At 66.8% G+C, this 56718-nt stretch carries 51 protein-coding genes and 1 tRNA gene (2 of these 52 running past the window's edge); 18 read left to right on the top strand and 34 right to left on the bottom strand.

Annotated features, from left to right (window positions below; translation table 11 throughout):
* The 6 genes from HWX07_RS17995 to HWX07_RS17970 all read right to left on the bottom strand — a co-directional run.
* Positions 1-158 carry the 5' portion of a tryptophan--tRNA ligase gene (locus HWX07_RS17995; protein ID WP_006487046.1) on the bottom strand. Its footprint begins 1045 nt before the window's first position, so only the first 158 of its 1203 coding nucleotides appear in the window; it begins with the start codon at positions 156-158; the stop codon falls past the left edge of the window.
* A gap of 8 nt (positions 159-166) precedes the next feature.
* On the bottom strand, positions 167-829 hold the full coding sequence (locus tag HWX07_RS17990) for a site-2 protease family protein (RefSeq protein WP_011549479.1): 663 nt from the start codon (positions 827-829) through the stop codon (positions 167-169).
* Between the two features lie 47 nt (positions 830-876).
* Positions 877-1509 (bottom strand): L-threonylcarbamoyladenylate synthase, encoded by a 633-nt coding sequence (locus HWX07_RS17985; protein WP_006478414.1) that lies wholly within the window; start codon positions 1507-1509, stop codon positions 877-879.
* Between the two features lie 72 nt (positions 1510-1581).
* The gene (locus HWX07_RS17980; protein ID WP_175877181.1) at positions 1582-2412 is read right to left on the bottom strand and encodes a 3',5'-nucleoside bisphosphate phosphatase; all 831 of its coding nucleotides are present in this window, start codon (positions 2410-2412) and stop codon (positions 1582-1584) included.
* Between the two features lie 82 nt (positions 2413-2494).
* Complete coding sequence (locus HWX07_RS17975; RefSeq protein WP_175877180.1) at positions 2495-3385, bottom strand: alpha/beta fold hydrolase; 891 nt, start codon at positions 3383-3385, stop codon at positions 2495-2497.
* 173 nt (positions 3386-3558) lie between these two features.
* Positions 3559-4416, bottom strand: coding sequence for a ferritin-like domain-containing protein (locus HWX07_RS17970; RefSeq protein WP_175877179.1), 858 nt, complete (start codon positions 4414-4416; stop codon positions 3559-3561).
* Between the two features lie 143 nt (positions 4417-4559).
* Here HWX07_RS17970 and HWX07_RS17965 point away from each other — a divergent pair, with 143 nt between their 5' ends.
* The 3 genes from HWX07_RS17965 (at position 4560) to HWX07_RS17955 (ending at position 6563) form a co-directional block, all read left to right on the top strand.
* Positions 4560-5084, top strand: coding sequence for a gamma carbonic anhydrase family protein (locus HWX07_RS17965; protein WP_006478410.1), 525 nt, complete (start codon positions 4560-4562; stop codon positions 5082-5084).
* A gap of 25 nt (positions 5085-5109) precedes the next feature.
* Positions 5110-6060, top strand: a complete 951-nt coding sequence (gene hslO / locus HWX07_RS17960) for an Hsp33 family molecular chaperone HslO (RefSeq protein WP_012328811.1) — start codon at positions 5110-5112, stop codon at positions 6058-6060.
* A 137-nt stretch (positions 6061-6197) separates the two neighbouring features.
* Complete coding sequence (locus HWX07_RS17955) at positions 6198-6563, top strand: hypothetical protein (RefSeq protein ID WP_175877178.1); 366 nt, start codon at positions 6198-6200, stop codon at positions 6561-6563.
* An 89-nt stretch (positions 6564-6652) separates the two neighbouring features.
* On the opposite strand, the gene ftsB is transcribed toward HWX07_RS17955, so the two are convergent.
* The 9 genes from ftsB to HWX07_RS17910 form a co-directional block, all read right to left on the bottom strand.
* Complete coding sequence (gene ftsB, locus HWX07_RS17950; protein WP_011549473.1) at positions 6653-7078, bottom strand: cell division protein FtsB; 426 nt, start codon at positions 7076-7078, stop codon at positions 6653-6655.
* An 81-nt stretch (positions 7079-7159) separates the two neighbouring features.
* A complete protein-coding gene (gene eno / locus HWX07_RS17945) occupies positions 7160-8443 on the bottom strand; it encodes a phosphopyruvate hydratase (RefSeq protein WP_006478406.1) in 1284 nt (427 codons plus the stop codon).
* A 106-nt stretch (positions 8444-8549) separates the two neighbouring features.
* Positions 8550-9404 carry a 3-deoxy-8-phosphooctulonate synthase gene (kdsA, locus tag HWX07_RS17940; RefSeq protein WP_006478405.1) on the bottom strand — a complete coding sequence of 285 codons (855 nt, stop codon included), beginning with the start codon at positions 9402-9404 and terminating at the stop codon, positions 8550-8552.
* Positions 9401-11059, bottom strand: coding sequence for a CTP synthase (locus HWX07_RS17935; protein ID WP_175877177.1), 1659 nt, complete (start codon positions 11057-11059; stop codon positions 9401-9403). Before HWX07_RS17935 ends, kdsA begins: the two co-directional genes overlap by 4 nt.
* 191 nt (positions 11060-11250) lie before the next feature.
* A complete protein-coding gene (locus HWX07_RS17930) occupies positions 11251-12096 on the bottom strand; it encodes an alpha/beta hydrolase (protein ID WP_012328813.1) in 846 nt (281 codons plus the stop codon).
* A gap of 189 nt (positions 12097-12285) precedes the next feature.
* Complete coding sequence (locus HWX07_RS17925) at positions 12286-14784, bottom strand: DNA internalization-related competence protein ComEC/Rec2 (RefSeq protein ID WP_175877176.1); 2499 nt, start codon at positions 14782-14784, stop codon at positions 12286-12288.
* 56 nt (positions 14785-14840) lie between these two features.
* Positions 14841-15629 (bottom strand): TatD family hydrolase, encoded by a 789-nt coding sequence (locus tag HWX07_RS17920; RefSeq protein ID WP_175877175.1) that lies wholly within the window; start codon positions 15627-15629, stop codon positions 14841-14843.
* A gap of 65 nt (positions 15630-15694) precedes the next feature.
* Positions 15695-16456, bottom strand: coding sequence for a lipoprotein-releasing ABC transporter ATP-binding protein LolD (gene lolD / locus HWX07_RS17915; RefSeq protein WP_175877174.1), 762 nt, complete (start codon positions 16454-16456; stop codon positions 15695-15697).
* Complete coding sequence (locus HWX07_RS17910) at positions 16449-17702, bottom strand: lipoprotein-releasing ABC transporter permease subunit (protein ID WP_175877173.1); 1254 nt, start codon at positions 17700-17702, stop codon at positions 16449-16451. Before HWX07_RS17910 ends, lolD begins: the two co-directional genes overlap by 8 nt.
* Positions 17703-17852: 150 nt before the next feature.
* On the opposite strand from HWX07_RS17910, the gene HWX07_RS17905 reads away from it, so the two are divergent.
* The 5 genes from HWX07_RS17905 to HWX07_RS17885 all read left to right on the top strand — a co-directional run bounded on the left by HWX07_RS17905 (position 17853) and on the right by HWX07_RS17885 (position 24575).
* Entirely contained in the window at positions 17853-18929 is a 1077-nt protein-coding gene (locus tag HWX07_RS17905; protein WP_175877172.1) for a regulator, read from the top strand.
* A gap of 14 nt (positions 18930-18943) precedes the next feature.
* Positions 18944-20641, top strand: coding sequence for a single-stranded-DNA-specific exonuclease RecJ (gene recJ / locus HWX07_RS17900; protein WP_124623881.1), 1698 nt, complete (start codon positions 18944-18946; stop codon positions 20639-20641).
* A 153-nt stretch (positions 20642-20794) separates the two neighbouring features.
* Positions 20795-21899, top strand: a protein-coding gene (gene prfB, locus HWX07_RS17895; protein WP_102961735.1) for a peptide chain release factor 2 whose coding sequence is annotated in 2 segments (ribosomal slippage) — positions 20795-20875 and positions 20877-21899 — 1104 coding nt in all. Because the reading frame shifts where the segments join, the coding sequence is not laid out codon by codon here.
* A 73-nt stretch (positions 21900-21972) separates the two neighbouring features.
* Positions 21973-23499 carry a lysine--tRNA ligase gene (gene lysS / locus HWX07_RS17890; protein ID WP_175877171.1) on the top strand — a complete coding sequence of 509 codons (1527 nt, stop codon included), beginning with the start codon at positions 21973-21975 and terminating at the stop codon, positions 23497-23499.
* Between the two features lie 347 nt (positions 23500-23846).
* A complete protein-coding gene (locus HWX07_RS17885) occupies positions 23847-24575 on the top strand; it encodes a glycine zipper 2TM domain-containing protein (protein ID WP_175877170.1) in 729 nt (242 codons plus the stop codon).
* A 150-nt stretch (positions 24576-24725) separates the two neighbouring features.
* On the opposite strand, the gene iscX is transcribed toward HWX07_RS17885, so the two are convergent.
* The 12 genes from iscX to HWX07_RS17825 all read right to left on the bottom strand — a co-directional run bounded on the left by iscX (position 24726) and on the right by HWX07_RS17825 (position 33847).
* Positions 24726-24935, bottom strand: a complete 210-nt coding sequence (iscX, locus tag HWX07_RS17880; RefSeq protein WP_006478393.1) for a Fe-S cluster assembly protein IscX — start codon at positions 24933-24935, stop codon at positions 24726-24728.
* A gap of 19 nt (positions 24936-24954) precedes the next feature.
* On the bottom strand, positions 24955-25296 hold the full coding sequence (fdx, locus tag HWX07_RS17875; protein WP_006478392.1) for an ISC system 2Fe-2S type ferredoxin: 342 nt from the start codon (positions 25294-25296) through the stop codon (positions 24955-24957).
* Positions 25297-25383: 87 nt separating this feature from the next.
* Positions 25384-27252, bottom strand: a complete 1869-nt coding sequence (gene hscA / locus HWX07_RS17870) for a Fe-S protein assembly chaperone HscA (protein ID WP_175877169.1) — start codon at positions 27250-27252, stop codon at positions 25384-25386.
* Positions 27253-27306: 54 nt separating this feature from the next.
* A complete protein-coding gene (gene hscB / locus HWX07_RS17865) occupies positions 27307-27834 on the bottom strand; it encodes a Fe-S protein assembly co-chaperone HscB (RefSeq protein ID WP_006491598.1) in 528 nt (175 codons plus the stop codon).
* Between the two features lie 96 nt (positions 27835-27930).
* Positions 27931-28254: an iron-sulfur cluster assembly protein IscA gene (iscA, locus tag HWX07_RS17860; protein WP_011549461.1), complete on the bottom strand. Its 324-nt coding sequence runs from the start codon at positions 28252-28254 to the stop codon at positions 27931-27933.
* Between the two features lie 64 nt (positions 28255-28318).
* Positions 28319-28726, bottom strand: coding sequence for a Fe-S cluster assembly scaffold IscU (iscU, locus tag HWX07_RS17855; RefSeq protein WP_006478389.1), 408 nt, complete (start codon positions 28724-28726; stop codon positions 28319-28321).
* A gap of 67 nt (positions 28727-28793) precedes the next feature.
* Positions 28794-30017: an IscS subfamily cysteine desulfurase gene (locus tag HWX07_RS17850; RefSeq protein WP_011549460.1), complete on the bottom strand. Its 1224-nt coding sequence runs from the start codon at positions 30015-30017 to the stop codon at positions 28794-28796.
* 65 nt (positions 30018-30082) lie between these two features.
* Complete coding sequence (iscR, locus tag HWX07_RS17845; RefSeq protein ID WP_006481969.1) at positions 30083-30622, bottom strand: Fe-S cluster assembly transcriptional regulator IscR; 540 nt, start codon at positions 30620-30622, stop codon at positions 30083-30085.
* Positions 30623-30736: 114 nt separating this feature from the next.
* A complete protein-coding gene (locus tag HWX07_RS17840) occupies positions 30737-31219 on the bottom strand; it encodes a low molecular weight protein-tyrosine-phosphatase (RefSeq protein WP_074802479.1) in 483 nt (160 codons plus the stop codon).
* Between the two features lie 101 nt (positions 31220-31320).
* The gene (locus HWX07_RS17835; protein WP_175877168.1) at positions 31321-31548 is read right to left on the bottom strand and encodes a hypothetical protein; all 228 of its coding nucleotides are present in this window, start codon (positions 31546-31548) and stop codon (positions 31321-31323) included.
* Positions 31549-31676: 128 nt separating this feature from the next.
* Positions 31677-33089 (bottom strand): lactate utilization protein B, encoded by a 1413-nt coding sequence (locus tag HWX07_RS17830; protein ID WP_175877167.1) that lies wholly within the window; start codon positions 33087-33089, stop codon positions 31677-31679.
* A 35-nt stretch (positions 33090-33124) separates the two neighbouring features.
* Positions 33125-33847 carry a (Fe-S)-binding protein gene (locus HWX07_RS17825; protein WP_175877166.1) on the bottom strand — a complete coding sequence of 241 codons (723 nt, stop codon included), beginning with the start codon at positions 33845-33847 and terminating at the stop codon, positions 33125-33127.
* Positions 33848-34030: 183 nt separating this feature from the next.
* On the opposite strand from HWX07_RS17825, the gene HWX07_RS17820 reads away from it, so the two are divergent.
* Positions 34031-34840 carry an IclR family transcriptional regulator gene (locus HWX07_RS17820; RefSeq protein WP_175877165.1) on the top strand — a complete coding sequence of 270 codons (810 nt, stop codon included), beginning with the start codon at positions 34031-34033 and terminating at the stop codon, positions 34838-34840.
* A gap of 107 nt (positions 34841-34947) precedes the next feature.
* Here the strand turns inward: HWX07_RS17820 and pbpG are convergent, their stop codons facing one another.
* Complete coding sequence (gene pbpG / locus HWX07_RS17815) at positions 34948-36114, bottom strand: D-alanyl-D-alanine endopeptidase (RefSeq protein ID WP_175877164.1); 1167 nt, start codon at positions 36112-36114, stop codon at positions 34948-34950.
* A 655-nt stretch (positions 36115-36769) separates the two neighbouring features.
* Between pbpG and HWX07_RS17810 the strand changes: the two genes are divergently transcribed.
* Both HWX07_RS17810 and HWX07_RS17805 read left to right on the top strand, forming a co-directional pair.
* Positions 36770-37336, top strand: coding sequence for a phasin family protein (locus tag HWX07_RS17810; protein WP_006478382.1), 567 nt, complete (start codon positions 36770-36772; stop codon positions 37334-37336).
* Positions 37337-37499: 163 nt separating this feature from the next.
* A complete protein-coding gene (locus HWX07_RS17805) occupies positions 37500-37946 on the top strand; it encodes a hypothetical protein (RefSeq protein ID WP_226211897.1) in 447 nt (148 codons plus the stop codon).
* 154 nt (positions 37947-38100) lie between these two features.
* On the opposite strand, the gene lpdA is transcribed toward HWX07_RS17805, so the two are convergent.
* The 3 genes from lpdA to aceE all read right to left on the bottom strand — a co-directional run bounded on the left by lpdA (position 38101) and on the right by aceE (position 44568).
* Complete coding sequence (gene lpdA / locus HWX07_RS17800; protein ID WP_175877163.1) at positions 38101-39873, bottom strand: dihydrolipoyl dehydrogenase; 1773 nt, start codon at positions 39871-39873, stop codon at positions 38101-38103.
* A 286-nt stretch (positions 39874-40159) separates the two neighbouring features.
* Positions 40160-41803: a dihydrolipoyllysine-residue acetyltransferase gene (aceF, locus tag HWX07_RS17795; protein ID WP_175877162.1), complete on the bottom strand. Its 1644-nt coding sequence runs from the start codon at positions 41801-41803 to the stop codon at positions 40160-40162.
* A gap of 68 nt (positions 41804-41871) precedes the next feature.
* Positions 41872-44568: a pyruvate dehydrogenase (acetyl-transferring), homodimeric type gene (gene aceE, locus HWX07_RS17790; RefSeq protein ID WP_012328827.1), complete on the bottom strand. Its 2697-nt coding sequence runs from the start codon at positions 44566-44568 to the stop codon at positions 41872-41874.
* A 273-nt stretch (positions 44569-44841) separates the two neighbouring features.
* Between aceE and fixL the strand changes: the two genes are divergently transcribed.
* From fixL to HWX07_RS17770, 4 genes are all read left to right on the top strand, one after another.
* Positions 44842-47358 carry an oxygen sensor histidine kinase FixL gene (gene fixL, locus HWX07_RS17785; RefSeq protein ID WP_175877161.1) on the top strand — a complete coding sequence of 839 codons (2517 nt, stop codon included), beginning with the start codon at positions 44842-44844 and terminating at the stop codon, positions 47356-47358.
* Positions 47355-47993: an oxygen response regulator transcription factor FixJ gene (fixJ, locus tag HWX07_RS17780; RefSeq protein ID WP_006493245.1), complete on the top strand. Its 639-nt coding sequence runs from the start codon at positions 47355-47357 to the stop codon at positions 47991-47993. Before fixL ends, fixJ begins: the two co-directional genes overlap by 4 nt.
* Positions 47994-48242: 249 nt before the next feature.
* The gene (gene folD, locus HWX07_RS17775; protein ID WP_126362377.1) at positions 48243-49103 is read left to right on the top strand and encodes a bifunctional methylenetetrahydrofolate dehydrogenase/methenyltetrahydrofolate cyclohydrolase FolD; all 861 of its coding nucleotides are present in this window, start codon (positions 48243-48245) and stop codon (positions 49101-49103) included.
* A 275-nt stretch (positions 49104-49378) separates the two neighbouring features.
* Positions 49379-51466, top strand: a complete 2088-nt coding sequence (locus HWX07_RS17770) for a M3 family metallopeptidase (protein WP_175877160.1) — start codon at positions 49379-49381, stop codon at positions 51464-51466.
* 57 nt (positions 51467-51523) lie between these two features.
* Here HWX07_RS17770 and dinB read toward each other — a convergent pair whose 3' ends face one another.
* A complete protein-coding gene (dinB, locus tag HWX07_RS17765) occupies positions 51524-52699 on the bottom strand; it encodes a DNA polymerase IV (RefSeq protein WP_175877159.1) in 1176 nt (391 codons plus the stop codon).
* A gap of 180 nt (positions 52700-52879) precedes the next feature.
* Between dinB and HWX07_RS17760 the strand changes: the two genes are divergently transcribed.
* Entirely contained in the window at positions 52880-53572 is a 693-nt protein-coding gene (locus tag HWX07_RS17760; protein ID WP_175877158.1) for an aspartate/glutamate racemase family protein, read from the top strand.
* Between the two features lie 296 nt (positions 53573-53868).
* Positions 53869-54672, top strand: a complete 804-nt coding sequence (locus HWX07_RS17755; RefSeq protein ID WP_175877157.1) for a hypothetical protein — start codon at positions 53869-53871, stop codon at positions 54670-54672.
* Between the two features lie 99 nt (positions 54673-54771).
* Here the strand turns inward: HWX07_RS17755 and HWX07_RS17750 are convergent.
* Positions 54772-54848, bottom strand: a tRNA-Met gene (locus HWX07_RS17750).
* 183 nt (positions 54849-55031) lie between these two features.
* On the opposite strand from HWX07_RS17750, the gene xth reads away from it, so the two are divergent.
* Positions 55032-55808, top strand: a complete 777-nt coding sequence (gene xth / locus HWX07_RS17745) for an exodeoxyribonuclease III (RefSeq protein WP_175877156.1) — start codon at positions 55032-55034, stop codon at positions 55806-55808.
* 53 nt (positions 55809-55861) lie between these two features.
* Here the strand turns inward: xth and HWX07_RS17740 are convergent, their stop codons facing one another.
* Positions 55862-56718, bottom strand: partial view of a prolyl oligopeptidase family serine peptidase gene (locus tag HWX07_RS17740; RefSeq protein WP_175877155.1) — the end only. The gene runs 1252 nt beyond the window's last position; only the last 857 of its 2109 coding nucleotides appear in the window; the start codon falls outside the window, past its right edge; the stop codon is at positions 55862-55864.

The following is a 56718-nucleotide window of genomic DNA, read 5'->3' as shown; positions in this document are numbered from 1 at the left end:
GTCTCGTAGTGCGTCGTCAGCGCATGCCAGTCGACGACGCAGAAGAAGCACGGGTACTCGGACTGCAGTTTCACCCAGTTTTTCAGCACGCCGTGGTAATGACCGAGGTGCAGCGACCCGGTGGGTCGCATGCCGGAGAAAATACGTTCTGGGAACATGATTGTCGTTAGAAAAGCGAGGCGAAGGGAGACAGGATGGCGCTCAGGACGGCGTAACCGACATTGACGAGCGGACGCAGCCAGAAGTTCGTCAGCACGCCCGTCGTGACGAGCACGAGGACGATGATGAAACCGTACGGCTCGATGCGCGACAGCGCGATCGATTGCCTGGTCGGCAGCAGCGCCGCCAGGATGCGGCCGCCGTCGAGCGGCGGCAGCGGGAACAGGTTCAGCACGCCGAGCACGAGATTCGCGCTGACGCCGGCGAACGCCATCCGCGTGAAGAATGGCTCGTCGACGCCGACGGCCGGCAGCACGAGGGTCAGCAGGCCCCAGACGAGCGCCTGCACGAAGTTGCAGGCCGGGCCCGCGAGCGCGACCCACAGGCTGCCCCAGCGCGGATTGCGCAGGTTGCCGAACGACACCGGCACCGGCTTCGCATAGCCGAACAGGAATGCGCCGCCGGTCAGGAAGTACATCGCGAGCGGAATCGCGATCGTGCCGAGCGGGTCGATGTGGCGCATCGGATTGAACGACACGCGCCCCATCGCGTAGGCGGTGTTGTCGCCGAGCAGGCGCGCGGCGTAGCCATGCGCGGCCTCGTGCAGCGTGATCGCGAAGATCACGGGCAGCGCGTAGACGGCGATGGTCTGTATCAGGGAAGCATCCATATCGCGTTATTGTAACAAGCGCACTCGCGCAAAAATGACACCGCGGGTCATGCGGCCGAGAGTCCGAACGGTTCGAGCGCGCCGCGCCCCGCACGGACGAGTTCGGGCGCGTCGCCGGTCAGGTCGATCACCGTCGACGGTTCGCGCGGGCACGCGCCGCCGTCGATCACGAGGTCGACCTGTTTCTCGAGCCGCGTGCGGATTTCCTCCGGATCGTTCAGCGGTTCGTCGTCCGGCGGCAGGATCAGCGTCGTGCCGAGCAGCGGCTGGCCGAGCGACTCCAGCAGCGCGAGCGTGATCGCGTGATCCGGCACGCGCAGGCCGATCGTCTTGCGCGACGGGTGCGACAGCCGCCGCGGCACTTCCTTCGTCGCCTGCAGGATGAACACGTACGGGCCCGGCGTCACCGACTTGATCTGCCGGTACTGGCGGTTGTCGACCATCGCGAAGTTGGCGAGCTCCGACAGGTCGCGCACGAGCAGCGACAGGTGCTGCTTTTCGTCGAGGCCGCGAATCCGGCGCACGCGCTCGACCGCATCCTTGTCGTCGAGATGGCACGCGAGCGCATAGCTCGAATCGGTCGGCATCGCGATCACGCCGCCCTTGCTGACGATCTCCACCGCCTGCTTGATCAGGCGCGGCTGCGGATTATCCGGATGAATCCTGAAGAACTGGGACATGGGGACACGTAAAGAGGGAGAAGTCGGATGTGCGCATCAACGGCAACGCGGGCGGGCCGAAGCCGCCCGGCGTCAGAGCCAGCGCTCCCAGACCGGCGTCAGGTCGGACGGCAACGGCGGCAGGCTGCCGAGCTCGATGCGGCCTTCGCCCGGTGCGTGGAAATCCGAGCCGCGCGACACTTCGAAGCCGAAGCGGCGCGCAACGTCCGCGTATTCGCGGTACTGGTCGGGCGTATGGCTGCCCGTGATGACCTCGATCGCGCGGCCGCCGAGATCGATGAACTCGCCGAAGAACGCGTCGAATTCGACCGGCGTATAGCGATAGCGGCCCGGATGCGCGACCACCGCTTCGCCGCCGGCCGCGCGAATCCAGCCAACCGCGTCGGACAGGGACGCCCAGCGGTGCGGGACGAAGCCGGGCTTGCCGTCGCCGAGCAGGCGATCGAACACGTCCGACGTCGATTCGGCGTGGCCGTTTTCGACGAGAAAGCGCGCGAAGTGCGTGCGCGAGATCAGGTCGGGATTCGATACGTATTTGAGTGCGCCTTCGTACGCGCCCGGGATGCCGAGCGTCGCGAGCTGCTCCGCGATCGCCAGCGCGCGCGCCGCGCGGCCGTGGCGCGTGCGGTACAGGCCATCGACCAGCGCCGGATGGGCGGGATCGATGTTCAGGCCGACGATGTGTACGGTGCGCGAGGCCCACGTGACCGAAATCTCGACGCCGCTCAGGTAGCGCATGCCGAGCGCTTCCGCCTCGCTGCGCGCCACCGCCTGGCCGCCGATCTCGTCGTGGTCGGTCAGCGCCCACAGGGTCACGCCGCCGGCATGCGCGCGGCGCGCGACGTCGGCAGGCGACAGCAACCCGTCGGAAACATTGGAATGGCAGTGGAGATCGGCGTTCATTGTCGGCATCGCAGGTAAGGCCTCATTCTACTGCAACGCCGCAATTGCGCCGGCCGCCCGCCCTGCGGCCAGCGCCAAGCGCCTATGCGCAGAACGCCTCGATCAGCGCCGCGATCTGCTCGGGCTGGTCGTGATGCACCATGTGGCCGGCATCCTCGATGAGCTTCTCGCGCCAGTCGGGGAACGCGTTGAAGCGCGCCTTGAATTCGGGCAGCGGGATGTCGCCGGCGATGTGCGCGAGCGTCGGCGAATTGACGGCCTCGACGTGCAGCACCTTCGCTCGCACCTGCTTCCAGGTCGCCATCACTTCGTCGAGCCGGTACAGCAGCGGGCCCGGCATCTTGTGCGCCGGGTCGGCCAGCAGGTGGTAGAGGCCGTCGTCGCCGCGTTTCGACCAGTGCGCCGCGAGAAATGCGGCGCGGCGCGGGTCGAGCCGCGGATTGGTCTTGATCAGGCGCGCCGCCACGTCGTCGAGGGACGCGTACGGCCGCAGCGCGGGCGGCTCGCGCAGCTCGTCGAGCCAGCCGCGCAGCCGGCGCGGCGCCTGTTCGGCGCGAGCCGGCGCGAGCCCGAACCCTTCGAGATCGACCACGCGGCGCACGCGTTCCGGCCGGGCGCCAGCGTACAGGCACACGACGTTCGCGCCCATGCTGTGTCCGACCAGGTTGACCTCGCCGGTCGGCGCGTAGCGGTCGACGAGCGCATCGAGGTCGGCCAGGTATTCGTGGAACCAGTAGTGGCCGCCGCCCTGCCGCGCGACCGGCCAGTCGGACAGCCCGAAGCCGCGCGCATCGGGCGCGATCACCTGCCAGTCGCCCGCGAGTGCATCGACGACGAACTGGAACGACGCAGCGACATCCATCCAGCCATGCAGCATGAACAGCGTGGGCGCATCGGGCCGGCCCCAGCGCCGCACATGCAGCTGGACGCCGCGCACCGTGACGAAATCGGAAACAGAACTCGAGGCACTCATTGCAGCCGCCAAAAAAAGAATGGTCGTTCGATTATAGCGGCGACGCCACGGTTCAGGCGGCCGGCAATCGAGGTACCGCTCTAGCGGCGAGGTCGTACGGAGCCAGGCAGAAAGAGGCTGTCGATCGAGCGTGCAAGCAGGCGCCCCACCCGACGCAGCCGCCCGCGAGCCGACTAACGCGCGGTGCGCCCGTCCGCCGCGTCCTGCGCGGCCAGTTCGTCGAGTTCGGCCTCTTCGAAGCCGGCATCGCGGCGCGCATCGAAATTGAACGGGCCGCGCAGCCGCGGCGCGTGGTATTGCTCGGCGAGCTGCCGATAGGTCGGCACGGGATCGCGCCCGGCTGCGTCGCACAGATGGCGGAACCAGCGGTTGCCGATCGCGACATGGCCGATTTCGTCGCGCAGGATCACGTCGAGGATCGCAGCCGACGCATCGTCGCCCGCCTGCACGAGCCGCGCGCGAATCGGCGGCGACGCGTCGAGCCCGCGAGCCTCGAGCGTGCGCGGCACGAGCGCCATGCGCGCCAGCACATCGCCCCGGGTCCGCTCGCACATCTCCCACAGCCCGTTGTGCGCGGGAAAATCGCCGTATGCGTGCCCGAATGCCGCGAGCCGGTCGGACAGCAGCGTGAAGTGGTAGGCCTCCTCGGCGGCGACCTTCAGCCAGTCCGCGTAGAACGCGTCGGGCATGTCCGCGAAGCGCCAGACCGCGTCGAGCGCCAGGTTGATCGCGTTGAACTCGATATGGGCGAGCGCGTGCAGCAGCACGGCGCGCCCTTCGGGCGATCGCATGCTGCGCCGCTGCAGCTCGCGCGGCTCGACCAGCGGGGGCCGCGCCGGGCGCCCGGGCAGACCGGCCGGTTCGCGCAGTTGGAGCGACGGCGCGATGGCTGCCTGCCCGGCGCGCAGCGCATCGTGCAGCGCGCGCACCCGCGCGGCCTTGGCCGCCGGCTCGGCAATACGCAGCGCATCGAGCGCCACGCTGCGCACACAGACCTGCGCCTGGTCGAAAGAAGAAGACTCCATGCTCATAAACGGGGACACCTTGCGTACGCGTCGCGGGAGCATCGGCACGCGACGGTTTACAATATGCGTTTGTTCCGCGGCGCCAGGCGCCGGACAAACCGGACGCGCCATTCTACCGGCGCCCATCATCGAAGAGACAAGGAGACTCCGTGACGATCTACAAGCTGGGCGAGACGGCCCCGACGATCCACGAAAGCGTATTCGTCGCCGATACGGCGGCCATCATCGGCAAGGTCGTGCTCGAGGAAAACGCGAGCGTGTGGTTCGGCGCGACGATTCGCGGAGACAACGAGACGATTACGGTCGGCGCCGGCAGCAACGTCCAGGAAGGTGCGGTCCTGCATACCGACCCCGGCTTTCCGCTGACGATTGCGGAAAACGTGACGATCGGGCACCAGGCGATGCTGCACGGCTGCACGATCGGCGAAGGTTCGCTGATCGGGATTCAGGCGGTGGTCTTGAATGGCGCGGTCATCGGCCGCAACTGTCTGGTTGGTGCCGGCGCGGTCGTGACGGAAGGCAAGACTTTCCCGGACAACTCGCTGATTCTCGGCGCACCGGCGAAAGTCGTGCGCGAGCTGTCGGCCGAAGACGTCGCGCGGCTGCGCGCGAACGCGAAGACGTATGTCGAGCGACGCGCGCATTTCAAGGAGCAACTCGTGCGGATCGGGTGATTCGCGCGGATTTCAAGGAAGAAGAGTGAGCGACCAGTTACAGAAATTCATGTTCAATGCGGCGCCCGTGCGCGGCGAGATCGTTTCACTGCGCAACACGTGGCAGGAAGTGCTCGCCCGCCGCGACTACCCTGCCCCCGTGCGCACGGTGCTCGGCGAAATGATGGCCGCGTGTGCGCTGCTGTCCGCGAACCTGAAATTTCACGGCACCCTGATCATGCAGATCTTCGGCGACGGGCCGGTCCAGATGCTGGTCGTCCAGTGCGGGTCCGATCTGTCGATGCGGGCCACCGCGAAGTTCTCCGGCGACGCCGCGCAGACGATCAGCGACGACACGAGTTTCGCGTCGCTCGTCAACGCGAGCGGCCACGGCCGCTGCGTGATCACGCTCGATCCGGCCGACAAGCTGCCGGGCCAGCAGCCGTATCAAGGCATCGTGCCGCTGAACGGCGTCGACGGCCCGCTCGAATCGGTGTCGCAGGTGCTCGAGCACTACATGCATCATTCGGAGCAGCTCGACACGCGGCTGTGGCTCGCGGCCGATCGCGACCGCGCAGTCGGCATGCTGCTGCAGAAGCTGCCGGGCGACGGCGGCATCGTGCCGCGCAACGCCGAAACCGATATCGACACGTGGGAGCGCGTGTGCACGCTCGGCGGCACGCTGTCCGCGAAGGAGCTGCTCGAAGTCGAACCGGAAGTCGTGTTCCGCCGGCTGTTCTGGCAGGAAAACGTGCAGCACTTCGAACCGGCCGGCACGCGCTTCCAGTGTTCGTGCTCGCGCGAGAAGGTCGGTGCGATGCTGCGCATGCTCGGTCGTGAAGAAGTCGACAGCGTGATCGTCGAGCGCGGCCACGTCGAGATCCACTGCGAGTTCTGCAACCAGCGCTACGAATTCGATCCGGTCGACGTCGCGCAACTGTTTGCGGCACCCGGTGTCGAAACCGGCATCGCGCCCGCGACCGACCAGCGTCACTGAGCCACGCGCCCGTGCCCGCCACCGGCGCGGCACGGGCGCATAATGACGCACGAGCGCCGCACCGCGGCTCAGGCGCCCAAGGCCCGGCCTTCGGCGCAAGCCGCTTTCCCACGGTCGGCGCGCCGCAGGAGAAACACATGAATCGCCCTCACCCCTTGCTCACCATCCGCAGCGTCGTCCTGACGGGCATGGCCGCCGGCACGCTCGCGCTGGCCGGCTGCGCGATGCCGCCGCCGACTTCCACGATCCTGAGCCGCCTGCCCGAACCGGGCGCGTCGGGCGGTCAGCCGCCCGTGCTGTCGAGCGTCGAACGCAAGCGCTACGACGAGATCGACCAGCAGGTGCTGCGCGAACAGAACAGCGCGATGGCAGCCGAAGCGGCCGCGCGCGCGTGGGCGTATTACTCGCCGCCGCCCGTGACGGTCTACGGCGGGTACTACGGCGGATGGGGCAATCGCTGGGGCACGGGCGTCAGCTACGGCTACCCGGGCTGGTGGTGGTGAGCGGGCGTCGCCCGATCGATTGATGACTGGCAGGAAATAAAAAAGCGCGGAATTTCCCGCGCTTTTTCAATGGGTTCGAGGTATTGCGCTCAGTGATGCGCCGGCTTGCCCTTGTCGCCGCCGTGATGGCGCGACGGCTTCGCGATCGATTGCGGATTGGGCACGACCCGCACCGGCGCCGCGGACACAGCGCCGCGCGTCGACGTATTCGATGGCGTGGTGTTCACCGGCCCTGCCGGCGCATTCGGCGACACGAACTGCACGAATACTTCGCCGTCCTTCACCATGCCCATCTCGTAGCGCGCACGTTCCTCGATCGCCGCGGTGCCGCTCTGCAGATCCTGCACTTCTCCCGCGGTGCGCTCGTTGCGCAGCTTCTCGTCCGCGTTCTTCTGAAGCTGGTCGTCGAGCTGCTGACGCAATTCATGCACCCGCAGCCAGCCGCCGTGTCCCCACCATAGGGGGTACTGAATGAGCGCCAGCAAGGCAATCAGGACGACAGTGACAAGCCGCATGTAAGAGACGCAGATATAAGAAGCGCCGCTCCGCGCACAGGCACAGAGCGGCGTCGAGATGACGAACCCGATAGTAGCGCGTTAGCGCAGGTTATAGAAAGCCGATTTGCCCGGGTAGCTCGCGATGTCGCCGAGATCTTCCTCGATGCGCAGCAGCTGGTTGTACTTCGAGATGCGGTCGCTGCGCGACAGCGAACCCGTCTTGATCTGACCGGCGTTCAGGCCGACCGCGATGTCCGCGATCGTCGAATCTTCCGTTTCGCCCGAGCGGTGCGAGATCACGGCCGTGTAGCCCGCGCGCTTCGCCATTTCGATCGCCGCGAACGTTTCGGTCAGCGTACCAATCTGGTTGATCTTGATGAGGATCGAGTTCGCGATGCCCTTCTCGATGCCTTCCTTCAGGATGCGCGTGTTCGTGACGAACAGGTCGTCGCCGACCAGCTGCACCTTCTTGCCGAGGCGATCGGTCAGCAGCTTCCAGCCGTCCCAGTCGCTTTCGTGCATGCCGTCCTCGATCGACACGATCGGGAACTTGTCGGCGAGCGTCGCGAGGTAGTCGGTGAATTCGGCCGACGACAGCTGCAGGCCTTCACCCGCGAGCTGGTACTTGCCGTCGTGGTAGAACTCGGATGCCGCGCAGTCGAGCGCGAGCAGCACGTCTTCGCCCGCACGGTAGCCGGCCTTCTCGATCGCCTGCAGGATCGTCGACAGGCACTCGTCGTTGCTGCCGAAGTTCGGTGCGAAACCGCCTTCGTCGCCGACTGCCGTGCTCATGCCGCGGTCGCTCAGGATCTTCTTCAGCGCGTGGAACACTTCCGCGCCGCAACGCAGCGCTTCACGGAACGTCGGCTGGCTGACCGGAACGATCATGAATTCCTGGATGTCCAGGCTGTTGTTCGCGTGCGCGCCGCCGTTGACGATGTTCATCATCGGCACGGGCAGTTGCATCGCGCCCGAACCGCCGAAGTAGCGGTACAGCGGCAGGCCGGCCTCTTCGGCGGCGGCCTTCGCGACGGCCATCGATACGGCCAGCATCGCGTTCGCGCCGAGGCGCGACTTGTTGTCGGTGCCGTCCAGCTCGAGCAGCGTCTTGTCGAGGAACGCCTGTTCCGACGCGTCGAGGCCCATGATGGCTTCGGAGATTTCGGTGTTGATGTGCTCGACTGCCTTCAGCACGCCCTTGCCGTTGTAGCGGCCGGCTTCGCCGTCGCGCAGTTCGATCGCTTCACGCGAGCCGGTGGACGCGCCCGACGGCACCGCCGCGCGGCCCATCGTGCCCGATTCGAGCAGCACGTCGCATTCGACGGTGGGGTTGCCGCGCGAATCCAGAATCTCGCGGCCGATGATATCTACGATTGCACTCATGGGTTTCCTCTGAGAATGACGATGGATTCTTCAAACTGCGACGACGTGCGTGCCGGAACCGCTTTCGCTACAGACGCGCGAAGCCGCCGCAAGGTTCATTCGATCTTTAATTGAAATCGTTTTCCAGGAACGGATTGCGCTTCACCGCCTGGTCGAGCGTGACGAGGGTCTCCAGCAACGCGCCCATCCGGTTCAGCGGCACCGCGTTCGGGCCGTCCGACTTTGCCTCGGCCGGATTCGGATGCGTTTCCATGAAGAGGCCCGCGACGCCCGTCGCGACCGCCGCACGGGCGAGCACCGGCACGAATTCGCGCTGGCCGCCCGAGCTCGTGCCCTGCCCGCCCGGCAACTGCACCGAGTGGGTCGCATCGAACACGACCGGCGCGTTCGTCTCGCGCATGATCGCGAGCGAACGCATGTCCGACACGAGATTGTTGTAACCGAACGAGACGCCGCGCTCGCACGCCATGAAGCGGTCTTCCGACAGGCCAGCTTCACGCGCCGCGTCGCGCGCCTTGTCGATCACGTTCTTCATGTCGTGCGGCGCGAGGAACTGGCCCTTCTTGATGTTGACGGGCTTGCCCGAGCGCGCGCACGCATGGATGAAGTCGGTCTGGCGGCACAGGAACGCCGGCGTCTGCAGCACGTCGACGACCGACGCGACCTGCTCGATCTCGTCGATCGAATGCACGTCGGTCAGCACCGGCAGCCCGAGCTGGCGCTTCACTTCGCCGAGAATCCGCAACCCCTCGTCCATTCCGAGGCCGCGAAACGACTTGCCCGAGCTGCGGTTCGCCTTGTCGTAGGACGACTTGTAGATGAACGGGACGTTCAGCTTCTCGCAGATCTCCTTCAGGCGGCCCGCCGTGTCGATCGTCATTTGCTCCGATTCGACGACGCAGGTACCCGCGATCAGGAAGAAAGGCTGGTCGAGACCGACCTCGAAATCGCACAGCTTCATGCTTGCACTCCGCGCGCTTGCTTGTTGGCGAGCGCCGCTTCGACGAACGACTTGAACAGAGGATGACCGTCACGCGGCGTGGACGTGAATTCCGGGTGGAACTGGACGCCGACGAACCACGGGTGCATCGAACGCGGCAGCTCCATCATTTCCGGCAGATCCTCGCTCGGGGTACGGGCGCTGATGATAAGGCCGCCGGCTTCGAGCTGGGGCACGAAGCGGTTATTGACTTCATAACGGTGGCGATGGCGCTCGTTCACGTCCTTGCCGTAGATTTCTTCCGCCATCGTGCCCGGCTTGATCGGGCAGCGCTGCGAACCCAGGCGCATCGTGCCGCCGAGATCGGATTCCTCGGTGCGCGTCTCGACCTTGCCTTCGCGGTCGTACCATTCGGTGATCAGCGCGACCACGCGCTCCGGCGTGTCAGGATCGAATTCCGTGCTGTTCGCCTGCTTCAGGCCGACGACGTCGCGCGCGAATTCGATCACCGCGAGCTGCATGCCGAGGCAGATGCCGAGGTACGGCACCTTCGACTCGCGCGCGTAGCGAACCGCTGCGATCTTGCCTTCCGTGCCGCGACGGCCGAAACCGCCGGGCACCAGCACGGCGTCGAGATGCTTCAGGCTGTCGACGCCGTTCGTCTCGAGCTCTTCCGAGTCGATGTACTCGATGTTGACCTTGGTCGACGTGTGGATCGACGCATGGCGCAGCGCCTCGATCAGCGACTTGTACGATTCGGTCAGATCGACGTACTTGCCGACCATGCCGATCGTCACTTCCTGCTGCGGGTTCTCGAGCTTCTCGACGAGCGCCGACCACATGCTCAGGTCGGCGTCCTTCGGCGACAGCTTCAGCTCTTCGCAGATGATCCGGTCGAGGCCCTGGTCGTGCAGCATTTGCGGAATCTTGTAGATGCTGTCGGCGTCCCACACCGAGATCACCGCGTCTTCCGGCACGTTCGAGAACATCGAGATCTTCTTCGATTCGTCGTCGGGGATGCGGCGATCCGCACGGCACAGCAGCACGTGCGGCAGGATGCCGATCTCGCGCAGCTTCTGCACGCTGTGCTGGGTCGGCTTCGTCTTCAGCTCGCCGGCCGTCGCGACGTACGGCACGAGCGTCAGGTGCACGAAGCACGCGCTGTTGCGGCCGAGGCGCAGGCTCATCTGGCGCGCGGCCTCGAGGAACGGCAGCGACTCGATGTCGCCGACCGTGCCGCCGATCTCGACGATCGCGACGTCCGGCTCGCCGCAGGTGGCCGATGCCGCCCCGCGCTCGATGAACGCCTGGATTTCGTTCGTGATGTGCGGAATGACCTGCACGGTCTTGCCGAGATAATCGCCGCGGCGTTCCTTGCGGATCACCGATTCGTAGATCTGGCCGGTCGTGAAGTTGTTGGCCTTGCGCATCTTCGTGCTGATGAAGCGCTCGTAGTGGCCGAGGTCGAGGTCGGTCTCCGCTCCGTCTTCCGTCACGAACACTTCGCCGTGTTGAAACGGGCTCATCGTGCCGGGGTCGACGTTGATGTAGGGATCAAGCTTGAGGAGGGTGACTTTCAGACCGCGCGATTCGAGGATCGCGGCGAGAGAGGCGGCGGCAATACCCTTGCCGAGGGAAGAAACTACGCCGCCGGTGACGAAAACATATTTGGTCATCGCTGGATGCTCGCGGGAAAAACGGATTATACCGTAAAGCCCGCCCTTCTCTCAGCAATTGGCGTGATGATCGCGCCCCGTTCGGGCCGACCCGTGCCGGCCCGCGCCGACCGTGTGCGCCGGCGTGAACCGGCCGGCCGGTCGGCGCGGTACGCATGCACCGGCGGGCGTTCCAGCCGCCCGGCGAAACGTCAGGCGCGCTTCGCGAGCGGCGCGCCGGCCTGCCAAACACCGCCCTCTTCCGCCTTCAGCGAATTCAGCATCCGCTGCAATGCGCGGGCGGTCTCGATCGGCCGCTCCATCGGGAACAGGTGACTGCCCTCGAGCCATTCGATGCGGCCCCGCGTCGCGCGGCGCGTCGCGTCGAGCCCGACTTGCCGCACCTCGCGCGAGCGCGTGCCGGCGAGAAAGCCGAGCGGCACCGGCGCGCCGTGCGCGAGCCGCGGGCCGAGCGTGTGCGGCAGCGTCCGGTAGATCAGGTATTCGACCTGCCGGTCGAATGCGAGCGCGCGCTCGCCGTCGGCGCCGGCCTGCGGAATCCCGTAGTCGATATAGTCGGCCAGCATCCGTTCGTCCCAGCGCGCGAACGCGGGCTTCTCGCGGAAGTGCCGCCAGACTTCGTCGCGGCTCATCCAGCGGGTGCGCCGGTTGCGCGTCGCCGCGGCCGGCGACAGCCGCTCGTCGAGCCCCGCCCACTGGCTCGCGCGCAGCGCGCCGGCACGCCAGCCCGCGATGATCGGCGAATCGATCATCACGACGCCGCGTACCCACTGCGGCTTCTTCAGCGCGGCCATCAGCGACAGGTAGCCGCCGAGCGAATGGCCGACGAGCCAGACCGGGCGCTCGTAGCGGCTGCCGATGTCGTCGAGCAGTTGCTCGACGAGATGCGGCCAGTCGCGCGTCACCGGGTAGCGGCGGTCGTGGCCGATCCGTTCGATGTAGCGCAGCTCGTAGTCGTCGGCCAGTTCGGCGAAGATCGTCCGGTACGTCGACGCCGGGAAGCCGTTCGCATGCGAGAAGTGGAGGATGTCCTTCAAACGCCGATGTCTCCTTTGTCGGTGGGAGCTAGTGCTTCAGCACTTACTCCCACCCCATGCTTCGTGGTCGACCGGCGTTGGCGCTTTGGCTCTCACGCCAGTCCCATGCTTCGTATTCTGTCGGAACCGTGCCTGCGCACGGCACGCCGCCCCGAGCTTTCCATCCCGATACGCCGGCCTTCGCCGCGCTCACCGGTCCATCCAGTACCGGCGCCGCTCGTCGCGATAGCGCGCGAAGGCGAACCCGCCGCCGGCCGGCGCGACGTCGAATCGCACGGCGCCGTCGCGATCGGTGCGCGGCAGCGGAATCCCGCGCGCCTCGTAGCGGGCCAGCACGGTCCGGTGCGGATGCCCGAAACGATTGCGATAGCCTACAGGAAATACCGCGACGCGCGGCCTGACCGAATCGAGGAAAGGCTCGACCGACGACGTGCGGCTGCCGTGGTGCGGAACGATCAGGATCTGCGCGGCCAGTGCGTCGCGCGCATCGTTCACGAGCCGCCGTTCGCCGCGCGCATCGATGTCGCCCGTCAACAGCGCGGACGTGCCATCCGCATCGATGCGCAGCACGCACGACTGCCCGTTCGACGACCCCGTGCCCACCCCGCCCGGCGGCCACAGCATCGTGAAGGCGACGCCGTCCCAGGTCCAGCGCTGCCCGGCCGCGCACGGCAGCCGGTCGGCGACGCCCGCGGCTGCCGCGTCGCGCCACAGCCGGCTCTTCGGCGCAATGCCGGCCAGCAACTGGCGCACGTCGGCGGCCGCATAGACGGCCGGTGCGCCGCCCGCGTGATCGGCATCCGCATGACTGAGCACGAGTGAATCGATCGTCGCGATGCCGCGCGCCCGCAACGCCGGCGCGACGATCCGCGCACCGGCGTGGGACGATTCCGCACCCGGCCCCGCATCGAACAGCAAGGTCCGCCGCGCGGTTTCGACCAGCACCGCCGCGCCCTGCCCGACGTCGAGCACGGTCATCCGGAAGCCGCCGGGCGGCGGCGCATCAGGCGCCGGCGCGACCAGCGGCAACCACGTGAGCGGCGCCGCCCAGCGCAACGGCCAGCCACGCGGCATCAGCGCCCACGCGACGCCCACGCATGCGAGCGCCAGCACCGGCCACTCGGGCATGCGCAGCCAGAACACGCCGGCCGGCCAGTCGGCCAGGTGCCCGAGCAGCGTCATCATCGGCGCGAGCGCCGCATGCGCAAGCCGGAAGGCCGCCGCGTCGAGCGGCGGCGGCAACGCGATGCCGGCCAGCACGACCGGCGTGACGACCGAGCTGACCCACGGAATCGCGAACGCATTGCCGAACGGGCCCGACAGGGAAACCTGCGCGAACCACGCGGCGGTGAGCGGCGCGAGCCCGATCGTCACCGCGTACTGCACGCGCGTCGCCTCGGCGATGCGGCGCCGGCAGCGCGTCGCCCACCCGCGCAACCCCCTCCGCAAGCGGGCCGTACCGCTTTCCGCGCCCGTTTCGTCGATCTCGTCGCTCCGATCGACCTCGCGCACCGGGCGCCAGCCGGCAACGGCCAGCAGGATCACGGCGACCGCGCCGAACGACAGCCAGAACCCGGCCGACAGCACGGCCCACGAATCGGCGAGCAGCACGCCGCCGAGCGCCGCGCACAGCACCGCGGACGTCGGCACGCTGCGGCCCGCCAGATACGCGACGCCGCCGCCCGCGATCATCCACCACGCGCGCTGCGCCGGCACGTTGAAGCCGGCGAGCGCGGCATAGCCCGCGGCGGCAACCAGCGCCGCAAGCGCGGCCGCGTACGGCGCCGGCACCACGAGCGTCGCGGCCCGCGCGCGCCAGCGCACACGGCGCCAGAGCATCGACACGAGCCAGCCGGCGATCGCCCCGACCAGCCCGACATGGAGACCGGAAATCGCGACCAGATGGCTCGTGCCCGTATTGCGCAGGACACGCCAGTCGTCGTCGCCGATGCCCGACTGGTCGCCGATCGCCAGCGCGGCGACGATGCCGCGGTGCGCCGCATCGGCACCGAGCACGTCGCCGATGCGTGCGCGCAGCGTGTCGCGCACCCGATCGATCGATGCACGCCATCCCGATGCGCGCGCATCCAGCAATATCGCCCGACGCGGCGCACTGACATAGCCGATCGCACGAATGCCCGCGGCGAGCCACGCCGCTTCGTTGTCGCGCACGCCGGGATTGGCCTCGGCATGCGGACGCTTGAGACGCACGACGAAACGCCAGCGTTGAGCCGCCCGCAAATCGGGAAGCGCATCGCGGGTCGCGGCTGCGCCATACGCGCGCCACGACAGCCGGATCAATGGCGGAAAACAGGTGAGCCCCGCATCGTTCGATTCGACCGCGAACAGCAGCCGCGCGCCCGTTTCATCGACGACGGGCAACCCGCGGATCACGCCCGTGACGACGATGTCGCGCCCTTCCCATTCCGCCGGCAGGCTGTCGCTCAAGCGCCATTCGGCTCGCGCGGCCGCATAGCCGAACCCCGCGACGCTGGCCGCGAGCGCCCACAGCATCCATCCGCATGCAACGACCGCACGCGTGCGCGGTCGACGCACGCACCCCACACCGAGCGCCGCACAGCCCGCGAGCACGGCTGCTCCGACCGTCCATGCGATCGCCCCCGGCAACGCCGCCTGCCGCTGCAGCACGACGACGCCGAGCGCGAACGCGATCCACCCCACGCGCATTCCGCCTCCTCGTCGACCCGGCGCCACCCTGCCAATACGGCGCCTTCCGGCAACGATTATGCGGACGAAAGGGCGAGTCGAGGCAGCGCGGCGAGCGCGTTAGCCGAAGTGCGTACGGCCAATTCGCCAGTATCGAGCCCGCGCAATTCGGCGAGCACGGCGCCGATGCGCGGCACCTGGTCGGGCGTATTGCGGGATTTGTATGCCCATTCGGGCGCGATGTCGGGCGCGTCGGTCTCGACGACGAGCGCATCGAGCGGCAACGCGGTGGCGAGCCGGCGGATCTGCCGCGCACGCGTGAAGGTCACGTTGCCGCCGAAGCCGAGATGCAGCCCCTGCGCCAGATAGGCTTCGGCTTGCTGGAAACTGCCGTTGAACGCATGCGCGATGCCGCGCCGCACGCCGAAACGGCGCAGCCCGGCCAGCACGCGGTCCTGCGACTTGCGCACGTGACACAGCACCGGCAGGTCGAATTCCCGCGCGAGCCGGAGCTGGCCCTGGTAGAAGAATTGCTGCCGGTCTTCGTCGAGCCCCGGCACGAAATAGTCGAGCCCGATCTCGCCGACCGCGACGAAACGCGGATCGTCGAGACTTGCCTCGACCTCCATGCGCAGCCGGTCGAGATCCTCGTCGCGCGCCTGCGGCGTATACATCGGATGGATGCCGAGCGCGTATGCCGCGCCCGGCGTACGCTGCGCGAGTTCGCGCACCGTCGTGAAGTTGTCGCGCCCGATGCTCGGGATCACGATGCTCGACACGCAGGCCGCGCGCGCGGCCTGCGCGACCGCGTCACGGTCGGCGTCGAACTCGGCGGCATCGAGATGGCAGTGCGTGTCGATCCACATGGCAGCGGTCCTGCGTCGTTGCGCCGTGCCGGACGAACCGGCGGCCGGCCAACGGCATGGCTTCTTTACACCGGCAGCGCCGGCTCCTCGTGCAGCACGCCGTCGCGCAGCCGCATGATGCGGTCGCAGCGCGCGGCGAGATCGGGATCGTGCGTGACGATCACGAAACTCGTTTCGAGCGTCTCCGACAGTTCGAGCATCAGGTTGAATACCGTGTCGGCCGTCGTGCCGTCGAGGTTGCCGGTCGGCTCGTCGGCGAGCACGCACGCGGGCTTCGTGACCAGCGCGCGCGCGATCGCGACGCGCTGCCGCTCGCCGCCCGACAGCTCGCCCGGCCGGTGCTTCGCACGCGGGCCGAGACCGACACGTTCGAGCATCGTCTGTGCCTGCTCGCGCGCGTCCTCGGTCGTCATCCGGCGGATGCGCAGCGGCATCGCGACGTTGTCGAGCGCGGTGAACTCGGGCAGCAGGTGGTGGAACTGGTAGACGAAGCCAAGCGCGCGGTTGCGCAGTTCGTTGCGCTCGCGCTCGGCAAGTTGCGTAAACGGCTTGCCGAGCAGCGACACTTCGCCGGCGCTCGGCTCGTCGAGCCCGCCCAGCACGTGCAGCAGCGTGCTCTTGCCGGAGCCCGACGCGCCCACGACCGCGAGCTTCTCGCCGCGCCGCACCGTCAGCTCGGTGTTGTTGAGCACCTGCACGTTGAAGCCGCCCTGCACGAACGCCTTCGTGATCCCGCGCGCCTGAAGCACGTATTCCTGCATACCTGCCGAATCCTGTCTGTTGTGTTGTTGTCGTGAATCCGCGAATGCGGCCGCGCGGTCATTCATAGCGGAGCGCCTCCGCCGGCTTCACCTTCGCGCCGCGCCAGCTCGGATAGAGCGTCGCGACGGCCGACAGCGCGAACGCGATCAGGCCGATCCGGATCACGTCGCTCGCGACGAGCTCGGACGGCAGCTCGCTGATGAAGTACACCGACGGCGGCAGGAACTGCACGCCGAACAGGTGCTCGATCATCGGGATCAGCCACGGGATGCTCCACGCGATCAGGCAGCCGAGCGCGACGCCGGACGCCGTGCCGACGAAGCCGATCGTCACGCCCTGCACGACGAAGATCTTCATGATCGACCCCGGCTGCGCGCCGAGCGTGCGCAGGATCGCGATGTCCGCCTGCTTGTTGGTCACCGTCATCACGAGCGACGACACGAGGTTGAACGCGGCCACCGCGATGATCAGCGTGAGGATGATGAACATCATCCGCTTCTCGATCTGCACGGCCGAGAACCACGTCTTGTTCTGCTGGGTCCAGTCGCGGATGTACAGGCTGCCCGACAGCGTATGCGACAGCTCGACGGCGACCTGCGGCGCCTTCTGCATGTCGGTGAGCCGCAGCCGCACGCCGGTCGGCGCGCTCATCCGGAACAGCGCCTCGGCGTCGCGGATGTTGATCATCGCGAGCGTGCTGTCGTATTCGTAGTGGCCCGATTCGAACACCCCGACCACCGTGAACTGCTTCAGCCGCGGCATCATCCCGGCCGGCGTGATCGAGCCTTCGGGCGCGACGAGCGTGACCTTGTCGCCGACCGTCACGCCGAGGTTGCCGGCGAGCGCGTCGCCGAGCACGATGCCGAACTGGCCCGGCACGAGCGCGCCGAGCTGGCCGGCCTTCATGTCCTTGCCGATGTCGGACACCTGCGGCTCGAGCGCCGGCTCGACGCCGCGCAGCATCACGCCGCTCACGGCGTCCTGGCGCGTGAGCAGCGCCTGCGCGTCGACGTACGGCGCGGCGCCGATCACCGACGGATTGCGGCGCGCTTCCTGCGCGGTCAGTTGCCAGTCGGGCATCGAGCCCGTCGGCGAGAACACCTCGACGTGCGCGAGCACCGAGAGCATGCGGTCGCGCACTTCCTTCTGGAAGCCGTTCATCACCGACAGCACGACGATCAGCGCCGCGACGCCGAGCGCGATCCCGAGCATCGAGACGAGCGCGATGAAGGAAATGAAGCCGTTGCCGGTCGTGCGTTTGCCGGCGCGCGTGTAGCGCCAGCCGATCTGCCATTCGTACGGAAGTTTCAAGCGAATCCTTTCTGCTGGTTACGGCGAGAGGCGCGCCGCGGCCGGACCGCCGCCGGGTGGCGGCCGGCAGCCCGGGCACGGTGGAAAAACGGCCGCCGGACGCGAACGGGCCGTCAGCCGGCCCCGATCACGCGCGCAGTTTGCCATACAATGCGCACCATCATGCACGACCGACGCCTCCATTTTCTCGTTCCGTTCGCGCTGCCGTCGGCGGCCGATGCGGCCTCGTCCCTGCACACACTGGACAGCCCCGCGCTCCAGAAGTTGCTCGCCCGCGCAAGCCTCGTCGAGCGCGTGGCCGGCGAGGACTTCCAGCGCACGCTGCCGCACGAGCGCTGGCTGGCAAGCCGGTTCGGCGCCACGCAAGGCAATGCCGCGGACGAGGCGCCGCTCGCGCCCTACATGCTGCTGGCCGACGGCGGCGACCCCGGCACGCACGCGTGGGCGTGCGTCGAGCCCGTGCACGTCGAAATCGCGCACGATCACCTGGTGCTCGTCGATCCGGCCGCCCTCGCGCTCGACGACGGCGACGCGGCGGCGCTGCTCGCGGTCGCGCGGCCGCTGATCGAGGAGCTGGGCGTACGGCTCGAAGCACCGAACCCGGCGCGCTGGTATCTGTCGAGCGACCAGCTCGCGCGCCTCGCCGGCGCCGCGCCGCTGCGCGCCAGCGGCCGCAACATCGAGATCTGGCTACCGCACGAGGCGCATACGGGCGAGCGCTCGCGGATGTGGATGAAACTGCAGAACGAAGTGCAGATGGCGTGGTTCCAGCATCCGGTCAACGAAGCCCGCGAGGCGCGGGGGCTGCCTGCCGTCAATTCGATCTGGTTCCATGCGCAGGGCTCGCTGAAGCCGGTCGGCAAGCCGTTCGCGCGCGTGCTGTCCGCGTCCCCCGCCGCGCTCGGCCTCGCGCGCGCCGCGCAAACCGAAGCCGGCAGCCCGCCCGCGGCCTTCGGCGCGCTGCCTGCCGCCGACGGCGCGACGCTCGTCGATCTGCCTGCGCTGACCACCCCGTTCATCGAGCAGGACTGGGCGCGCTGGTACGACGGGCTCGCCGCGCTCGAGCGCGACTGGTTCGCGCCGGCGCTCGCCGCGCTGCAGAACGGCGAGCTGGCGAGCGTCGATGTCACGCTGTGCGGCGACACGAGCTCCGTGACGCTGCACGCGACGCGCGGCGATCTGCGCAAGTTCTGGCGCCGCCGCGCGCTTGCCTCCCTGTTCGAATAACCAGCAGACCCCGAATGACCCGGATCGTTACCCGCCCCGTCGCGCCCGCCGACGCCGAAGCGCTTGCGCGCCACGGTCTGCACCCCGTCCTCGCGCGCCTGTACGCGTCGCGCGGCGTGCAGTCCCCCGTCGACATCGAGACCGCGCTCGCGCGCCTCGTTCCGCCCACCGAGCTGAAAGGCTGCGCCGATGCGGCGGTGCTGCTCGCCGACGCGATCGCCGACAAGCGGCGCCTGCTGGTCGTCGCCGACTACGACTGCGACGGCGCGACCGCCTGCGCGGTCGCGGTGCGCGGCCTGCGGATGTTCGGCGCGCAGATCGACTACCTGGTGCCGAACCGCTTCGAATACGGCTACGGCCTCACGCCCGAGATCGTCGAGCTCGCGGCCGCGCGCAAGCCCGACCTGCTGATCACCGTCGACAACGGGATCGCGAGCGTCGCCGGCGTCGAAGCCGCGAACGCGCGCGGCATCGACGTGCTCGTGACCGACCACCACCTGCCCGGCGACGCGCTGCCCGCCGCGCGCGCGATCGTCAACCCGAACCAGCCCGGCTGCGCGTTCCCGAGCAAGCACCTCGCCGGCGTCGGCGTGATGTTCTACGTGCTGCTCGCGCTGCGCGCCGAGCTGCGCCGCCGCGGCGCGTTCGCGAGCAAGGAAGCCGAGCCGCGCCTGGACGGCCTGCTCGACCTCGTCGCGCTCGGCACCGTCGCCGACGTCGTGCGGCTCGACGGCAACAACCGCGTGCTCGTCGCGCAGGGGCTGCAGCGCATCCGCAACGGCCGCATGCAGCCGGGCGTCGCCGCGCTGTTCCGCGCCGCCGCGCGCGAAGCGCGCACCGCATCGGGCTTCGACCTCGGCTTCGGCCTCGGTCCGCGCCTGAACGCGGCCGGGCGGCTGTCCGACATGTCGCTGGGCATCGAATGCCTGATCACCGACGACATCGGCCGCGCGTGGGATCTCGCGCAGCAGCTCGACGTGATGAACCGCGAGCGTCGCGAGATCGAGGCCGGCATGCAGCAGCAGGCGCTCGCCGATCTCGCCGACGTCGATCCGGCCGACGCGTGCACGATCACGCTGTTCAATCCCGCGTGGCACCAGGGTGTGATCGGGATCGTCGCCGGCCGGCTCAAGGAAAAATTCCACCGCCCGTCGTTCACGTTCGCGCACGCCGACGACGAAGGCCGGCGGGTCAAGGGTTCGGGCCGGTCGATCGCCGGCTTCCACCTGCGCGACGCGCTCGACCTCGTGTCGAAACGCGAGCCGGACCTGATCGTCGCGTTCGGCGGCCACGCGATGGCGGCCGGCCTCACGCTCGACACCGAGAACGTGCCGCGCTTCGCGGCCGCGTTCGAGGCCGTCGCGCGCGAGTGGCTCTCTGACGACGCGCTGGCCCGCGTGATCGAGACCGACGGCGAACTCGAGGACGCGTACTTCACGCCGCAGTTCGTCGGCCTGCTCGACGAAGCTGTCTGGGGGCAAGGGTTTCCGGCCCCGCTTTTCTCGGGCGAATTCGACGTCGTGTCGCAGTCGCTCGTGAAGGAAAAGCACCTGAAGCTGCAGCTTGCGCGCGGCCGCCAGCGCTTCAACGCGATCTGGTTCAACCACACCGAGCCGCTGCCGGCGAGCGCGCTGGTCGCGTACCGGCTCGTCGCCGATACGTGGAACGGCGTCACGCGTGTCCAGTTGATCGTCGAACACGCGGCCGGCTGAGCGGGCCAGCCGCCCCGCGACGCCCGCCGCCGCACGTGCGCACCGCGCCGGACGCGGCCGTCGACACGCGCGCGGGCACCGTTTGCGTCACCGGGCAACCCGGCCGATCGGCTATAATTCCGCTTTTTTACGAAGCCGGAACAGCGAACGATCATGGAAGCGGAACGTCTCAACGCGATCGAAAGCTCCCTGCTCGACCTGCGCAATCGCGCGGGCGAGCTTCGGGGGTATCTTTGACTACGACGCCAAAGCTGCGCGTCTGACCGAAGTCAACAAGGAACTCGAAGACCCGAACGTCTGGAACGATTCGAAGAACGCCCAGGCACTCGGCCGCGAGAAGAAGCTGCTCGAAGGCGTCGTCACGACGCTCACCGCGCTCGATAGCGACCTGCGCGATGCGCTCGACCTGTTCGAGCTGGCGCGCGAGGAAGGCGACGAAGACACCCTTCTCGCATCGGAAGACGACGCCGCGAAGCTCGAAGCGCGCGTCGGCGACATCGAATTCCGCCGGATGTTCTCGAACCCGGCCGATCCGAACAACTGCTTCATCGACATCCAGGCCGGCGCCGGCGGCACCGAGGCCTGCGACTGGGCGTCGATGCTGCTGCGCCAGTACCTGCGCTACTGCGAGCGCAAGGGCTTCAAGGCCGAAGTGCTCGAAGAGTCCGACGGCGACGTCGCCGGCATCAAGAACGCGACGGTCAAGGTCACGGGCGAATACGCGTACGGCTTCCTGCGCACCGAAACGGGCATCCACCGCCTCGTGCGCAAGTCGCCGTTCGACTCGTCGGGCGGCCGCCATACGTCGTTCTCGTCGGTGTTCGTCTATCCGGAAATCGACGACTCGATCGAAGTCGAGATCAACCCGGCCGACCTGCGCATCGACACGTACCGCGCGTCCGGCGCGGGCGGCCAGCACATCAACAAGACCGACTCCGCGGTGCGGATCACGCACATGCCGACGGGCATCGTCGTGCAGTGCCAGAACGACCGCTCGCAGCACCGCAACCGCGCCGAAGCGATGGCGATGCTGAAGTCGCGCCTGTACGAAGTCGAAATGCGCAAGCGCCAGGCCGAGCAGGACAAGCTCGAATCGAGCAAGACCGATGTGGGCTGGGGCCACCAGATCCGCTCGTACGTGCTCGACCAGAGCCGCGTGAAGGACCTGCGCACGAACGTCGAAATGAGCAACACGCGGGCGGTGCTCGACGGCGACCTCGACGACTTCATCAGCGCGAGCCTCAAACAGGGCGTGTAAGCGCCGCGGCGCGGCCGGCCCGCGCCGCCTTTTCCGTTTGCGTTGCCGCACCCCACTCCGAATTCCGACCATCATGACCGAACCGACCCAAACGCAGCCCGCCGTCACGGCGGACGAAAACCAGATCATCGCCGAGCGCCGCGAGAAGCTGCGCGCGTTGCGCGAGCAAGGCATCGCCTACCCGAACGATTTCCGCCCCGAGCACCACGCAGCCGACCTGCAGGCCAAATTCGCCGATTCGGACAAGGCCGCGCTCGAAGCGAACCCGGTCGAGGTGTCGGTGGCCGGCCGCATGATGCTCAAGCGCGTGATGGGCAAGGCGAGCTTCGCGACGGTGCAGGACGGCTCGGGCCAGATCCAGTTCTTCGTGACGCCGAACGACGTCGGCGCCGACACCTACGACGCGTTCAAGAAGTGGGACCTCGGCGACATCGTCGCCGCGCGCGGCGTGCTGTTCCGCACCAACAAGGGCGAGCTGTCGGTCCAGTGCAAGGAGCTGCGCCTGCTGTCGAAGGCGCTGCGCCCGCTGCCGGACAAGTTCCACGGGCTGTCCGACCAGGAAATGCGCTACCGCCAGCGCTACGTCGACCTGATCGTCACGCCGGAAACGCGCGACACCTTCCGCGCCCGCACGAAGACGATCGCGTCGATCCGCAAGTTCATGGACAACGCCGACTTCATGGAAGTCGAGACGCCGATGCTGCACCCGATCCCGGGCGGCGCGGCCGCGAAGCCGTTCGTCACGCATCACAATGCGCTCGACATGCAGATGTTCCTGCGCATCGCGCCGGAGCTGTACCTGAAGCGCCTGATCGTCGGCGGCTTCGAGCGCGTGTTCGAGATCAACCGCAATTTCCGGAATGAAGGCGTGTCGCCGCGTCACAATCCGGAATTCACGATGATGGAGTTCTACGCCGCGTACACCGATTACCGCTGGCTGATGGACTTCACCGAGCAACTGATCCGCCAGGCGGCGATCGATGCGCTCGGCACCGCGACGATCCAGTATCAGGGCCGTGAGCTCGACCTCGCGAAGCCGTTCCATCGCCTGACGATCACGCAGGCGATCCAGAAGTACGCACCGGACTACACCGACGGCCAACTGTCGGACGACGCGTTCCTGCGCACCGAACTGAAGCGCTTCGGTGTCGACGTGTCGCAGCCGGCGTTCCTGAACGCCGGCATCGGCGCCCTTCAGCTCGCACTGTTCGAGGAAACGGCCGAAGCGCAGCTGTGGGAGCCGACGTTCATCATCGACTACCCGGTCGAGGTGTCGCCGCTCGCACGCGCATCGGATACGGTGCCGGGCATCACCGAGCGTTTCGAGCTGTTCATGACCGGCCGCGAGATCGCGAACGGCTTCTCGGAACTGAACGATCCGGAAGACCAGGCCGCGCGCTTCAAGAAGCAGGTCGAGCAGAAGGATGCGGGCGACGAGGAAGCGATGTTCTTCGACGCCGACTACATCCGCGCGCTCGAATACGGGATGCCCCCGACCGGCGGCTGCGGGATCGGCATCGACCGTCTCGTGATGCTGCTGACCGACAGCCCGACGATCCGCGACGTGCTGCTGTTCCCGCATCTGCGCCGCGAAGACTGACGGCCGCGACCGCGTGTGCGCCGCGCCCCGTGGCGCGCACGCGTCGGCTTTGTAACGACGCGTAAATCCCGCCAGCCGGCGTCTGCCGGCCTTCGATCCTCCCCTGTTTTATTCCCTTGTCGCGACGCCCTTCTCCGGGTTTTCCCGGAAGCAAGCGTTGATCCCGCGCTGCAATTCGTTACACCTTGATACGGCGCGCCGCTGGGCCGTGGACGACACTCCTGTTGCGTCACCACGCATGACCACGGGACCAGAACGAGGCGCCGGAACGCCGAGTCTGCTCGCTCCCGAGCGTGGGATCCTGCTCCGGCGCAGCGCGCCGATGCGGATCGACCTTGGAGAAAAAAATGGACAACCAGACTCAGACCACGCCGCAAAAGCAACGCCTCCACCCGCTGATCGCCACCGCAGCGGGCGCCGTCATCGTCGCCAGCCTCGCGGCGACGGCCGCGATCACGGGCGTCTTCCCGAAAGCCACCAGCAGCAACGAACAGAACGGCCAGACCCAAGCCGCGCTGATCGCGTCGCAGCCGGCCGTCGATACGGCCGCGGCCGCCAGCGCCGCGCTGGCCGCGCAAGCGCAGCGGCAGGCCGCGGAACAGGCCGCCGCGCAGCAGAAGGCCGCCGTCGCGCAGGCCGAGCCGAAGCCCGCGCCGCGCCCGGCCGCGCCGCATCGCCGTCACACGACCGCGCCGCAGCCGCCGCAATACGCGCAGCAGCCGTCGGCGCCGGCGCAAGCCTACTGCCAGAGCTGCGGTACGATCGTCGCGATCACGCAGACGCGCACGCCGGGCCAGAGCTCGGGGATCGGCGCCGTGGGCGGCGCAGCGGCCGGTGGCCTGCTCGGCAACCAGTTCGGCAACGGCAACGGCCGCACCGCGATGACGATCATCGGCGCGCTGGGCGGCGGTCTCGCCGGCAACCAGGTCGAGAAGCAGGTCCGCGCGGAAACCGATTATCAGGTGCAAGTGCAGATGGAAAGCGGCGCGACGCGCACGTTCACGTACCACAACCCGCCGCCGTTCGGCCAGGGTCAGCGCGTGCGGATCGAGAACGGCACGCTGGTCGGCGCCTGAAGCTGATCGTGTCATCGCCGGCGTCGCCTGCCCGCCTGTCGTGCGCGGGCTCGCCCAAAACGAAAACGGCTCGCGAGCAAACGCTCACGAGCCGTTTTTCATTGACGCGGCGTGCCCCCTAGCAGCGCACGCCGTGGCCGGTCGGGTCGATCAGTCCTCGTCGTCGAAATCCGATTCGTCGATCCAGTGTGCCTGGATCGCCTCGAGGATCTTCTCGCCGGAATGCGTCGGATCGTCGTCGAAGCCGTCGAGCTCGAGCACCCACTGGCGCAGGTCGACGAAGTTGATCCGCTGCGGGTCGATGTCCGGGTGCTTGTCCGCCAGCGCAATGGCTATTTCACGCGAATCGGTCCATTTCATCGCCTGCCTCCGGTTACTGTCAGTGATTTTCCTTCGCGTGGTTGATCGAGTACTTCGGGATCTCGACCACCAGGTCCGAATCTTCCTTCACGATCGCCTGGCACGACAGGCGCGACGTCGGCTCGAGGCCCCACGCCTTGTCCAGCAGATCGTCCTCGTCCTCCTCGGACGGCGTCAGATCGTTGAAGCCTTCGCGGATCACCACGTGGCACGTCGTGCATGCGCACGACTTCTCGCATGCATGTTCGATCTCGATGCCGTGATCGAGCAGGTTGTCGCAGATACTCTTGCCGGGCGTCGCATCGATCACCGCGCCATCCGGGCACAGTTCGACGTGAGGCAGCACCACCAGTTGAGGCATGTTCGTTCCGTCAGTCAGGGTGCGGCGCCACGCGCCGCACGTTCATCATCGCGCGGGCCGTTGCCGACCGATGCGCGGTTCGTGGGTTCAGATCTCGTCGAGCCGGCGGCCCGATAGCGCGCGCTTGATGCTCTTGTCCATCCGGCGCGCCGCGAATTCGTCGGTCCCGTCGGCCAGCGCCTTGGTCGCCGCTTCGATCGCATTCGTATCGTCGCCCTGCGCGACCGCGCGCAACGCCGCGGCCAGCGTATCGACCTGCGCACGCTCGTCGGCCTCGAGCAGTTCGCCATCGGCCGCCAGCGCGGCCTGCGTCGCCTCGAGCATCCGTTCGGCCTCGACCTGCGCTTCGCGCAGCGCGCGGGCCCGCATGTCGACTTCGGCGGTCTTGAAGCTGTCTTCCAGCATCTTTGCGATGTCGTCGTCGGCGAGGCCGTACGACGGCTTCACGACGACCGATGCCTCGACGCCCGACAGCTGCTCGCGTGCGAACACCGACAGCAGGCCGTCCGCGTCGACCTGATAGGTCACGCGAATGCGCGCCGCGCCCGCCGTCATCGGCGGAATGCCGCGCAGTTCGAAGCGCGCGAGCGACCGGCAGTCGGCGACGAGCTCGCGCTCACCCTGCACGACGTGGATCGCCATCGCGGTCTGGCCGTCCTTGAAGGTCGTGAATTCCTGCGCACGCGCGATCGGAATCGTCGAATTGCGCGGAATGATCTTCTCGACGAGGCCACCCATCGTCTCGACACCGAGCGACAGCGGAATCACGTCGAGCAGCAGCCAGTCGTCGCCGGTGCCGCGATTGCCCGCGAGCAGATCGGCCTGGATCGCCGCGCCGAGCGCGACGACCTGATCCGGATCGAGGTTCACGAGCGGCGGCTGGCCGAAATACTTCGCGACCGCGTCGCGGATCACCGGCATGCGCGTCGCGCCGCCGACGAGCACGACGCCCTTGATGTCGGCCGGCGTGACCTGCGCATCGCGCAGCGCCTTGCGGGTCGGCGTGAGCGTGCGCTGCACGAGCGGCTCGACGAGCGACGCGAAGGTATCGTGCGAAATCGTCTGCACGAGGTGCGCGCCGCTCGACAGCGTCACGTCGAGCGCCGCTTCGGGCGCCGACGACAGCGCTTCCTTCAGCACGCGCACCCGATCGAGCAGCAGGCGCACGTCCTCGGGCGCGAGCGTCTTCGCGTCGATACCGGCCTGCGCGAGCACGTGACCGAACAGCGCGTGGTCGAAATCGTCGCCGCCGAGCGCGGAATCGCCGCCCGCAGCCAGCACCTCGAACACGCCCTTGGTCAGCTTCAGGATCGACAGGTCGAACGTGCCGCCGCCGAGGTCGTACACCGCGTAAAGGCCTTCGGCCGCGTTGTCGAGCCCGTAGGCAATCGCCGCGGCGGTCGGTTCGTTCAGCAGGCGCAACACGTTGAGGCCCGCGAGACGCGCGGCATCCTTGGTCGCCTGGCGCTGCGCGTCGTCGAAGTACGCGGGCACCGTGATCACCGCGCCGACCAGATCGTCGCCGAGCGAATCTTCCGCGCGATAACGCAGCGTCGCGAGAATCTCGGCCGACACTTCGACCGGGCTCTTCACGCCGTCGATCGTACGGATCTGCACCATGCCCGGCGCATCGACGAATTCGTACGGCGCGTTCGCCGCACCTTCGACCTCGGCCTTGCCGCGGCCCATGAAGCGCTTGACCGACACGATCGTGTTGCGCGGATCGGTCGCGGCCTGCTCCTTTGCTTCGTGGCCGATGCGGCGGCCGCCCTTCTCGAGGTAACGGACCACCGACGGCAGCAGCACGCGGCCCGCTTCGTCCGGCAGGACCTCAGGCACGCTGTTGCGCACGGCGGCAACCAGCGAGTTCGTCGTGCCGAGATCGATCCCGACGGCGAGTCGCCGCTGGTGCGGCGCCGGCGCCATGCCCGGTTCGGAAATTTGCAGTAAAGCCATCTTGGTTCGTTCGGGCGCTGGGCCCGTTTGCTGCGCGTGCCGCAAGGCACGCGGTTAAGTTTCGAGGCGCTCGATCTGCGCGCCCACTTCCGACGCGACCCGTTCGATGAACATCAGCTGACGCACGGCTTCCGCGGCGGCCTGGTCGGCACCGCTGTCGAGCAGCGTGCCGAGGCGCTCGACGCGCACGCGCTTCTCGTCGCGCAGCTCGGCGAGCAGCGCATCGAGCGCGTCGACGTTGCGGGCGGCCGCGGCATCCTCGATGCCCTCGCGCCACTCCATCTGCTGCATCAGGAACGCAGGCTCCATCGCCGTGTTGTTTTCCGCGCCGATGTCGACACCGCGCAGCGACAGCAGATAAGACGCGCGCTTCAGCGGATCGCGCAGCGTGCGGTACGCCTCGTTCGCGCGGGTGGCCCATTGCATCGCGATACGCTTTTGCGCGTCGCCGGCCGCCGCGAAGCGGTCCGGATGCACCTGCGTCTGCACCGTCCGGTAGGCGGCGTCGAGCGCCGTCTCGTCGAGCGCGAATTGCGCCGGCAGGTGAAACAGGTCGAAATGGCTGTCTTTCAGCGAAACCATCGTCGCGTTCAATTCCGGTTCGTCGTGCGGCAAACGCCGCACATTAAAAAGGCGGCCCGTGCCGCCTCTTGCCCGCATCGCGCGGAGGGAGCCGCGTCACACGCGGAACGATTCCCCGCACCCGCACTCGTCCTTCACGTTCGGGTTGTTGAACTTGAACCCTTCGTTCAGGCCTTCGCGGGCAAAGTCGAGCTCGGTGCCGTCGATATAGGCGAGGCTCTTCGGATCGACGACGACCTTCACGCCATGGCTCTCGAACACCTGATCCTCGGGAGCCAGATCGTCGACATACTCGAGCTTGTACGCGAGCCCCGAGCAGCCGGTCGTACGAACGCCAAGCCGCAGGCCCACACCCTTGCCGCGACGGACGAGGTATTTCTGAACGTGCTGTGCTGCTTTTTCGGTCAGTGTAATTGCCATGATGTCCTTGCCGCGGCGCCTCATCGGGCGCGCCGCGTTTCCTTCCCTAGCCGCTCGATGCCGCTCAGGCTGCTGCCTGATCGCTTTCCTTGGTGTCGTGGCGCTTCTTGTAGTCGGCCACGGCTGCCTTGATCGCGTCTTCCGCGAGGATCGAACAGTGAATCTTCACCGGCGGCAGCGCGAGTTCCTCGGCGATCTGCGTGTTCTTGATCGACAGTGCCTCGTCGAGCGTTTTGCCCTTCACCCATTCGGTGACGAGCGAGCTCGATGCGATCGCCGAACCGCAACCGTAGGTCTTGAACTTCGCGTCTTCGATCACGCCGTCCGCGCCGACGCGGATCTGCAGCTTCATCACGTCGCCGCATGCCGGCGCGCCGACCATGCCCGTGCCGACCGTGTCGTCGTCCTTCGCGAACGAACCGACGTTGCGCGGGTTTTCGTAGTGATCCAGAACCTTGTTGCTGTAAGACATGACTCAGACTCCTTGACTCGTTACGTCTGCGTGCGTCAATCCGCCCGCGGTTGCATTCAATGCGGTATCAGTGCGCGGCCCATTCGATCGTCGACAGATCGATGCCTTCCTGGTGCATTTCCCAGAGCGGCGACAGTTCGCGCAGCTTCGCGATCTTGCTATTCAACAGGTTGATCACGAAGTCGACTTCCTGCTCCGTCGTGAAGCGGCCGACCGTGAAGCGGATCGAGCTGTGCGCGAGTTCGTCGTTGCGGCCGAGCGCACGCAGCACGTACGACGGCTCCAGCGACGCCGACGTACACGCGGAGCCCGACGACACCGCGACGTCCTTGATCGCCATGATCAGCGACTCGCCTTCGACGAAGTTGAAGCTGATGTTCAGGTTGTGCGGGACACGGTGATCCATGTCGCCGTTCACGTAGGTTTCCTCGATCTGCGACAGGCCGCGCAGCAGCTTGTCGCGCAGCATGCGGATGCGCTCGTTCTCGGTCGCCATTTCCTCGCGCGCGATGCGGAACGCCTCGCCCATGCCGACGATCTGGTGCGTCGGCAGCGTGCCCGAACGCATGCCGCGCTCGTGACCGCCGCCGTGCATCTGCGCTTCGATGCGCACGCGCGGCTTGCGGCGCACGTACAGTGCGCCGATGCCCTTCGGGCCGTAGGTCTTGTGTGCCGAGAACGACATCAGGTCGACCTTCAGCTTCGCGAGATCGATCGCGACCTTGCCGGTCGACTGCGCGGCATCGACGTGGAACACGATGCCCTTCTCGCGGCAGATCTCGCCGATAGTCTCGATGTCCTGGATCACGCCGATCTCGTTGTTCACGTGCATCACCGAGACGAGGATCGTGTCCGGGCGCAGCGCGGCCTTGAACACGTCGAGGTCGATCAGGCCGTCATCCTTCACGTCGAGGTAGGTGACTTCGAAGCCGTCGCGCTCGAGCTCGCGGCACGTGTCGAGCACGGCCTTGTGCTCGGTCTTCACCGTGATGATGTGCTTGCCCTTGCCCTTGTAGAAATTCGCGGCGCCCTTGATCGCGAGGTTGTCCGACTCCGTGGCGCCGGACGTCCAGATGATCTCGCGCGGATCGGCGTTCACCAGCGCCGCCACCTGCTCGCGCGCTTCCTCGACTGCACGCTCCGCGTCCCAGCCGTAGGCGTGGCTGCGCGACGCCGGGTTGCCGAATTGCTCGCGCAGGTACGGCACCATCTTGTCGACCACGCGCGGATCGACGGGCGTCGTCGCGCTGTAATCCATGTAGATGGGCAGGTGGAGAGTCTCTTGGGTCATCTGTCGCTCCGGGTATTCTGTGCAGGGACTATGTGCGTTATGGGGGTTGGCGGGCGCCTTCGCGCTCACGAGCTCGCGATGTTGAACACCGAATTGGGGCCGAGCGGCATCGTGCGCGCGGGCTCGGCCGGTGCGGCGACGGGCTCCGGCGCGCGACGGTCGCGCAGCACCGCAGGGGCGCCCTCGCGTGCGCGCTGCTGATCGACGAGATCCTGCAGCGACACCGAATCGAGGTATTCGACCATCTTCTGGTTCAGCGTCGACCACAGTTCGTGCGTCATGCAATGGCCGTCGGGCTGCTTCGAGCCGTCGCACGTGCCTTTGCCGCCGCACTGCGTGGCGTCGAGCGGTTCATCGACCGCGATGATGATGTCGGCAACGGTGACGTCCTGCGCGCGACGCGCGAGGTTGTAGCCGCCGCCCGGGCCGCGCACGGATTCGACGATTTCATGCCTGCGCAGCTTGCCGAACAGCTGCTCGAGATACGAGAGCGAAATCCGCTGGCGCTGGCTGATGCCTGCAAGCGTCACCGGGCCCTGCTCCTGGCGCAGTGCCAAGTCAATCATCGCCGTGACGGCGAAACGGCCTTTGGTGGTGAGTCTCATGGTGTCTAGGGGACTGCAATCTTGACGATTTTGGTCAAGTATAAATATTTGACGTTTTTAGTCAAGTATCCATGTCTTTGAAAGGGTATTCGCAGACCGCTGAATAGCGTGCGGTCAGCGCGCCGTACGGGCGCGGAGCGTCTCCAGCAGGCCCGCGCACGCGCGCTCGACCTGGTCGAGCACCTGCTCGAAGCCCTGCGCACCGCCGAAATACGGATCGGCCACTTCGGTTTCGGTCGCGCCCGGCGCGAATTCCATCAGCAGGCGCACTTTCTCGCGGTGCTGGGGCGGGCAACGGCGGCGCAGTTCGGCGAGATTCGCCTCGTCCATCGCGAGCAGCAGGTCGAATTGTTCGAAATCCGCCGCGCTCACCTGCCGGGCGCGCAGCGCCGACAGATCGTAGCCGCGGCTGCGGGCCGCCGCCTGCGCACGTGTATCGGGCGGTTCGCCCACGTGCCAGTCGCCGGTGCCGGCCGAATCGATCGCGATCCGGTCGGCCAGCGCGGCCGCGTCGACCTGGTGGCGCATCACGCCCTCCGCGGTGGGCGAACGGCAGATGTTGCCGAGGCAGACGAAACAGATCGCAACGCGGGTCATCGCACTATCGAAAAGCCGCGGCGGACCGCGTGGGAGAAGAACACGCCATTATACAAAGGCGACCGGAATCGCGCCGCCGCGAGAAGCGACGGCGCCATGCCTTACAGCGCCTTCGGCACCGCGAGCGCCATGTCGCCGGACGCCGCCGGCAGCGGCTGCGCCGCGTCGCCGACCAGCCCGAACGACACCGCGCGCGCCAGCTCGGCAGACGCCTGGTGAACCGCGAGCGGGCCGCGCGACGGCGCACCGGCCATCGCATGCAGATAGGCAGCCGCTGCCAGCGGAACCACGATTGCCAGCGGCCAGTACATCGATATTGTCTTTTTCATGATGCGGACCTCCTTGACCTCGTACCCCGAAACCCGATTCCGGGGACTACAGACGAGATTCTATAGATCGCATCTATCGAGATAAATATACAAATAGCGAACGCACTGTTGCTGCCCGCTGAACAGTGTCAGCCGAGATGGCTTTGCGACGCCGCATACAGCTCGCGGAAGGTGCGCCCGGTCGGCGTCGGCATGTCGCGCGTATCCATCCAGCCGCCCATCATCGGCAAGCGCCGCAGCGTGCCGCCGTTGCCGCCCAGCCGCTCGAGGATGCGCACCGCGAGCTTGGTCGTCAGCGCATACAGCATCGGCCGCCGGGCGAAGAAACCCCACGCGGCAAGCGCCGCCCGCTCGCGCCACGGCCGCAGGTGGCGCTCGACCTGCTTCTCGCGCAGCGTGCGCAACAGGTGCGACAACGGAATCCCGGCCGGACAGACGCTGTCGCATTCGCCGCACAGCGTCGCCGCCTGCGGCAGGTCGAGCGCACGGTCGAGCCCGACGTAGCTCGGCGTCAGCACCGAGCCCATCGGCCCCGGATAGACCCAGCCGTACGCGTGGCCGCCGACCTTCTGATAAACCGGACAATGGTTCATGCAGGCGCCGCAGCGGATGCAGCGCAGCATCTCCTGGAATTCGCCGCCGATCAGGCCCGTGCGGCCGCCGTCGACGAGCACCACGTAGTTGTGCTCGGGGCCGTCTTCGTCGCCCGGCCCGCGCGGCCCGGTCAGCAGCGAGAAATAGTTCGACGTCTTCTGCCCCGTCGCGGAACGCGGCAGCAGGCGCATCGCGGTCGCGAGATCCTCGAGGGTCGGCAGCACCTTCTCGATGCCGGTCACCGCGACATGCACGCGCGGCATCACCGTGCACATCCCCTCGTTCCCTTCGTTCGTCACGATCGCGACCGAGCCCGTCTCGGCAATCACGAAGTTGCCGCCCGTCACGCCCATGTCGGCCGACATGAAATGCGGGCGCAGCACCTCGCGCGCCTCGCGCGTCATGTCCGGAATCTCGGTGAGCCGCTCGCGCTGGTGCGTGCGCGCGAACAGGTCGGCGATCTCGTCCTTGTCCTTGTGCACGACGGGTGCGATGATGTGGCTCGGCGGCTCGTTGTCGTTGATCTGCAGGATGTATTCGCCGAGGTCCGTCTCGATCGACTGCACGCCCATCTCCGCGAGCACCGCGTTCAGGCGCATTTCCTCTGACACCATCGACTTGGTCTTGATGACCTTCTTCACGTCGTGCCGGCGTGCGATATCGGCCACGAGCCGCGCGGCGTCCGCGGTCGTTTCCGCGAACAGCACCGTCGTGCCGCGCCGCGTCGCTTCGCGCTCGAATGCCTCGAGCCACACGTCGAGATTCTCCAGCGCGCGGTTGCGGCGCGCCTTGAGCGCGGCGCGCGTGGCCGGGAAGTCGATCAGGGTCATCGCGTCGGCGCGCGCGGACACGAACTTCGTCGACAGCTTCTTCAGGTTCTGCTGCAGGCGCTGGTCGGCCAGCTTCTGGCCGGCGCGCGCCTTGAAATGCATCGATTGGACTTGCATCGCGGTATCGGGGGAAAAGTGAGCGGAACCGGGCGTCAGACGTCGCCCGCCAGCACCTGCGCGACGTGCAGCACGCGCGTGTCGCGGTCGCCGGTGCGGCGCAACCGCCCTTCGATGTTCAGCATGCAGCCGAGATCGCCAAGCACGACGGTGCCCGCGCCCGACGCGCGCACGTTCGCGCATTTCTCGTCCGCGATGGCCGCCGAGATGTCGCCGTACTTGACCGCGAACGTGCCACCGAAGCCGCAGCAGTGCTCGCAGTCCTTCATCTCGGTCACCGCGACGCCGCGTTGCGCGAGCAGCGCGCGCGGCTGCGCCTTCACGCCGAGCTCGCGCAGGCCCGAGCACGAATCGTGATAGGTGACCGGGCCGGCGAATTCGCCCGGCGCGAGCGACACCTTCGCGACATTCGCGAGAAAATCGGTCAGTTCGTGCACTTTCTGCTGAAACCGCGTGTAGCGCCCCATCAGTTCGGGATCGTCGCGCAACAGGTCGCCGTAGTGCGCGCGGATCATCCCGCCGCACGAACCCGACGGCGCGACGACGTAATCGAACTGCTCGAACTCGCGCAGCGTCTTTTCCGCGAGATCGCGCGCGAGCGCGCGGTCGCCCGAGTTGTAGGCCGGCTGGCCGCAGCAGGTCTGCGCGGGCGGCACGATCACTTCGTAGCCGGCGTCGCGAATCAGCTTGAGCGCCGAAAAACCGATTTCGGGGCGCATCAGGTCGACCAGGCAGGTCACGAACAAACCGACTCGCATACGTGCTCCTTCGAGAAAACGGCTCTCATTATCCGACGTTTGGCTGGCAAGACCAACGCCGGCCCGCGCGCAAGCCCGCGGTACGCGAAACGAGGACTTCCTCGAACGGCGTTCGCTTTTTTCACGATACGAGATACAATCGTCCCAATACCGCTTCACGCGTCAACCGATTCCTCCCCCGACATGAGCCAACCCACCCCGGATTCAAAAACGTCGATCCAGGTGATCGAACGCATGATGCGGTTGCTGGACGCGCTCGCCGCGCACAGCGACCCTGTCAGCCTGAAGGAACTTGCGCAGCGCACGGAGCTGCACCCGTCGACCGCGCACCGCATCCTCAACGACATGGTGACCTGCCGCCTCGTCGACCGCTCCGATCCCGGCACCTACCGCCTCGGCATGCGGCTGCTCGAGCTCGGCAATCTCGTAAAGGCGCGCCTGTCGGTGCGCGACGCGGCGCTGATGCCGATGCGCGAGCTGCACCGCCTCACCGGGCAGACCGTGAACCTGTCGGTGCGCCAGGGCGACGAGATCGTCTATATCGAGCGCGCGTACTCCGAGCGCTCGGGGATGCAGGTCGTCCGCGCGATCGGCGGCCGCGCGCCGCTGCACCTCACGTCGGTCGGCAAGCTGTTCCTCGCGGCCGACGAAACGTCGCGGGTGCGGGCCTATGCGACGCGCACCGGGCTGTCCGGCCATACGCAGAACAGCATCACCGATATCGCGAAGCTCGAGCGCGAGCTGACGCTCGTTCGCCAGCAATCGTGCGCGCGCGACAACGAAGAGCTCGAGCTCGGCGTGCGCTGCATCGCGGCCGGCATCTACGACGATTCGGGCAAGCTCGTCGCGGGCCTGTCGTTGTCGGCGCCGGCCGACCGCCTGCAGGACGCGTGGCTCGGCCAGTTGAGCCGGACGGCGCTCACCATCTCGGAATCGCTAGGCTACCGGCCGGCGCCCGAGAAGGACGTGGACGGGCTGCAGCGGCAGGCGTAAGCCTGCGCCGTCGGCTCCGATTCCGGTTTCGCCGGATAAAAAAAGCCCCGCGATTGCGGGGCTTTTTCGTTGCAGCCATCGATACGGCGGCGAACCGCCGCACACGATCAGGTGCCGCCGGCCGGCGTGTTGGCCGCCGTCAGGCGTTCGCCGCCGCCGGCATCGAGCCAGTTGCGCAGCCGCGAGGCGTCGGCGAAGCGCGAGTACTTGCCGAACGAATCCAGCAGCACCATCACCATTGGCCGGCCATGGATCGTCGCCTGCATCACGAGGCATTCGCCCGCTTCGTTGATGAAGCCCGTCTTCTGCAGGCCGATGTCCCATGAACCGTTGCCGCGGATCAGCGCGTTGGTGCTGTTGTAGACCAGGTTGCGCTTGCCCGTGTACACCTCGTAGGTGCGATCGGTCGAGAACTGGCGGATCATCGGGTACTGGTACGCCGCATTGACCATCTTCACGAGGTCGCGCGCGCTCGACACGTTCGAGCTCGACAGGCCGGTCGAATTCTCGAAGTGCGTATCGGTCATGCCGAGCGACTTCGCCTTCGCGTTCATCGCCGCGATGAACGCCGGACGGCCGCCCGGGTAGTAACGCGACAGCGCGGCCGCCGCACGGTTTTCCGACGCCATCAGCGCGATGTGCAGCATGTCCTCGCGCGACAGCACCGAGCCGACCGACAGGCGCGAGCCCGTGCCCTTCTCGTAGTCGCGATCTTCGTCGGTGACTTCGAGCTGGTCGGTCATCGGCGACTTCGCGTCGAGCACGACCATGGCCGTCATCAGCTTCGAGATCGATGCGATCGGCACGACCGCGTGCGAATTCTTGTCGAACAGCGGCTCGCCGGAATTCTGGTCGACGACGTACGCGACGCTCGAGCGCAGCGCGAGCGCGTCAGGCGTGTCGTGCAGGCCGAACGCCTGGCCGACCGTCGGACGGCGCGGCTGGAACGCTACCTTGCGCACCGCGCCGCGATGGCCGCCATGCACGTTGTTCGCCGCGAGCGTCATGCGCTTTCGCGACGCTTTCGCGCGCGGCGCATCGGCCGCGGCGACCTTGGCGGATTTCTCGGTGGTCGCCTTGGCCGACTTCTTCTTCGCTGACGAAGCAGGAGCGACGGCCTTTTTCTTGGCGGCTTGGGTCTTCGCAGTGGCGGCGAAGGCGTCGGCAGGCGTGACGGACGCGGTGGTCGCCAGCAACGCGACAGCGACCGACACAGCGGTGCCGAGCGTCATGCTCTGCAACAATCTGCGCGGTGAAAACGATTCGGCTTTCATTGGGGTCTGGACAAAGCGGGCGGGAGGTTTCCGCAAGTGTAGTTAAAGCTGAAAAAAAGAGCAATATTAGGCACTTACCGATCGTCTTTAAACCGGAATGTAAGAGTCGGCCAACCTCCGGCCAATCGACCCTTCCGCTCCCATCGAAAAAATCGATGAGAGGCACTGCCCGACAGCGCCCGTCTCCCGATTACCACACGGTTAATTGAGATAACGTCACTTCGGAGGCGATTTAAAGCGGGGAAAGTACGTATCCGGTGCTCGGCGTGCCAAAAGGCGCCGGTCTCGACCGCGGCGGCGGCACGTCGCCACGGCACGCGCATCGAAACGGCGCGTTTTTCGACAGGAACAGAAGGATAACGTTCCATGGGCCTGTCAGGTTTACCTGCGTTTGATCATGATGCGGCGCGCTTGCCCCGCCGTCGTGCGCACCATGTGGGAACACGCATGAAACCGATTCCGAACGAGCGCGATAACTCGTTGTTTTATCGATAATTTGTCGCGATTGTGCAACGCACAAAAAATGCTTGACATCCGTGCGCTCTGCCCTAAAATAGGCCTCATTGCTGCGTTGCACAAAGCACGCGGCGCCGAAGTTCCCCAGCGTAGTGCCCTTTATTCTGCGATCGACGCGATCGCTTTTCAGGAGCCTGACATGTCCTTGCTGACCCCCGAGCAAATCGCCGCCGCCCAGAAAGCCAACCTCGAAAGCCTGTTCGGTCTGACGACCAAGGCGTTCGAAGGCGTCGAAAAGCTGATCGAACTCAACCTGCAGGTCGTGAAGTCGACGCTGACCGAGAGCCAGGAAAACGCACAGCGTCTGCTGTCGGTGAAGGACGCACAGGAACTGATCGCGCTGCAAGCGAGCCTGTCGCAGCCGGTCGCGGAAAAGGTGCTGTCGTACGGTCGTCACCTGTACGAAATCGCATCGTCGACGCAAGCCGAGTTCGCGAAGGTCGCCGAAGCGCAATTCGAAGAGCAGAACAAGAAGGTCCAGGCTCTCGTCGACAACGTCGCGAAGAACGCCCCGGCCGGTTCGGAAACGGCTGTCGCCGCACTGAAGTCGGCGCTGAACGCTGCGAACACCACGTACGAAACGGTTCAGAAGGCCACGAAGCAAGCAGTGGAAATCGCTGAAACGAACTTCAACGCTGCTGCTGCCGTCGCAACGAAGGCTGCCACCGCTGCTGCCGCACGTCGTTCGAGCAAGCCGGCCGCGTAAGCGCCCCCTGCTCCTGAAAGAGCCGCGCCCAGCGCGGCTTTTTCGTTTCTGGCTCCGGAATGCGCGATTCGGTTACGCTTGCTGCGGGTCATTGCCCTCATCCGTTGCACGGCATCATGGGCAATCCGATCACCAGGTAGCACGTTTCGTGTTGATTTCATTCATGTATAGAACGCTCGGATCCGTTACCGCCGCCACCGCCATTTCCGTCGGGGCGCTTGCAATGCCCGGCTGGGCCACGGCCGCCGCGGCCACCGCGACGCCTCAACAGACGGAAGCGCCCCGGTCGATGGAAATGTATGCGTTCGAACTGCCGTTTGCCGGCATCGTGGACGCGGCCCGGTCAGTGTTGACGAAGAACGGAATGGTCGCCATTTCCAAGGAACACGTGATCGCGGGAGAGAATAAAGCCAGCCATTACCGCTACGTGATCGTGGTGACGCCAGCGAAATCGAATCCGAACAAATCCTATCTCTTGATCGATGTCACGACGGGCGAGACGCTCCCGCCGCCGGGCGCGGCGGCGCCCCGCGACGAATTGCACGCGTTCATGACGCAACTCGGCGAAGAACTCGGCACCGTTCCGCAATTTGTCAGGGCGGGGAAGTAGATTCCGCCGTTCTGCGTGTGCGAGGTGACGCGCCTTCGGCATAGACCGCCCCACCCGGCCCTGACGACGCATCAATAAAAAACGCCGCCGCCCGGATTCCCTGGGGCGGCGGCGTTTTGTCATGGCCGGCGCGTGGCCGGCCGTGCCGGTCGCGTTACTTCTTGCGCTGCGGCGGCAGGTCCGTACAGACGCCTTCGTACAGTTCGGCGGCCATGCCGACCGATTCGCCGAGCGTCGGGTGCGGATGGATCGTCTTGCCGATGTCCTCCGCGTCCGCGCCCATCTCGACGGCGAGGCACACTTCGCTGATCAGGTCGCCCGCGTTCAGGCCGACGATCGCGCCGCCGATCACGCGATGGGTTTCCTCGTCGAAGATCAGCTTCGTGAAGCCTTCGTCGCGGCCATTCGCGATCGCGCGGCCCGAAGCGGCCCACGGGAACACGGCCTTGCCGTACTTGATGCCTTCGGCCTTGCACTGGTCTTCGGTCTTGCCGGCCCACGCCACTTCCGGATCGGTGTAGGCCACCGACGGGATCTGCAGCGCGTCGAAGTACGCCTTCTCGCCATGCGCGGCTTCGGCTGCGACATGGCCTTCATGCACGGCCTTGTGCGCGAGCATCGGCTGGCCGACGATATCGCCGATCGCGAAGATGTGCGGCACGTTCGTGCGCATCTGCTTGTCGACGTCGATGAAGCCGCGGTCGGTGACCGCGACGCCGGCCTTGTCGGCACCGATCTTCTTGCCGTTCGGACTGCGGCCCACCGCGACGAGCACGAGGTCGTAGCGCTGCGCTTCCGCCGGCGCCTTCTCGCCCTCGAACTTCACGTAGATGCCGTCTTCCTTCGCCTCCGCGCCGATCGTCTTGGTCTTCAGCATCACGTTGCCGAAGCGCTTCGCGTTGTACTTTTCCCAGACCTTCACGAGATCGCGGTCGGCGCCCATCATCAGGCCGTCCATCATTTCGACGACGTCGATCTCGGCGCCGAGCGTCGAGTACACCGTGGCCATTTCGAGGCCGATGATGCCGCCGCCGATCACGAGCATGCGCTTGGGCAGCTGGCGCAGTTCGAGCGCGCCCGTCGAATCGACGACGCGCGGGTCTTCCGGCATGAACGGCAGCTTCACGGCCTGCGAGCCCGCGGCGATGATCGCCTGCTTGAACTTGACGACCTTCTTGCCGTTTTCGCCCTGCACTTCCATGTGGAACGGATCGACGAACGCGCCGACGCCGGTGACCACTTCGACCTTGCGCGCCTTCGCCATGCCGGCGAGACCCGTCGTCAGTTTCTTGACGACGCCGCCCTTGAAGTCGCGCAGCTTGTCGAGATCGACTTCCGGCTTGCCGAACGTGATGCCGTGCGACGCGAGCGCCGCGGCTTCCTCGACGACGAGCGACGTATGCAGCAGCGCCTTCGACGGGATGCAACCGACGTTCAGGCAGACGCCGCCGAGCGTCGAATAGCGTTCGACGAGCACGGTCTTCATGCCGAGGTCGGCGGCGCGGAACGCGGCCGAGTAGCCGCCGGGGCCAGCGCCGAGCACGAGCATGTCGCACTCGATGTCGGCGGCGCCGCTGTAGCTGCCGGCTTGCGGCGCGGGCGCCGGCGCGGCGGCGGCCGGAGCCGGTGCGGCGGCTGCGGGCTTCGGTGCTTCGGGTGCTTTCGCGGGCGCGGGCGCGGCTGCGCCCGCCGAGGCTTCGACGATGGCGATGACGGTGCCTTGCGAGACTTTCTCGCCGGCTTTGACCTTGACTTCCTTGACGGTGCCGGCGACGTCGCTGGGCACTTCCATGGAGGCTTTATCGGATTCGAGCGTGATGAGCGTTTGCTCTTTTTCGATCACGTCGCCGGGTTTGACGTTGACTTCGATGACATCGACGCCGCTGAAATCGCCGATATCCGGAACCTTGACTTCGATGAGACTCATGACTGTCCCCTTCTTGATTGACTGCAGAGAGAGAGGGAGGGACTGGCGAAAAGACGGAACCTGCCTACATGCGGCCTGACAACAGAACGCGACGTTGGGCAGGAACCACCTTTGCCGTCCGCCCAAGGACGCGCCTTTCTTTTGGTTACTTTTCTTTGGAAGACAAAGAAAAGTGACCGCCGCCCCGCGCAGGGGCGACGCTGGCAGACCGTTGGCAAAACAGGTTCAACGACAAGGGCATGGTCAACAAACAAAAACCCCACGCCCCCGCGAGCCCCTCATCTCATCAAAGAATGATGCGACGGAAATCCCCGAGCAACGCTCCGAGATACGCATTGAACCGCGCGGCTTCGGCGCCATCGATGACACGATGGTCATACGACAGCGACAGCGGCAGCATGAGCCGCGGCACGAACTGCTTGCCGTCCCACACCGGCTTCATCTGGCCGCGCGACAACCCGAGGATCGCCACTTCCGGCGCGTTGATGATCGGCGTGAAGTTCGTCCCGCCGATCCCGCCGAGCGACGAGATCGAGAAGCAGCCGCCCTGCATCTGGTCCGGCTTCAGCTTGCCTTCGCGCGCGGCCTTCGACAGGTCGCTCATTTCCTTCGCGATGTCGACGAGGCCCTTCTTGTCCGCATCGCGGATCACCGGCACGACGAGGCCGTTCGGCGTATCGGCCGCGAAACCGACGTGGAAGTACTGCTTGAACACGAGGTTGTCGCCGTCGAGGCTCGCGTTGAAGGTCGGGAATTTCTTCAGCGCGGCAACGACCGCCTTGATCACGAACGCGAGCATCGTGAACTTCACGCCCGCCTTTTCGTGCTCCTTGTTCAGCTGGACGCGCAGCGCTTCGAGCTCGGTGATGTCCGCTTCGTCGTTGTTCGTGACGTGCGGGATCATCACCCAGTTGCGATGCAGGTTCGCACCCGAGATCTTCTTGATGCGCGACAGCGGCTTCGCCTCGAACGGGCCGAACTTCGAGAAGTCGACCTTCGGCCACGGCAGCAGGTTCAGCTCGCCGCCGCCTGCCGGCGCGGCTGCCGCGGCCGGTGCCGCGCGCTGACCGGTCATCACGCCCTTCACGAAGCCCGTGACGTCTTCCTTCGTAATGCGGCCCTTCGGACCCGAACCCTGAACACGCGCGACGTCGACGCCGAGCTCGCGCGCGAACTTGCGGACCGACGGCGATGCGTGGCTGGCACGGTACTCGCCCGACGGCGCGGCGGCCGGGGCGGCGGCGGCCGGTGCCGGCGCGGCCTTCGCGGGTGCCGGTGCAGCAGCAGGCGCCGGTGCGGCAGCGGCCGGAGCCGGTGCGCTGGCCTGCGGTGCGGCAGCCGGTGCGCCGGCGGCTTCGAGCAGCACGATCAGCGTGCCTTCGGACACCGAATCACCCACCTTGACCTTGATGTCCTTCACGACGCCGGCGGCCGGGCTCGGCACGTCCATCGTCGCCTTGTCCGACTCGAGCGTGACGAGCGACTGTTCCTTCTCGACCGTGTCGCCGACCTTCACGCCGATCTCGATCACCGGCACGTCCTTGTAGTCGCCGATGTCGGGCACCTTCACTTCCAGCGTGCCGCCGGACGCTGCCGGTGCGGCAGCGGGCGCTGCGGCGGCCGGTGCCGGTGCTGCTGCCGGAGCCGGAGCCGCGGCCGGCGCGGCCGCGCCGTTCGCCTGGGCGCCTGCGCCGCCTTCGAGCAGGATGATCAGCGAGCCTTCCGACACGGAATCGCCGACCTTGACCTTGATTTCCTTCACGACGCCGCCGACCGGGCTCGGCACGTCCATCGTCGCCTTGTCCGACTCGAGCGTGACGAGCGACTGCTCGGGCTCGACCGTATCGCCCACCTTCACGCCGATCTCGATGACCGGCACGTCCTTGTAATCGCCGATATCCGGCACCTTCACTTCGATCGCTTGACTCATCTGTTTCTGTCTCCATGGCCGCGCACGCTCCTCGCGGGAGCGGCGCGCGGCATCACACGGCGTGTGCGTTAAACGGTCATCGGGTTGGGCTTGGACGGATCGAGGTTGTACTTGGCGATCGCGTCAGCGACCACCTTGCGCTCGATCGTGCCTTCGTCGGCCAGCGCGTTGAGCGCGGCGACGGTGACCCAGTGACGGTCGACCTCGAAGAAGTGACGCAGCTTCTCGCGGGTATCCGAACGACCGAAGCCGTCGGTGCCCAGCACGACGAAGCGGCGATCGATCTGGCCGCGGATCTGGTCGACCAGCGCACGGACGTAGTCGGTCGATGCGATGACCGGGCCCTGCGTGTCCTTCAGGCACTTCTGCACGTGCGACAGGCGACGCTCCTCGGTCGGATGGAGCAGGTTCCAGCGCTCGATTTCATGGCCTTCGCGCGCGAGTTCGGTGAAGCTCGGCACGCTCCACAGGTCGGCGGCGACGCCCCAGTCGTTCTTCAGGAGGTCGGCGGCGGCGATCACTTCGTTGAAGATCGTGCCCGCGCCGAGCAGCTGGACACGCGGCGCCTTCTTGTCGGCGTCGGCCTTCTTGAACGCGTACATGCCCTTGATGATGTCGGCCGCCACGTGCTCGCCCTGCGGAATCGCCGGGTGCTCGTAGTTCTCGTTCATCACCGTGATGTAGTAGTACACGTCTTCCTGGTCCTGCACCATGCGGCGCAGGCCGTCCTGGATGATCACCGCGAGTTCGTAGCCGAACGTCGGGTCGTAGCTCACGCAGTTCGGCACCGATGCCGCCCACAGGAGCGAGTGACCGTCTTCGTGCTGCAGGCCTTCGCCGTTCAGCGTCGTACGGCCCGCGGTGCCGCCCAGCAGGAAGCCGCGCGAACGCATGTCGCCCGCGGCCCACGCGAGGTCGCCGATCCGCTGGAAGCCGAACATCGAATAGAAGATGTAGAACGGCACCATGATCTCGCCGTGCGTCGAATACGACGTCGCCGCCGCGATCCAGTCGCACATGCCGCCCGCTTCGTTGATGCCTTCCTGCAGGATCTGGCCGGTCTGCGATTCCTTGTAGAACATCAGCTGGTCGGAATCTTCCGGCACGTACTTCTGGCCTTCCTGGTTCCAGATACCGATCTGGCGGAACAGGCCTTCCATGCCGAACGTACGCGATTCGTCCGGGACGATCGGCACGACGCGCTTGCCGAGCGCCTTGTCCTTCAGCAGGATGTTCAGGATCCGCACGAACGCCATCGTCGTCGAGATCTCGCGGCCTTCGCCCGTGCCCTTCAAGAGCGGCTCGAACGCGTCGAGCGCCGGCACCGGCAGCGACGTCGCCTTCTCGCGGCGGTGCGGCAGGTAGCCGCCGAGGTCCATGCGCTTCTGGCGCATGTATTCGAGTTCCTTCGAGCCTTCCTCGAACTTCAGGTACGGCACGTCGGCGATCTGCTCGTCGGTGATCGGCAGGCGGAACTGGTCACGGAACTTCTTCAGTTGCTCGACCGGCAGCTTCTTCTGCTGGTGCGTGATGTTCATCGCCTGGCCCGACTCGCCCATCCCGTAGCCCTTGATGGTCTTCGCGAGGATGACGGTCGGCGCGCCCTTCGTGTTGGTCGCTTCGTGGAACGCCGCGTAGATCTTGTGCGGATCGTGACCGCCGCGGTTCAGCGCCCAGATGTCGTCGTCCGACCAGTCGGCGACGAGCGCCTTCAGTTCAGGCGTGTTGAAGAAGTGCTCGCGAACGTACGCGCCCGACTCCGACTTGTACGTCTGGTATTCGCCGTCGACGCATTCCATCATCCGGCGCATCAGCGCGCCCGACTTGTCGCGCGCGAACAGCGCATCCCAGCGGCTGCCCCAGATGACCTTGATCACGTTCCAGCCGGCGCCGCGGAATTCCGATTCGAGTTCCTGGATGATCTTGCCGTTGCCGCGCACCGGGCCGTCGAGACGCTGCAGGTTGCAGTTGATCACGAACACGAGGTTGTCGAGCTTCTCGCGGCTCGCCATACCGATCGCGCCGAGCGATTCCGGCTCGTCCGTCTCGCCGTCGCCGAGGAACGCCCACACCTTGCGGCCTTCCGTCTTCGCGATGCCGCGCGACTCCAGGTACTTCATGAAGCGCGCCTGGTAGATCGCCATGATCGGGCCGAGGCCCATCGACACGGTCGGGAACTGCCAGAAGTCCGGCATCAGCCACGGGTGCGGATACGACGAGATGCCCTTGCCGTCGACCTCCTGGCGGAAGTTGTCGAGCTGCTCTTCCTTCAGGCGGCCGAGCAGGAACGCGCGCGAGTACACGCCCGGCGACGAGTGGCCCTGCACGAACACGAGATCGCCGCCGTGCTGGTCGGACGCCGCGTGCCAGAAGTGGTTGTAGCCGACGTCGTAGAGCGTCGCCGCCGATGCGAACGACGCGATGTGACCGCCGACGTTCGTGTCCTTGCCTGCGCGCAGCACCATCGCCAGCGCGTTCCAGCGCGTGTACGAGCGGATGCGGTGCTCGATGTCCTGGTCGCCCGGAATCTTTGCCTGGGCTTCGACCGGAATCGTGTTGATGTACGGGGTATTGGCGGAGAACGGCAGGTGTTCGCCGTGCATGCGGGCGAATTCGATCTGCTTTTCGATCAGGTAATGCGCACGGCCGGTGCCCACGGAGGAGATCACGCCATCGAGCGACTCCAGCCACTCGACGGTTTCTTGCGGGTCGTCGTCACGTTCGGCGGCGACATATTTCATCACTTCGTTCGGTACAGCGGACATTCTCGTCTCCTGGGTCCTGGAATGTGAGGATCGCTCTCGTGCAGACGACGCGACGCGGCCGGCTGCGGGCAAGCTCCGACGGATTGTAATGAGCGTGGACGGGCCTGCGCAACAAAATTTTCGAATTGTGAGATCTTTTCTCGCAATGCGGAATATTGCTGCGCTGCACCCATATTTCGGGGCTCCGCGGCCCGTCTCGTCCGAACAAAACCGTTTCCGTTCAACATATCCGGTATCGGTTTTCCATGTATTGCGCTGCGCTACAATCCTGCCATGTTGACCGATCGGCTTTTCGCACGCTCGGCGCGACCGCCGGGCCCGCCGGCGGAGTCGCAGCCGTCCCGTTGGCACCACGGACCGTGGTGGTCCAACTCCTATTTGCTGACGCCGCTGCTGTCGATCCTGGTGTTCCTCGTCGTGATGAGCCTCATCCTGTGGAGCCTCAACCGGCGCGAACAGCAGCAGCAGGAAGACACCCTGTTTCGCAACGTCGCGTGGGCCCAGCAGCAGATCCGCCTGTCGATGACGGGCGCGCAGGAGCAGTTGCAGGCGCTGTCGCGCGACCTCGCGTCCGGCCGCCTCGACCAGAACGCATTCCAGATGGCCGTCGCGGACGTGATGCAGACGCATCCGGAAATCCTCTACCTGAACTGGTACACGGCGCCCGGCGTGCAGCGCTGGCCGACCGTGCATCCGCCGCTGCTCGGCCAGCGCCTCGCGAAGCCCGGCGACGCGCAGATGCAGGACGCCGTGCGCGGCGCGTACGACGAGGCGCGCAGCACGCGCCGCCAGGCCTATTCTCCGCTGATCTACGACGACTTCGGCAACGGCTTCATCACGTTGCAGACGCCCGTGATGCGCGGCGACCGCGAATACCTCGGCTCGATCGCCGCGGTGTTCTCGGTCGAGGGCATCCTGAAGCACGACATCCCGCAGGAACTGTCGTCGAAGTACAAGATCTCCATCACCGATTCGAACAACCGCGAACTGTCGTCCACGTCGACACGCCCGCGGCTGCCGCGCGACTCGCACTACGATCTTCCGCTCGACCCGCCCGGCCAGGGACTGACGGTGCGCGTGTACGCGTTCCCGCAGCTCACCAACCTGACCAACAACACGCTCGTGTGGCTCGTCGCCGGCCTGTCGTGCTTCGTGCTGTGGAGCCTCTGGAGCCTGTGGAAGCACACCCGCCAGCGCTTCGAGGCGCAGCAGGCGCTGTACGCGGAAGCGTTCTTCCGCCGCGCGATGGAAAACTCGGTGCTGATCGGCATGCGCGTGCTCGACATGCACGGCCGCATCACGCACGTGAACCCGGCGTTCTGCCGGATGACCGGCTGGGATGAAACCGATCTCGTCGGCAAGGTCGCCCCGTTCCCGTACTGGCCGCGCGACGCGTACCCGGAAATGCAGCGCCAGCTCGACATGACGCTGCGCGGCAAGGCGCCGAGCTCGGGCTTCGAGCTGCGCGTGCGGCGCAAGAACGGCACGCTGTTCCATGCGCGCCTGTACGTATCGCCGCTGATCGACAGTTCGGGCCGGCAGACCGGCTGGATGTCGTCGATGACCGACATCACCGAGCCGAAGCGCGCGCGCGAAGAGCTCGCGGCCGCGCACGAACGCTTCACGACCGTGCTCGAAAGCCTCGACGCAGCGGTGTCGGTGCTGGCCGCCGACGAAGCCGAGCTGCTGTTCGCGAACCGCTACTACCGCCACCTGTTCGGCATCCGCCCGGACGGCCATCTGGAGCTGTCGGGCGGCGGCTTCGACCGCGCGCAGGCGTCGTCCGACTCGATCGACATGGTCGACGCGTTCGCGGGCCTGCCGGCCGCCGCGCTGACGAGCAGCACCGCCGATGCGCAGGAGGTGTACGTCGAGAGCATCCAGAAGTGGTTCGAGGTGCGCCGCCAGTACATCCAGTGGGTGGACGGCCACCTCGCGCAGATGCAGATCGCGACCGACATCACGACCCGCAAGAAGGCGCAGGAGCTCGCGCACCAGCAGGAAGAGAAGCTGCAGTTCACGAGCCGATTGATGACGATGGGCGAAATGGCGTCGTCGATTGCTCACGAATTGAATCAGCCGCTCGCCGCGATCAACAACTATTGCTCGGGCACGCTCGCGCTCGTGAAGAGCGGTCGCGGCACGCCCGAGACGCTGCAGCCCGCGCTGGAAAAGACCGCGCAGCAGGCGCTGCGGGCCGGGATGATCGTCAAGCGGATTCGCGAATTCGTGAAGCGCAGCGAGCCGAAGCGCCAGCCGGCGCGGGTCGCGGACATCGTCGCCGACGCGGTCGGGCTGGCCGAAATCGAGGCCAGAAAGCGCAGGATCCGGATCGTCACGGAAATCCTCGCAAGAATGCCTATTATTTATGTCGACCCCGTGCTGATCGAACAGGTGCTGATGAACCTGATGAAGAACGCAGCCGAGGCGATGGCCGACGTGAAGCCGGCGTCGGCGGACGGCGTGATCCGCGTGGTCGCCGACATCGATGCGGGCTTCGTCGACATCCGTGTGATCGACCAGGGCCCGGGCGTCGACGAAGCGACCGCCGAGCGCCTGTTCGAACCGTTTTACAGCACCAAGTCCGTTGGCATGGGCATGGGGCTGAACATCTGCCGTTCGATCATCGAATCGCATCGGGGGCGTCTGTGGGTGGTCAACAACGTCGAGCCGGATGGCCGCATTTCCGGCGCGACGTTCCACTGCAGCCTGCCCATTGGGGAACCCGCTGATCTCGGCCAAGGGGGGCGCGAGGCATCGGCATCACATACCGTTACGGGAGAACTATGAATAGCCCTGTCACCACCACTCAGGAAACCGTCTTTGTCGTCGACGACGACGAGGCCGTACGGGACTCGCTGCGCTGGCTGCTGGAGGCGAACGGCTATCGCGTGCAATGCTTCTCGAGCGCCGAGCAGTTCCTCGATGCCTATCAGCCGGCGCAGCAGGCCGGCCAGATCGCCTGCCTGATCCTCGACGTGCGGATGTCGGGCATGAGCGGCCTCGAATTGCAGGAACGCCTGATCGCCGACAATGCCGCGCTGCCGATCATCTTCGTCACCGGTCACGGCGACGTGCCGATGGCCGTGTCGACGATGAAAAAGGGTGCGATGGACTTTATCGAGAAACCGTTCGACGAAGCCGAGCTGCGCAAGCTCGTCGAGCGGATGCTCGACAAGGCCCGAAGCGAAAGCAAGAGCGTGCAGGAGCAGCGTGCCGCGAGCGAACGCCTGTCGAAGCTGACCGCGCGCGAGCAGCAGGTGCTCGAGCGAATCATCGCCGGCCGCCTGAACAAGCAGATCGCCGACGACCTCGGCATCAGCATCAAGACGGTCGAGGCGCACCGCGCGAACATCATGGAAAAGCTCAACGTCAACACGGTGGCCGACCTGCTGCGCCTCGCGCTGTCGAAGAAGCAGGCCTGAGCGGGCTCTCCGGCCGCGGCGGCACGGCCCACGCCGGCCGCCCGGCCCGCCACCGGTGTTTGCCGCCCCGCGCGATGCGGCCCACTCGCGCGGCGGCGGCCGTTTCTCCCGGCGCGAGCGCCGCGGCCATGACGCTTCCCGTTGATTCGCTGTCGGACGGCAGCAGGCGAACGGTATAATTACGTGCTTTGCTACGGCGCTTCGCGCGCCGTACGCCCGCATTCCAACTTCCCGGCAGGACCCACCACCATGACAGCCCTCCTCATCGACGGCAACGCCCTTTCGAAGACCCTGCGCGCCCAGGCCGCCGAACGCGCCGCCGCGCTGACCGCACGCGGCCACCAGCCGGGTCTCGCGGTGATCCTCGTCGGCGCCAACCCGGCGAGCGAAGTCTACGTGCGCAACAAGATCAAGGCGTGCGAGGACAACGGCTTCTTCTCGCTGAAGGATGCGTACCCGGCCACGCTGTCGGAAGCCGACCTGCTCGCGCGCATCGACGAACTGAACCGCGACCCGAAGATCCACGGCATCCTCGTCCAGTTGCCGCTGCCCGCGCATATCGACAGCCACAAGGTGATCGAGGCGATCGCGCCGGAGAAAGACGTCGACGGCTTTCACGTCGCGAACGCCGGCGCGCTGATGACCGGCAAGCCGCTGTTCCGCCCGTGCACGCCGTACGGCGTGATGAAGATGTTCGAAGCGCACGGCATTGCGCTGCAAGGCGCGAACGCGGTCGTGATCGGCCGCTCGAACATCGTCGGCAAGCCGATGGCGATGATGCTGCTCGACGCCGGCGCGACCGTGACGATTTGCCACAGCAAGACGCGCGACCTCGCCGCGCATACGCGCCAGGCCGACATCGTGGTCGCCGCGGTCGGCAAGCGCAACATCCTGACCGCCGACATGGTGAAGCCGGGCGCGACGGTGATCGACGTCGGCATGAACCGTGACGACGCAGGCAAGCTGTGCGGTGACGTCGATTTCGCGGGCGTGAAGGAAGTCGCCGGCTACATCACGCCGGTGCCGGGCGGCGTCGGCCCGATGACCATCACGATGCTGCTGATCAACACGATCGAATCAGCCGAGCGCGCGGCTGCCGCCGCAGCCTGACGCCCCACCCGCTCAGCCGGCGCGCGGTTCCGTGCGCCGGTGTCTCGCCAGCCGCATCGCACGGCTGCATCGCGCCAGCCGGCACGCCCGGTCGCCGCTCGCCCTTGGCCGAGCGCCCCTCTCCGGGCCCCGCATCCGACCCTGCGTCAATCGCGTCATTAGAAACTAACGATTGGAAAGCGCACGATGCGCCCCAATAATGTCGGTATCGGGCGCCGCTTCATCGCGCCTCACCCTTTTCACCCCGGTTCATCCGGCAACAGACAGGGAGTCTTATGTCCGCCAGCGCCAACACCAATCCGCTCCTCGACTTCTCCGGCCTGCCCCGTTTCGGCGAAATCCGCCCGGAACACGTGACGCCCGCGCTCGACACGCTGCTCGACGCCGCCAGCCGCGCGGTCGAAACGGCGAGCGCGAGCGACACGCCGTCGACCTGGGCCGCCGTCGTCGAGACGGTCGAGCAGGCCACGGAGCCGCTCGGCCGCGCCTGGGGCATCGTCGGCCACCTGAATGCGGTTGCCGACACGCCCGAACTGCGCGCCGCCTACGGTGAAAACCTGCCGCGCGTGACCGAGTTCTGGTCGAGCGTCGGCCAGAATCTCGCGCTGTACGAAAAGTACAAGGCGATCGCCGCCAGCGCCGAATACGCGACGCTGTCCGCCGAGCGCAAGAAAATCCTCGACAATGCGCTGCGCGATTTCCGCCTGTCGGGCGCCGAGCTGCCCGAGGACCAGAAGCCGCGCTTCGCGGAACTGCAGGAACAGCAGGCCGCGCTGTCGAAGGCGTTTTCCGATCACGTGCTCGACGCGACCAACGCATACGCGTACTTCGTCACCGACGAAGCCGAGTTGGCCGGCCTGCCCGGCGATGCGATCGAGGCCGCCCGCGAAGCCGCGCAGAAGGACGGCAAGGAGGGCTGGAAATTCACGCTGCATTTCCCGTCGTACTTCCCGGTGCTGCAGTACGCGGACAACCGCGCGCTGCGCGAGACGCTCTACCGCGCCTATGCGACGCGCGCGTCGGAGCTCGGACCGCAGTACGGCGACGGCAAGGTCGAATGGGACAACACGGCGATCGTCATCGATGCGCTGAAGCTGCGCCGCGAAGAGGCGCAGATGCTCGGCTACCGCAACTTCGCCGAAGTATCGCTCGCGCCGAAGATGGCCGAATCGCCGCAGCAGGTGATCGCATTCCTCGAGGATCTCGCGACGCGCGCCCGCCCGCACGCGGACAAGGACTGGGACGAGCTGCGCACGTTCGCCGCGAAGGAGCTCGGCCTCGCCGAACTCGCGCCGTGGGACGTCGCGTACGCGGCCGAGAAGCTCCGCCAGCAGCGCTACGCGTTCTCGGAAAACGAGGTCAAGCAGTACTTCCCGGAACCGGCCGCGCTGAAGGGCCTGTTCACCGTCACCGAAACGCTGTTCGGCGTGAAGATCAAGCCGGACGACGCGCCGGTATGGCACAAGGACGTACGCTTCTTCCGCGTCGAGAACCGCGACGGCTCGCTCGTCGCGCAGTTCTATCTCGACCTGTACGCACGCGAAGGCAAGCGCGGCGGCGCCTGGATGGATGACGCGCGCGCGCGCGCGAAGCGCGGCAGCACCGTGCAAACGCCCGTCGCGTACCTGACCTGCAACTTCTCGGCGCCGGTCGGCGGCAAGCCCGCGTGCTTCACGCACGACGAAGTCATCACGCTGTTCCATGAATTCGGCCACGGGCTGCACCACATGCTCACGCGCGTCGACGAGCTCGGCGTGTCGGGCATCAACGGCGTCGAATGGGATGCGGTCGAACTGCCGTCGCAGTTCATGGAGAACTTCTGCTGGGAATGGGACGTGCTGTCGTCGATGTCGTCGCACGTCGATACGGGTGCGTCGCTGCCGCGCGAGCTGTTCGACAAGATGATCGCCGCGAAGAACTTCCAGAGCGGGCTCGGCACGCTGCGTCAGATCGTGTTCTCGATGTTCGACATGCTGCTGCACGTCGACTTCGACCCGGCCGGCGCCACCGGCGTGACCGCGTTCGCGCGCGAGATCAACGAGCGCTATCACGTGATCCCGCAGGCGGCGTTCTCGCGCTGGCCGAACACGTTCAGCCACATCTTCGCGGGCGGCTATGCAGCCGGCTACTACAGCTACAAGTGGGCCGAAGTGCTGTCGGCCGATGCGTACGCGGCATTCGAGGAAGCGGCCGCAGCGAGCGGCAGCGTGCTCGACGCGGCAACCGGCACGCGCTATCGCCGCGAAATCCTCGAGGTCGGCGGCAGCCGTCCGGCGATGGAGTCGTTCAAGGCGTTCCGCGGCCGCGAGCCGCAGATCGACGCGCTGCTGCGCCACAACGGGATGGCCGCGTCCGCGCACTGAGCGGGCTGCCCGCCACGCCGGCTGCATCGACAGGCACCGCTTCGGCGGTGCCTTTTTTCATGGGGCGGGCGTGTCGTCGCCCACTTCGTCGTCGAACAGCAGGAATTGCCCGTGGCGTTCGGCCGTGTCCTCGTCGATACGCACGCCGACGCCGAGCAGCCGCACCGGCTGCGCGCGCCGCAACAACCCCTTCGCGAGCAGCGTGACGGCCGTCTCGGCATTCGTCGCGTCGGCCACGCACTCGACCGTCGTGCGCTGGAAATCGGCGAAGCGGATCTTCACGTACAGCTTGCGGATCGACCGCGCGGCGCCCGCGCGATCGATTCGCGCGTCGAGTTGCACGACGAGGCGGCGGATTTCGTCCGCGCATTGCTCGAGCGTGGTCAGGTCGGTCACGTAGGTCGTCTCGACGCTGACCGACTTGCGCTCCTGGTCGGCCTGCACGGGCCGCTCGTCGATCCCGCGCGACAGCTCGTACAGTCGCCGCCCGAACGCGCCGAACTCGCGGTGCAGGTCGATCAGCGGCCAGTCGCGCAACTGCGCGCAGGTCTGGATGCCGAGCCGGTCGAGCCGCGTGGCCGTCACCTTGCCGACGCCGTGCAGCTTGCGCACCGGCAGCGCCGCGACGAACGCGTCGATCTCGTGCGGCCGCACGACGAACAGCCCGTCGGGCTTGTTCCAGTCGGACGCGATCTTCGCGATGAACTTGTTCGGCGCGACGCCCGCCGACACGGTCACGCCGACCGTGTCGCGCACCCGCTCGCGAATCTCGCGCGCAATCAGCGTCGCACTCCCCTGGCAACGCTCCGACCCGCTGACGTCGAGGTACGCCTCGTCGAGCGACAGCGGCTCGACGTCCGGCGTGTAGTCGCGATAAATCGCCATGATCTGCCGCGATGCCGCGCGATACTTGTCCATCGCGGATGGCAGGATCAGCAGGTCCGGACACTTGCGCATCGCCAACGCCGACGACATCGCCGAATGCACGCCGTAGCGCCGCGCCTCGTAGTTGCAGGTCGCGATCACGCCGCGCTGGTCGGGGCGGCCGCCGACCGCGAGCGGCCGGTTGCGCAGCGACGGGTCGTCGCGCATCTCGACCGACGCGTAGAAGCAGTCGCAGTCGCAATGAATGATCTTGCGCATGCGCGGCGGCGCGTCGCCGGGCGGCGGCGCGTGCGAATCGGCAGGCGGAATGATGGTCGGGTTCACGGTGCCGATACTGTACAAAAACACAGTGCCGGTTTCAACTGCCGCGTATGTCCGTCGCTCGCCGGCCGCAGCCAGCCCTCCCGCAACTGGCCGCGTGGCGCCGACTGCGCCGTACCGGCCCGGTTCGTGCGGATCGTACCGGCCACGCACGGGCAGCGGCACCTATACTCGTCTGCCGCGAAACACGAAACCCAAAGGTGACGGATGAAGACGATCGGACTGATCGGCGGCATGAGCTGGGAATCGTCGGCCGAGTACTACCGGATGATCAACCGGCATTCAAAGGCGCTGCACGGCGGCCATCACAACGCGAAGAGCGTGCTCGTCACGGTCGACTTCGCCGAGATCGAAGCGCTGCAACGCACGCACGACTGGGCCGCGCTCGGCGAACGGATGGCCGACGCCGCGCGACAGCTCGAAGCGGCCGGCGCCGATCTCGTCCTCCTGACGACCAATACGATGCATCGCGTGCACGACGCGATCGAGGCTGCGGTGACGCTGCCGTTCCTGCACATCGCCGATCCGACCGGCGACGCGCTGCGCGATGCGGGCGTCGAGCGCGTCGCCCTGCTCGGCACGCGCTATACGATGGAGTTGCCGTTCTATGCGGAGCGGCTGCGCGAGAAGTTCGGGCTCGACGTGCTCGTGCCGGACGAACGCGGGCGCGAAGACGTGCACAGGATCATCTACGACGAGCTGTGCCACGGCGTGATCTCGGCGGAATCGCGCGCGACGTATGTTTCGATCATCGACGAACTGGCGAAGCGCGGCGCGCAGGGCGTGATCCTCGGCTGCACGGAAATCACGCTGCTGATCGGCGTGGACGATTCGCCGCTGCCGGTGTTCGATACGACCGCACTGCATGCGAAGGCGGCCGTCGAGTGGGCCGCGCGCTGAAGGACGCGCGCCGTCGCGCAACAGCAACCGTCGCCGGATCGCATCGCCGCATTGTTCCGCACGGCGGGATTCATTCTCCCGGCACGCGCGTCGCCGGGCGCCCGACTCCGTGCTCTCGTCCGCCACACGGGCATGGCGCGCACGGCCCGCGAATCATCCGACGCGATTCGCGCGGGCGCGCCGACACGACTGGTTATCCATTGGTAATAAAGTGACCGCAAATTGGTACGCGAGCAGCGGCGCCGCAATCGACGCTGCTCGTCGCAGTCTCTTTTCCACCAACAGGAAACAGGAAGATGAAGAAACTCAGCATCGCATTCGGCGCGTTGCTCGGCGCATCGGCCGCGCTCAACGCGCACGCCGATCCCAACATCACCGCATCGGCCACGACGACACCGCAAGGCGGCTTCGACCGCATGGCATGGGACATCAGTCCCGAAGTCGTGCCGACCAACGCCAACCGCAGTTACTACTGGGCCAACCAGTTGTCGTCCGAACACGGCAGGCACCCCATCTACACCGGCATCCAGCCGCGCACCCAGGGCAGCAACCTCGTGATCTTCAGCGCGTTCGGCACCGGCACGACGCCGCTGTCCGCGAATTGCCGCAGCGGCGCGGACGGCGGTGCCGGAACGTCGTGCTCGATCGCTTACCCGTGGAAAGCCGGCCACGCCTATCGGCTGCAGGTCACCGTGACGCAGGCCAATCGCAGCGACGGGCGCTCGACCGTCGACGGCTTCATCACGGACGTCGCCACCGGCACCACGACGCCGACGGGCAGCATTGCGGTGCCGGCCGACTGGGGCGGCCTGTCGAGCTCGGCTTATCTGTTCGACGAGTACTTGCCGTTCAACGCGGCGTCGAAGGACCCGATGCAACGCCCATGCGTGCCGTACGCGCGCTACACGACGTCGCTGCCGCATTTCTATCTGAAGAGTGTGGACTATCCGACGGCCGAACGCTCGATCCGGCTGGATACGGGCAAGGACAAGTGCGCGGTGCTGTCGGGCACGCCCAACGCGCGGGCCACGCTCGTCAACACGACGACCTATTTGCTCGAGAACGGCTTCCTGCCGGGGAGCCCCGGCGCACCGAAATAACGAAGACGGACGCGGAAAACAAAAAACCCGGCACGGAGCCGGGTTTTTCGTAGACGAAGTGCGCATCGGTCAATTGCGCTGCACATCGTCTGGTGTGCTTGGTTGCGGGGACAGGATTTGAACCTGTGACCTTCGGGTTATGAGCCCGACGAGCTGCCAGACTGCTCCACCCCGCGTCAGAGAAATAAATTATAGGGTGAGGAAGTACTTACGTCAATACTTTTGTCACAATTCCTGCTTCCGCTCCTCACGCGACGATGCCTGACATGTGCACGACCCCGCATCGCGCGTGCGTTCGCACCCCATGCTCGGGGTAAGATGGCGGCCTTCGCATTCACGCCGCACGCACCCTCCCGTTCATGAAAATCGCCACCTGGAACGTCAACTCGCTCAACGTCCGCAAACAGCACGTGCTCGACTGGCTCGCGCAAAGCGGAGCCGACGTACTGTGCCTGCAGGAGCTGAAGCTGCCGGACGAGAAATTCCCGCGCGCCGATCTCGAGGCGGCCGGCTACCGCAGCTGGTTCACGGGCCAGAAGACCTATAACGGCGTCGCGATCCTCGCGCGCGACACGCTCGCCGTCGACGAATCGGACGTCGTGCGCAACATCCCCGGCTTCGACGATCCGCAGCAGCGCGTGATCGCCGCGACGGTCGATGGCGTGCGCATCGTGTCCGCCTACTTCCCGAACGGCCAGGCGCTCGACTCCGACAAGTTCGTCTACAAGATGCAGTGGCTCGACGCGCTGCAGGCGTGGCTGCGCACCGAGCTGCAGCGCTACCCGAAGCTCGCGCTGCTCGGCGACTACAACATCGCGCCGGAAGACCGCGACGTGCACGATCCCGCGAAGTGGGAAGGCCAGAACCTCGTGTCGCCGCAGGAGCGCGCGCACTTCTCGCAGTTGATCGAGCTCGGCTTCGTCGATGCGTTCCGCCGCTTCGAACAGCCCGAGAAAACCTTCACGTGGTGGGACTACCGGATGATGGCGTTCCGCCGCAACGCGGGGCTGCGCATCGACCACATCCTGCTGTCGCCGACGCTCGCGGCAACCTGCACGTCGTGCGAGGTCGATCGCGTGCCGCGCACGTGGGAACAGCCGTCCGACCACACGCCGGTCGTCGCGATCGTCAGCTGATCGTCCAGGGCCTGTTCACGCTGACAACAGGCCCCCAGGCGGCCCGCGCGCGATCAGCGCCGCGCGGGCGCCGGCCCGAGATGGGCCCACAGGAAGCCGAATTCGGCCGCATCGGCTTCCGCGCGTTCGAGATCGTCGGCGCTGCCGTGGCCGCCGTCGGTGTTCTCCCAGTACCACACCCGTTCGTGACCGAGCGCATGCATGCGCGCGGCCATCTTGCGTGCATGCGCGGGATGCACGCGGTCGTCGCGCGTCGACGTCGTCAGCAGCAACGGTGGATACACGACACCTTCACGCACGCGGTGATACGGCGAATACGCAGCCAGCGCCGCGCCTTCGCGCGGATCGTCCGGATCGCCGTATTCGTCGAGCCATGCGGCGCCCGCGTGCAGCCTCGGATAGCGCTGCATGTCGAGCAGCGGCACGCGGCACAGCACCGCGCCGAACAGCTCCGGCCGCTGCATCATGCACGCGGCGACCAGCAGCCCGCCGTTGCTGCCGCCTTCGATCCCCAACTGCGCGGCGCTCGTCACGCCGGTCGCAATCAAATCCTCGGCGACCGCGATGAAATCGTCGAACGAACGCTGACGGTGTTCTCGCTGCGCGTCGGTATGCCAGCGCGGCCCGAACTCGCCGCCGCCGCGGATGTGCGCGAACGCCATCACGCCGCCGCGTTCGAGCCACCCGATGCCGAACGCATCGCTGTAGCCCGGCAGGTTCGGAATCGCGAAGCCGCCATAGCCCGACAGCAGGCACGGCCGCGCGACGCGCGCACCGCCTTGCGGTGCGTCGAGCGCATCGCGCGGCCCGATCAGCGTGTACGGCACGACCGTGCCGTCGCGCGAACGCGCGCTCGCGCGGCGTACGACAAGCCCGGCCGCGTCGAACTGCACCGGCGGCCGGTCGAGCA

It is taken from the genome of Burkholderia sp. BCC0097, assembly GCF_902832985.1.
In the GTDB taxonomy this organism is placed as follows: domain Bacteria; phylum Pseudomonadota; class Gammaproteobacteria; order Burkholderiales; family Burkholderiaceae; genus Burkholderia; species Burkholderia orbicola.
Note: the sequence above shows the minus strand (reverse complement) of the source record. Positions and strands in the feature narration are given on the sequence as shown.

What these genes read in the sequence shown, in the direction of transcription:
- HWX07_RS17990 (WP_011549479.1), bottom strand. Translation starts at nt 829, where the DNA reads ATGGATGCTTCCCTGATACAGACCATCGCCGTCTACGCGCTGCCCGTG.
- HWX07_RS17985 (WP_006478414.1), bottom strand. Translation starts at nt 1,509, where the DNA reads ATGTCCCAGTTCTTCAGGATTCATCCGGATAATCCGCAGCCGCGCCTG.
- HWX07_RS17980 (WP_175877181.1), bottom strand. Translation starts at nt 2,412, where the DNA reads ATGAACGCCGATCTCCACTGCCATTCCAATGTTTCCGACGGGTTGCTG.
- HWX07_RS17975 (WP_175877180.1), bottom strand. Translation starts at nt 3,385, where the DNA reads ATGAGTGCCTCGAGTTCTGTTTCCGATTTCGTCACGGTGCGCGGCGTC.
- HWX07_RS17970 (WP_175877179.1), bottom strand. Translation starts at nt 4,416, where the DNA reads ATGAGCATGGAGTCTTCTTCTTTCGACCAGGCGCAGGTCTGTGTGCGC.
- HWX07_RS17955 (WP_175877178.1), top strand. Translation starts at nt 6,198, where the DNA reads ATGAATCGCCCTCACCCCTTGCTCACCATCCGCAGCGTCGTCCTGACG.
- ftsB (WP_011549473.1), bottom strand. Translation starts at nt 7,078, where the DNA reads ATGCGGCTTGTCACTGTCGTCCTGATTGCCTTGCTGGCGCTCATTCAG.
- eno (WP_006478406.1), bottom strand. Translation starts at nt 8,443, where the DNA reads ATGAGTGCAATCGTAGATATCATCGGCCGCGAGATTCTGGATTCGCGC.
- kdsA (WP_006478405.1), bottom strand. Translation starts at nt 9,404, where the DNA reads ATGAAGCTGTGCGATTTCGAGGTCGGTCTCGACCAGCCTTTCTTCCTG.
- HWX07_RS17935 (WP_175877177.1), bottom strand. Translation starts at nt 11,059, where the DNA reads ATGACCAAATATGTTTTCGTCACCGGCGGCGTAGTTTCTTCCCTCGGC.
- HWX07_RS17925 (WP_175877176.1), bottom strand. Translation starts at nt 14,784, where the DNA reads ATGCGCGTGGGGTGGATCGCGTTCGCGCTCGGCGTCGTCGTGCTGCAG.
- HWX07_RS17920 (WP_175877175.1), bottom strand. Translation starts at nt 15,629, where the DNA reads ATGTGGATCGACACGCACTGCCATCTCGATGCCGCCGAGTTCGACGCC.
- lolD (WP_175877174.1), bottom strand. Translation starts at nt 16,456, where the DNA reads ATGAATGACCGCGCGGCCGCATTCGCGGATTCACGACAACAACACAAC.
- HWX07_RS17905 (WP_175877172.1), top strand. Translation starts at nt 17,853, where the DNA reads ATGCGCACCATCATGCACGACCGACGCCTCCATTTTCTCGTTCCGTTC.
- recJ (WP_124623881.1), top strand. Translation starts at nt 18,944, where the DNA reads ATGACCCGGATCGTTACCCGCCCCGTCGCGCCCGCCGACGCCGAAGCG.
- lysS (WP_175877171.1), top strand. Translation starts at nt 21,973, where the DNA reads ATGACCGAACCGACCCAAACGCAGCCCGCCGTCACGGCGGACGAAAAC.
- HWX07_RS17885 (WP_175877170.1), top strand. Translation starts at nt 23,847, where the DNA reads ATGGACAACCAGACTCAGACCACGCCGCAAAAGCAACGCCTCCACCCG.
- iscX (WP_006478393.1), bottom strand. Translation starts at nt 24,935, where the DNA reads ATGAAATGGACCGATTCGCGTGAAATAGCCATTGCGCTGGCGGACAAG.
- fdx (WP_006478392.1), bottom strand. Translation starts at nt 25,296, where the DNA reads ATGCCTCAACTGGTGGTGCTGCCTCACGTCGAACTGTGCCCGGATGGC.
- hscA (WP_175877169.1), bottom strand. Translation starts at nt 27,252, where the DNA reads ATGGCTTTACTGCAAATTTCCGAACCGGGCATGGCGCCGGCGCCGCAC.
- hscB (WP_006491598.1), bottom strand. Translation starts at nt 27,834, where the DNA reads ATGGTTTCGCTGAAAGACAGCCATTTCGACCTGTTTCACCTGCCGGCG.
- iscA (WP_011549461.1), bottom strand. Translation starts at nt 28,254, where the DNA reads ATGGCAATTACACTGACCGAAAAAGCAGCACAGCACGTTCAGAAATAC.
- iscU (WP_006478389.1), bottom strand. Translation starts at nt 28,726, where the DNA reads ATGTCTTACAGCAACAAGGTTCTGGATCACTACGAAAACCCGCGCAAC.
- HWX07_RS17850 (WP_011549460.1), bottom strand. Translation starts at nt 30,017, where the DNA reads ATGACCCAAGAGACTCTCCACCTGCCCATCTACATGGATTACAGCGCG.
- iscR (WP_006481969.1), bottom strand. Translation starts at nt 30,622, where the DNA reads ATGAGACTCACCACCAAAGGCCGTTTCGCCGTCACGGCGATGATTGAC.
- HWX07_RS17840 (WP_074802479.1), bottom strand. Translation starts at nt 31,219, where the DNA reads ATGACCCGCGTTGCGATCTGTTTCGTCTGCCTCGGCAACATCTGCCGT.
- HWX07_RS17835 (WP_175877168.1), bottom strand. Translation starts at nt 31,548, where the DNA reads ATGAAAAAGACAATATCGATGTACTGGCCGCTGGCAATCGTGGTTCCG.
- HWX07_RS17830 (WP_175877167.1), bottom strand. Translation starts at nt 33,089, where the DNA reads ATGCAAGTCCAATCGATGCATTTCAAGGCGCGCGCCGGCCAGAAGCTG.
- HWX07_RS17825 (WP_175877166.1), bottom strand. Translation starts at nt 33,847, where the DNA reads ATGCGAGTCGGTTTGTTCGTGACCTGCCTGGTCGACCTGATGCGCCCC.
- HWX07_RS17820 (WP_175877165.1), top strand. Translation starts at nt 34,031, where the DNA reads ATGAGCCAACCCACCCCGGATTCAAAAACGTCGATCCAGGTGATCGAA.
- pbpG (WP_175877164.1), bottom strand. Translation starts at nt 36,114, where the DNA reads ATGAAAGCCGAATCGTTTTCACCGCGCAGATTGTTGCAGAGCATGACG.
- HWX07_RS17810 (WP_006478382.1), top strand. Translation starts at nt 36,770, where the DNA reads ATGTCCTTGCTGACCCCCGAGCAAATCGCCGCCGCCCAGAAAGCCAAC.
- HWX07_RS17805 (WP_226211897.1), top strand. Translation starts at nt 37,500, where the DNA reads ATGTATAGAACGCTCGGATCCGTTACCGCCGCCACCGCCATTTCCGTC.
- lpdA (WP_175877163.1), bottom strand. Translation starts at nt 39,873, where the DNA reads ATGAGTCTCATCGAAGTCAAGGTTCCGGATATCGGCGATTTCAGCGGC.
- aceF (WP_175877162.1), bottom strand. Translation starts at nt 41,803, where the DNA reads ATGAGTCAAGCGATCGAAGTGAAGGTGCCGGATATCGGCGATTACAAG.
- aceE (WP_012328827.1), bottom strand. Translation starts at nt 44,568, where the DNA reads ATGTCCGCTGTACCGAACGAAGTGATGAAATATGTCGCCGCCGAACGT.
- fixL (WP_175877161.1), top strand. Translation starts at nt 44,842, where the DNA reads ATGTTGACCGATCGGCTTTTCGCACGCTCGGCGCGACCGCCGGGCCCG.
- fixJ (WP_006493245.1), top strand. Translation starts at nt 47,355, where the DNA reads ATGAATAGCCCTGTCACCACCACTCAGGAAACCGTCTTTGTCGTCGAC.
- folD (WP_126362377.1), top strand. Translation starts at nt 48,243, where the DNA reads ATGACAGCCCTCCTCATCGACGGCAACGCCCTTTCGAAGACCCTGCGC.
- HWX07_RS17770 (WP_175877160.1), top strand. Translation starts at nt 49,379, where the DNA reads ATGTCCGCCAGCGCCAACACCAATCCGCTCCTCGACTTCTCCGGCCTG.
- HWX07_RS17760 (WP_175877158.1), top strand. Translation starts at nt 52,880, where the DNA reads ATGAAGACGATCGGACTGATCGGCGGCATGAGCTGGGAATCGTCGGCC.
- HWX07_RS17755 (WP_175877157.1), top strand. Translation starts at nt 53,869, where the DNA reads ATGAAGAAACTCAGCATCGCATTCGGCGCGTTGCTCGGCGCATCGGCC.
- xth (WP_175877156.1), top strand. Translation starts at nt 55,032, where the DNA reads ATGAAAATCGCCACCTGGAACGTCAACTCGCTCAACGTCCGCAAACAG.